General features: G+C 55.7%; 50 protein-coding genes, 1 tRNA gene and 1 pseudogene (2 of these 52 only partly in view). 31 read left to right on the plus strand and 21 right to left on the minus strand.

The window, feature by feature from the left end; genetic code table 11:
• Positions 1–444: the 3' portion of an HXXEE domain-containing protein gene (locus QN215_RS09030; RefSeq protein WP_369343973.1), read on the plus strand. 90 nt of this gene lie to the left of the window's left edge; only the last 444 of its 534 coding nucleotides appear in the window; its start codon lies off the left edge, out of view; it ends in the stop codon at positions 442–444.
• Positions 445–481: 37 nt separating this feature from the next.
• Here QN215_RS09030 and QN215_RS09035 read toward each other — a convergent pair whose 3' ends face one another.
• From QN215_RS09035 to QN215_RS09070, 8 genes and pseudogenes are all read right to left on the minus strand, one after another.
• Positions 482–991, minus strand: a complete 510-nt coding sequence (locus tag QN215_RS09035) for a DUF523 domain-containing protein (RefSeq protein WP_369343974.1) — start codon at positions 989–991, stop codon at positions 482–484.
• A 52-nt stretch (positions 992–1043) separates the two neighbouring features.
• Positions 1044–1883: a hypothetical protein gene (locus QN215_RS09040; protein ID WP_369343975.1), complete on the minus strand. Its 840-nt coding sequence runs from the start codon at positions 1881–1883 to the stop codon at positions 1044–1046.
• Between the two features lie 160 nt (positions 1884–2043).
• Entirely contained in the window at positions 2044–3048 is a 1005-nt protein-coding gene (locus QN215_RS09045; RefSeq protein ID WP_369343976.1) for a ribokinase, read from the minus strand.
• 142 nt (positions 3049–3190) lie between these two features.
• A pseudogene (locus QN215_RS09050) lies at positions 3191–4171 on the minus strand (substrate-binding domain-containing protein).
• Positions 4172–4280: 109 nt separating this feature from the next.
• Complete coding sequence (locus QN215_RS09055) at positions 4281–5240, minus strand: ABC transporter permease (RefSeq protein ID WP_369343977.1); 960 nt, start codon at positions 5238–5240, stop codon at positions 4281–4283.
• A 1-nt stretch (position 5241) separates the two neighbouring features.
• The gene (locus QN215_RS09060; protein WP_369343978.1) at positions 5242–6723 is read right to left on the minus strand and encodes a sugar ABC transporter ATP-binding protein; all 1482 of its coding nucleotides are present in this window, start codon (positions 6721–6723) and stop codon (positions 5242–5244) included.
• Positions 6724–6759: 36 nt separating this feature from the next.
• A complete protein-coding gene (gene rbsD / locus QN215_RS09065) occupies positions 6760–7158 on the minus strand; it encodes a D-ribose pyranase (protein WP_369343979.1) in 399 nt (132 codons plus the stop codon).
• Positions 7159–7257: 99 nt separating this feature from the next.
• Entirely contained in the window at positions 7258–8274 is a 1017-nt protein-coding gene (locus QN215_RS09070) for a LacI family DNA-binding transcriptional regulator (protein WP_369343980.1), read from the minus strand.
• A 446-nt stretch (positions 8275–8720) separates the two neighbouring features.
• Here QN215_RS09070 and QN215_RS09075 point away from each other — a divergent pair, with 446 nt between their 5' ends.
• From QN215_RS09075 to QN215_RS09095, 5 genes are all read left to right on the plus strand, one after another.
• Positions 8721–10031, plus strand: coding sequence for an MFS transporter (locus QN215_RS09075; RefSeq protein WP_369343981.1), 1311 nt, complete (start codon positions 8721–8723; stop codon positions 10029–10031).
• Between the two features lie 73 nt (positions 10032–10104).
• Positions 10105–10770, plus strand: a complete 666-nt coding sequence (locus QN215_RS09080; protein WP_369343982.1) for a DUF4232 domain-containing protein — start codon at positions 10105–10107, stop codon at positions 10768–10770.
• 218 nt (positions 10771–10988) lie between these two features.
• Positions 10989–12467, plus strand: coding sequence for an ABC transporter permease (locus tag QN215_RS09085; RefSeq protein ID WP_369343984.1), 1479 nt, complete (start codon positions 10989–10991; stop codon positions 12465–12467).
• Entirely contained in the window at positions 12464–13702 is a 1239-nt protein-coding gene (locus QN215_RS09090) for an ATP-binding cassette domain-containing protein (RefSeq protein WP_369343985.1), read from the plus strand. Before QN215_RS09085 ends, QN215_RS09090 begins: the two co-directional genes overlap by 4 nt.
• A 276-nt stretch (positions 13703–13978) precedes the next feature.
• On the plus strand, positions 13979–14872 hold the full coding sequence (locus tag QN215_RS09095; RefSeq protein WP_369343986.1) for a putative RNA methyltransferase: 894 nt from the start codon (positions 13979–13981) through the stop codon (positions 14870–14872).
• Between the two features lie 23 nt (positions 14873–14895).
• On the opposite strand, the gene QN215_RS09100 is transcribed toward QN215_RS09095, so the two are convergent.
• Positions 14896–15594: a metal-dependent transcriptional regulator gene (locus QN215_RS09100; protein ID WP_369343987.1), complete on the minus strand. Its 699-nt coding sequence runs from the start codon at positions 15592–15594 to the stop codon at positions 14896–14898.
• Between the two features lie 321 nt (positions 15595–15915).
• Between QN215_RS09100 and QN215_RS09105 the strand changes: the two genes are divergently transcribed.
• The gene (locus tag QN215_RS09105) at positions 15916–17340 is read left to right on the plus strand and encodes an Nramp family divalent metal transporter (RefSeq protein ID WP_369343988.1); all 1425 of its coding nucleotides are present in this window, start codon (positions 15916–15918) and stop codon (positions 17338–17340) included.
• A gap of 187 nt (positions 17341–17527) precedes the next feature.
• Here the strand turns inward: QN215_RS09105 and QN215_RS09110 are convergent, their stop codons facing one another.
• The 3 genes from QN215_RS09110 to QN215_RS09120 form a co-directional block, all read right to left on the minus strand.
• Positions 17528–18295 (minus strand): CE1759 family FMN reductase, encoded by a 768-nt coding sequence (locus QN215_RS09110; protein ID WP_369343989.1) that lies wholly within the window; start codon positions 18293–18295, stop codon positions 17528–17530.
• Between the two features lie 31 nt (positions 18296–18326).
• Complete coding sequence (locus QN215_RS09115) at positions 18327–19586, minus strand: CE1758 family FMN-dependent luciferase-like monooxygenase (protein ID WP_369343990.1); 1260 nt, start codon at positions 19584–19586, stop codon at positions 18327–18329.
• Positions 19587–19656: 70 nt separating this feature from the next.
• Positions 19657–20196 (minus strand): NADPH-dependent FMN reductase, encoded by a 540-nt coding sequence (locus tag QN215_RS09120; protein ID WP_369343991.1) that lies wholly within the window; start codon positions 20194–20196, stop codon positions 19657–19659.
• Positions 20197–20299: 103 nt separating this feature from the next.
• Here QN215_RS09120 and QN215_RS09125 point away from each other — a divergent pair, with 103 nt between their 5' ends.
• Together QN215_RS09125 and QN215_RS09130 are read left to right on the plus strand one after the other, a co-directional pair.
• Positions 20300–21511: a hypothetical protein gene (locus QN215_RS09125; protein WP_369343992.1), complete on the plus strand. Its 1212-nt coding sequence runs from the start codon at positions 20300–20302 to the stop codon at positions 21509–21511.
• A 200-nt stretch (positions 21512–21711) separates the two neighbouring features.
• The gene (locus QN215_RS09130) at positions 21712–22344 is read left to right on the plus strand and encodes a TetR/AcrR family transcriptional regulator (RefSeq protein WP_369343993.1); all 633 of its coding nucleotides are present in this window, start codon (positions 21712–21714) and stop codon (positions 22342–22344) included.
• A gap of 213 nt (positions 22345–22557) precedes the next feature.
• Here QN215_RS09130 and QN215_RS09135 read toward each other — a convergent pair whose 3' ends face one another.
• The gene (locus QN215_RS09135) at positions 22558–23196 is read right to left on the minus strand and encodes an HD domain-containing protein (protein ID WP_369343994.1); all 639 of its coding nucleotides are present in this window, start codon (positions 23194–23196) and stop codon (positions 22558–22560) included.
• A 303-nt stretch (positions 23197–23499) separates the two neighbouring features.
• Between QN215_RS09135 and zwf the strand changes: the two genes are divergently transcribed.
• Genes zwf through pgl form a run of 3 tightly spaced genes read left to right on the plus strand, consistent with a single transcriptional unit; the run spans position 23500 to position 26799 of the window.
• On the plus strand, positions 23500–25071 hold the full coding sequence (gene zwf / locus QN215_RS09140; RefSeq protein ID WP_369345130.1) for a glucose-6-phosphate dehydrogenase: 1572 nt from the start codon (positions 23500–23502) through the stop codon (positions 25069–25071).
• Positions 25068–26000, plus strand: a complete 933-nt coding sequence (locus QN215_RS09145; protein ID WP_369343995.1) for a glucose-6-phosphate dehydrogenase assembly protein OpcA — start codon at positions 25068–25070, stop codon at positions 25998–26000. The genes zwf and QN215_RS09145 overlap by 4 nt, the downstream gene beginning before the upstream one ends.
• Positions 25993–26799: a 6-phosphogluconolactonase gene (pgl, locus tag QN215_RS09150; protein ID WP_369343996.1), complete on the plus strand. Its 807-nt coding sequence runs from the start codon at positions 25993–25995 to the stop codon at positions 26797–26799. Before QN215_RS09145 ends, pgl begins: the two co-directional genes overlap by 8 nt.
• Positions 26800–27093: 294 nt before the next feature.
• Here pgl and gndA read toward each other — a convergent pair whose 3' ends face one another.
• The 5 genes from gndA to metG all read right to left on the minus strand — a co-directional run bounded on the left by gndA (position 27094) and on the right by metG (position 35794).
• The gene (gndA, locus tag QN215_RS09155) at positions 27094–28560 is read right to left on the minus strand and encodes an NADP-dependent phosphogluconate dehydrogenase (RefSeq protein ID WP_369343997.1); all 1467 of its coding nucleotides are present in this window, start codon (positions 28558–28560) and stop codon (positions 27094–27096) included.
• Between the two features lie 164 nt (positions 28561–28724).
• Complete coding sequence (locus QN215_RS09160; RefSeq protein WP_369343998.1) at positions 28725–29594, minus strand: class II glutamine amidotransferase; 870 nt, start codon at positions 29592–29594, stop codon at positions 28725–28727.
• 199 nt (positions 29595–29793) lie between these two features.
• Positions 29794–32043, minus strand: coding sequence for a KUP/HAK/KT family potassium transporter (locus QN215_RS09165; protein ID WP_369345131.1), 2250 nt, complete (start codon positions 32041–32043; stop codon positions 29794–29796).
• Between the two features lie 404 nt (positions 32044–32447).
• Positions 32448–33404, minus strand: coding sequence for a TatD family hydrolase (locus QN215_RS09170; RefSeq protein ID WP_369343999.1), 957 nt, complete (start codon positions 33402–33404; stop codon positions 32448–32450).
• Positions 33405–33907: 503 nt separating this feature from the next.
• A complete protein-coding gene (gene metG / locus QN215_RS09175) occupies positions 33908–35794 on the minus strand; it encodes a methionine--tRNA ligase (RefSeq protein ID WP_369344000.1) in 1887 nt (628 codons plus the stop codon).
• A 151-nt stretch (positions 35795–35945) separates the two neighbouring features.
• Between metG and QN215_RS09180 the strand changes: the two genes are divergently transcribed.
• On the plus strand, positions 35946–36653 hold the full coding sequence (locus QN215_RS09180) for a hypothetical protein (protein ID WP_369344001.1): 708 nt from the start codon (positions 35946–35948) through the stop codon (positions 36651–36653).
• A gap of 13 nt (positions 36654–36666) precedes the next feature.
• Positions 36667–37050 (plus strand): hypothetical protein, encoded by a 384-nt coding sequence (locus QN215_RS09185; RefSeq protein WP_369344002.1) that lies wholly within the window; start codon positions 36667–36669, stop codon positions 37048–37050.
• Here the strand turns inward: QN215_RS09185 and rsmI are convergent.
• Positions 37020–37991 carry a 16S rRNA (cytidine(1402)-2'-O)-methyltransferase gene (rsmI, locus tag QN215_RS09190; protein WP_404978533.1) on the minus strand — a complete coding sequence of 324 codons (972 nt, stop codon included), beginning with the start codon at positions 37989–37991 and terminating at the stop codon, positions 37020–37022. The two genes, QN215_RS09185 and rsmI, sit on opposite strands and share 31 nt — an antisense overlap.
• A 263-nt stretch (positions 37992–38254) precedes the next feature.
• On the opposite strand from rsmI, the gene QN215_RS09195 reads away from it, so the two are divergent.
• From QN215_RS09195 to QN215_RS09210, 4 genes are all read left to right on the plus strand, one after another.
• On the plus strand, positions 38255–39802 hold the full coding sequence (locus QN215_RS09195; RefSeq protein WP_369345132.1) for a dolichyl-phosphate-mannose--protein mannosyltransferase: 1548 nt from the start codon (positions 38255–38257) through the stop codon (positions 39800–39802).
• A 344-nt stretch (positions 39803–40146) separates the two neighbouring features.
• Positions 40147–40818: a VTT domain-containing protein gene (locus QN215_RS09200; RefSeq protein ID WP_369344004.1), complete on the plus strand. Its 672-nt coding sequence runs from the start codon at positions 40147–40149 to the stop codon at positions 40816–40818.
• A 157-nt stretch (positions 40819–40975) separates the two neighbouring features.
• Positions 40976–41048 (plus strand) — tRNA-Ala (locus QN215_RS09205).
• Between the two features lie 191 nt (positions 41049–41239).
• A complete protein-coding gene (locus QN215_RS09210) occupies positions 41240–42559 on the plus strand; it encodes a tyrosine-type recombinase/integrase (RefSeq protein WP_369344005.1) in 1320 nt (439 codons plus the stop codon).
• Positions 42560–42595: 36 nt separating this feature from the next.
• Here the strand turns inward: QN215_RS09210 and QN215_RS09215 are convergent, their stop codons facing one another.
• Positions 42596–43060, minus strand: coding sequence for an ImmA/IrrE family metallo-endopeptidase (locus QN215_RS09215; protein ID WP_369344006.1), 465 nt, complete (start codon positions 43058–43060; stop codon positions 42596–42598).
• Complete coding sequence (locus QN215_RS09220; RefSeq protein WP_369344007.1) at positions 43050–43433, minus strand: helix-turn-helix transcriptional regulator; 384 nt, start codon at positions 43431–43433, stop codon at positions 43050–43052. Before QN215_RS09220 ends, QN215_RS09215 begins: the two co-directional genes overlap by 11 nt.
• Before the next feature lie 92 nt (positions 43434–43525).
• On the opposite strand from QN215_RS09220, the gene QN215_RS09225 reads away from it, so the two are divergent.
• The 13 genes from QN215_RS09225 to QN215_RS09285 all read left to right on the plus strand — a co-directional run.
• On the plus strand, positions 43526–43825 hold the full coding sequence (locus QN215_RS09225) for a hypothetical protein (protein WP_369344008.1): 300 nt from the start codon (positions 43526–43528) through the stop codon (positions 43823–43825).
• A complete protein-coding gene (locus QN215_RS09230; protein WP_369344009.1) occupies positions 43818–44045 on the plus strand; it encodes a hypothetical protein in 228 nt (75 codons plus the stop codon). The genes QN215_RS09225 and QN215_RS09230 overlap by 8 nt, the downstream gene beginning before the upstream one ends.
• The gene (locus tag QN215_RS09235; protein WP_369344010.1) at positions 44042–44914 is read left to right on the plus strand and encodes a helix-turn-helix domain-containing protein; all 873 of its coding nucleotides are present in this window, start codon (positions 44042–44044) and stop codon (positions 44912–44914) included. The genes QN215_RS09230 and QN215_RS09235 overlap by 4 nt, the downstream gene beginning before the upstream one ends.
• Before the next feature lie 130 nt (positions 44915–45044).
• Positions 45045–49241, plus strand: coding sequence for an LPXTG cell wall anchor domain-containing protein (locus QN215_RS09240; protein WP_369344011.1), 4197 nt, complete (start codon positions 45045–45047; stop codon positions 49239–49241).
• Positions 49242–49326: 85 nt separating this feature from the next.
• Positions 49327–49473, plus strand: coding sequence for a hypothetical protein (locus QN215_RS09245; RefSeq protein WP_156958303.1), 147 nt, complete (start codon positions 49327–49329; stop codon positions 49471–49473).
• A gap of 133 nt (positions 49474–49606) precedes the next feature.
• Complete coding sequence (locus QN215_RS09250; RefSeq protein WP_369344012.1) at positions 49607–50677, plus strand: CHAP domain-containing protein; 1071 nt, start codon at positions 49607–49609, stop codon at positions 50675–50677.
• A gap of 10 nt (positions 50678–50687) precedes the next feature.
• Positions 50688–51317 (plus strand): hypothetical protein, encoded by a 630-nt coding sequence (locus tag QN215_RS09255; protein ID WP_369344013.1) that lies wholly within the window; start codon positions 50688–50690, stop codon positions 51315–51317.
• Positions 51314–52651, plus strand: coding sequence for a hypothetical protein (locus QN215_RS09260; protein WP_051867427.1), 1338 nt, complete (start codon positions 51314–51316; stop codon positions 52649–52651). Before QN215_RS09255 ends, QN215_RS09260 begins: the two co-directional genes overlap by 4 nt.
• Positions 52652–52778: 127 nt before the next feature.
• Positions 52779–53105 carry a hypothetical protein gene (locus QN215_RS09265; protein ID WP_051867428.1) on the plus strand — a complete coding sequence of 109 codons (327 nt, stop codon included), beginning with the start codon at positions 52779–52781 and terminating at the stop codon, positions 53103–53105.
• Positions 53106–53831, plus strand: coding sequence for a hypothetical protein (locus tag QN215_RS09270; RefSeq protein ID WP_369344014.1), 726 nt, complete (start codon positions 53106–53108; stop codon positions 53829–53831).
• Positions 53831–55450 carry a hypothetical protein gene (locus QN215_RS09275; protein ID WP_369344015.1) on the plus strand — a complete coding sequence of 540 codons (1620 nt, stop codon included), beginning with the start codon at positions 53831–53833 and terminating at the stop codon, positions 55448–55450. The genes QN215_RS09270 and QN215_RS09275 overlap by 1 nt, the downstream gene beginning before the upstream one ends.
• Positions 55447–56964: an SCO6880 family protein gene (locus QN215_RS09280; RefSeq protein WP_369344016.1), complete on the plus strand. Its 1518-nt coding sequence runs from the start codon at positions 55447–55449 to the stop codon at positions 56962–56964. Before QN215_RS09275 ends, QN215_RS09280 begins: the two co-directional genes overlap by 4 nt.
• A gap of 10 nt (positions 56965–56974) precedes the next feature.
• Positions 56975–57671, plus strand: partial view of an ATPase gene (locus QN215_RS09285; RefSeq protein WP_369344017.1) — the beginning only. It continues 788 nt past the right edge of the window; 697 of the gene's 1485 nt are visible here — the first part of the coding sequence; its start codon is at positions 56975–56977; its stop codon lies beyond the right edge, outside the window.

Here is a 57671-nt window from a genome sequence, read left to right on the forward strand (position 1 = left end):
CACAAGCACAAACCCGAGTCACGGTACGCGAATGACATGTGGATACGCAATCAACGTGCCTACCCTTCGACTGAAACCATCGCGGTGATGATTCTTGAAGAAATTGTATTGGCTGCTTCTATCCTGCTGATTTCAGCGAGCTTGAACTGCCCGGCACCCGTATTCGCCGTCACTCTTGGAAACTCCATACATCTTGCGGGACACATCGTTTCTGCCATCATTTCACGAGCATGGAACCCGGGAAGCGTGACTGCCGCTGTAACGCTCCCCCTCAATGTCGTAATTCTGATGCTCCTGATAACTGGGACAACCTCCAAAGGGACGAACACAGCCATAAGTTTCACCATCACATCGCTCGTCGTCTTCGTCGCTCTCGCCGCCAACCTTGCACTCCTGCATCGCATAGCGCCAAGAATCCATGCGCATATCCATGGAAGAGCATAGAGGTCACCAACCGCTGCAATGACTCAGGATTCGTCACCTAGATGAAGCGTGCCAGATCGGGTATAAGATCCTCGTCTATGTAGGGACGAACTATTTCAGGATTCAATTGGCTGTCGGGGAATACCTTGACACCGCTGGATGCAAGAAGCCTTGCCGTAACTCCCATACCCTTGATTCTTACTCCGGTAAAGGAACCGTCATAGATCGTATCGACACCGCAGGAGGGACTTCTATCCTTCAAGAACGCAACGGTGATGTTATTGCGCTTCACCATATTGAGAACGCGTCTGGCACCAATTCCGTAAGGTGCCGTAACATCCTTACCCGTCGATTCCAACACTCTTCGGAATGCGCGCGAATCCTCGCCTCGAACGATTTCAGCCGAGGGGCGTGGAATGCTGAAACCCCCGAGAATTTCTGGACATGCAGAGATTGCCTGCCCACGTTCGACCAACCATTGAGCAAGTTTGTTACGCGCATCCGAACCGTCATATCGGACAGCGAAACCCGCCAGGCAAGCGCTCACCAGAATCATTGCCCACCCCATTCATCGTTCGCTGCACACGATGAGCTCACAGCATGCCAAACACGTTGAGATTTCAAGCAACAACCGTCCAATCGTGAATCGTTTTCCCGTTATCATCCCGCAACACCAGCCAACTGTTCGTACCGCCAAAATACAGGAACAGACCAACCTCGTTCACGCTTTTCACGACGATATCTTCCGTGGTTACGAAATTCTTGAACTGCCCAGCATGCTCAAGTCGAAGTTGCTCAGAGAATCGCGCAGAGAATCCCAGCGAACCGTCCTTGTCTAAAGGTGGAACCGCTACCATGCTCGCACCTTTTCGAATAACCATGCGGTTTCTCGCCACCCACTGAACCGTGGCATGCACTCCCTCGTGGTTGATATGAAAATCAAGTGCACTCACCTCTTTCGACCAGCGATGACGTGCCTTCGCGTGCGATTTTGGCTTGCTGGCCGCAGCGGAATCAGCTTCAGGATGCTCTGCAGACGCACCAGCCTGTGCAGATGTTCCAGAAGCGGACACATCTGACTTCTCATGCAGCAACGCAGCCAAAAGCCTGAAACGAATCAGCACGGCAACGATGGTCTGTGCCAAACTCGATATGGTTACAGTTTCTGGAGTGCTCTCGAAGCGCGTGTCGTACAATCCAACATCTTCTGCATCGCGGCATCTGCCTGCATTTTCAAGAATCTGCGCGCGCAATAACGACGAGTCGAACTCCTTCGCCGCTTCAACCACAATCACCTGCTGAATGCCATGATCGAGAAAAGGCAGCTTGATCGTTGTCGAATCGGCATTGATCAGCAATTCGGAAAGCTGCGTTTGGCGAGTAATGCTTATGGTAAATTTCGGCTGTGCGCTCGTAATCACCGTAGCTGATGTGCTCATTTCAACGGATACATTCAGCATAATCACTTCCTTCCCAAACGTTTGGGACATCCCCTCATCACAAGGTAACACAAGAATGCTCGATTCCCGGCACTGAGCGGCACTGAGCGGCACTGGGCAGCACTGGGCAGCACTGCATCATGTTCGTAGATATTGCATTCTTGCATCTCCGCCGCACAATTCAAGAGGACAACAGATCAACTATCTGTCTGCTCGTTCCATATGAGGATTGGGCTCCTAATCCTGTTGCAGCATAGCCGGCAACATACACAGCTAATCGAGCGGAATCATACAAACTCAGGCCAGCAGTCAATCCAGCGAGGATTGCGCCCATGAAAGCATCTCCACAACCCGTAGTGTCGACAGCCTTGACCTCGACTGCTTTGAGAAACTTCCAGAAATGTCCACAGTTCTCGTCAAAGCCATTGATGTCGAGCACATATGCGCCCTGTGAACCAAGGGTGACCACAGCCTGATTGCACCCCAACGAGTGCAATCGCTGCGTAACAACATCCCAGTCAAGTTCAGCCCAATCATCACCAGGTGGTGGAGAGAGGTGCAACATATGCGATATTTCATGTTCGTTGACCAGCAGAATATCAATATTGGCAATGATTTCAGCTGGAAGTTCCTGACGAAATGGCGAATTGTTCAGCAGAACCTTTACTCCTGATTGGTGAGCGATGCTTGCCGCCTCGATAACGGAATCCATTGGTGATTCAAAACATACTCCAAGAACTGCCGCCCCCTGTATGGTTCCCCGTACACTTCTCACATAATCTGGAGTGACCTTGGCATTGGATCCAGCGGAATATACGATTGTATTCTCAGCATGAGCGTCGACCGTAATGACAGTCGTTCCGCTTTTTCCTTCCATTCGTGCAATGGAACCCATCGAGACACCTGCTTTTGCAAGCGTGGAGAAGAGAAAGTCTGCATTCTCATCTGTTCCCAAGGCTCCGAGCAGCTTCACCTGCGCTCCGATACGTGCAGCTGCACTCGCTTGGTTTGCTGATTTTCCACCAGCAAGAATCTGCAATGGTCCACCGAAGACCGTTTCACCTGGCCGTGGCAGGGTCTCTGTTTCAACGGTATAATCGGCATTCATCGAGCCTAATACCGCAATGGTGCGAGAGCTTGATGAGATCTTTTCAAAAGCCTTGCGAATGTCAAAAGTTTCATTCATGACGTTCTCTTTCTTAGGAACTTCGTCGTGCAGCACTCAAAGATTGAGGAACGGTTGGCACGCTCGCAGATGTCGTTCCTGACCGTTCCTCAATATCGCTGACTTTTTACTGACTTTTCAATGGGTACTGGTTACGCGCCAATCACCACATGTATTGCTTGACATTATCTTTTTTTACCAGGTATATAGGCGAATCAATGGTTTTCTTGACTGTCTTCTTATTGAAGTGATCATACATGGCTTGCAAAGCCATTTCGCCAATTTTTCCTGGTTGCTGTGCAATCGTTGCAGTGATCGTTCCCTGCTCAATGGCAGTATGCGTCTCCGATTCACCATCGATACCGAAGATGCCGATCTTGCCGCCAGCTGCCTGAACCGCCTTCACAGCGCCCAGTGCCATCTCGTCATTCTGCGCAAAGATTGCCTGAACTCCGCTATTGGACTGCAACATATTCTGAGTGGTATTCAACGCTGTCGTACGATCGAAATTCGCTGATTGGCTCGAAAGAATATCAAGGCCCAGCTTCTTCGCCTCGGCGTTGAAGCCATTGCCTCGATCAATGGTTGAAGATGATCCCGGCGTTCCGGACAACTCGATGATCTTCGCACCCTTGCCATATGCACCAAGAATTGCTTCTGCTGCCATCTGCCCTGCCTAGATATTATTGGATGCAACGGTGCTCAGCACAGTTCCTCCATTTGAACCGCGATCCATGGCAATAACTGGGATCCCGGCAGTGTTTGCACTCTTTATCGCTGGAACAATCGAGTCTGAATCAACTGGATTGACGAGGATGCCGTCGACTTTCTGACTCACAAAGTTCTGAATGTCATTCAACTGAGTTGAACTGTCATTCTGTGCGTCAGCAATGATAACCTTCGTTCCATCCTTCTTGGCCATTGCTTTGATCGCTTGATCCATGGCAACAAAATAAGGGTTATTGGTCGTTGAAATTGCAACGCCGATTGTCAACTCCGAAGGGCTCTTCTTCTCAACGTTCCCCTGAGCTCCGTTCGAGCTGCCGAGTCCAGTCCCAGCGCATGCACTCAGACCGACCGCCATGCTGATACCAACACCTACGGCTACAATTTTCGAAGCCAGGTGAGCCACGTGATTCTTCATAATGTTCTCCACTTCTTGTTCGCTAGTAATATGAAAATCTTCTGTGTCTTCATATTGAGAGTTGCGTTACATGTATTGCTTCTTGCTTTATTTCCGTTCTTAGGAAGCTTTACGACTGCAGAGATCGCTTGTTCCTGATTACATCTACGAGTACTGCGACGATGATTACGGCACCTTCGACGACTTGCTGCCAGAAGGTGGAAACTCCGATGATGTTCAGGCCATTGTTCAAAACACCGATGATCAGCGCGCCAATGATGGTTCCTGACATTCTTCCCTTCCCACCCATCAGGCTTGTGCCGCCAAGCACTACAGCGGCAATAGCAAACATTTCATAGCCACTGCCTGCCTGCGGCGTCGCTGAAGAAAGCCGAGACGTGATGACAAGACCCGCTATTGCAGACATCAGACCTGAGATGGTATAGATTGTCACCTTTACCCTATTCGACTGAACACCAGCGATGTATGCAGCTTTCTCGTTGCCTCCCAGTGCATAGACCGACTTTCCGAATGCGGTCTTGTGCAAAAGAATGTAGAGAATCACGAAGGCGATGATCATTAGAATAACGGGGAACGGGATCCCAAACAGATATCCCTGTCCAATGTATGCCAGGAAGAAGCCGTCCATGCCTTTGGTGACGGGATTGCCATTGGTAAAGACAAGCGTCAACCCTCGATAGATCATCTGTGTTGCTAGGGTGACGATGAACGGTGCCATCTTTCCATAAGCAATGAAGAAGCCATTGATTGCGCCGAGTCCGGCACCAATCACCACACACACCAATACTGCCAATGGCAGGGGCATTCCCGCACCAATCATTCCTGCAGATAATGCGCTCGAAAGTGCAAGAATGGCACCCACCGAAAGATCAATGCCACCGGTGAGAATCACGAATGTCATGCCAAAGGCGATGAAGCCGTTGGCCGTTACCTGAAGCAGTAGGTTAAGCAGATTGTTCGTGGTTAAGAAATTTGGATTCATGACCGTTATCAACACCATCAAGACCGCTAATGCCGCGAGTGTGGTAAGGCTGGTGAATCTATTCAAAAAGTTGGAAACTGTTTTCATCTTATTCTCCCAAAGTCGCGAGTTGCATTATCTTTTCCTGATTGGCATCGTTGCCTAAAACTTCACCGGCGATTCTGCCTTCATGCATTACGATTATTCGATCGCTGACTCCCAAGACCTCCGGAAGATCGGAAGAAACCATAATGATGGGAACGCCTTTGCCAGCCAGCTCATTCATCAGTTCATAGATTTCGCGTTTCGAACCAACGTCAACTCCTCGAGTCGGCTCATCCAGAATGAGCACTTTTGGCGAAATGCCGACCCATTTGGCCAAAACCACTTTTTGCTGGTTACCTCCTGAGAGATTTCCCACTATCTGCTCGGTGCCGGTCGAACGAATCGTCAAACGCTGTATCAAATCGCGTACGAAAGTCATCGCTACCTTCGTGTTGAAGAACAGATTCTTTACGAAATTACGAGTGCTTGGCAGAGTCACATTCTCTCGGATGCTGAAGTCAAGAATCAGACCCTCATCCTTGCGATTTTCAGTCAGAAAGCCGATGCCAAGCCTGATGGCATCAAGAGGCTTACGTATTCTGACTGGTTTACCGTGAAGTGTAATGACTCCTGATTTGGGCTTGTCGATCCCGAATACCGCTCTCATGACCTCGGTACGTCCAGAACCCATAAGACCCGAGAAGGCTAGGATTTCACCACTTTTAACGGAGAAAGAAATGTCGTGGAACTTATTCGTAGCGCTTTCAAGATGTGATACCTCGAAGACAACATCGCCTACAGGCGTATCTTTGTGTGGATAATAGTCCGTTATTTCCCTACCAACCATCTTCTTGACGAGTTCATTGACGTTGGTATCCTTAGTCGGTTTGGTATCAACGACTTTCCCGTCGCGCATCACAGTCACGGCATCAGAAATTTTGAAGATCTCCTCCATACGATGCGAAATGTAGATGATGCCAACACCACGTTTTTTCAGATGCTGGATTACTTCGAAAAGCTTGCTGGTCTCACGCTCCGTCAGCGCCGAGGTGGGTTCGTCCATGATTAATATCTGCAAGTTGGAAAGGAAGCTTTTGGCGATTTCAATCATCTGCTGCTGGCCAACTGACAATGTTCCGATCTCGACGTCCAGTGGAATGTTGACACCAAGTTCGTTGAAAGCAGCCCGAGATTGCTTGCGCATCTCCTTGTTGTTCAACAGACCGTTCTTGTTGATCTCTCTACCAAGGAAGAGATTCTCCATCACTGTTAGCTCTGGCCAAGAATTCATCTCTTGATGTATGAAACTGATGCCAAACAGCTCTGCCTCGCGTGGATTTTGGAAGGTTCTTTTCTCTCCATCTATGAGAATCGTTCCCCCACTTGCAGGGAAAAGCCCTGTGAGTATGTTCATCAATGTGGATTTTCCGGCACCATTTTCACCCATGAGTGCATGGACTTCGCCGGAGTTCACCGTAAGACTGACATCTTTGAGGACCTGATTAATTCCAAAGGCTTTTGAAATATTCTTGAGTTCGATTTTCATGACTAGCCTTTCTCAAACTTGAGTTCATTGCTGAAGTCAGATGGTGACACCGGATTGCAGAATAATATTCGAAAACGGCGTATCTTCACCCGTCCGTAGCACAGCCTTGCAATCCTTGGTCATCTGTTTCAACTCCTTGTGCGAGATAAAACCGATGCCCACTCCCTGTGGGAGCATCTCTTCGATTGCCTGCAACTGAACTGGATTCTGAGTCTTGATCTCTGCTGCAAGAAAAACCTGCTGAACCACTACATTCTCAAGATAGACCTGAAGAACATCAGTAAAGCTTGGCTCTCCACGTTTGAGAGAGATGTCTATCTTGCAAATCCCGTTCGGAACGGGCAATCCAAGATCGCCGATGCATACCAGATCTGTGTGACCTAGGTCATCAACCACTTTTGCCAATGCACTATTTAAAATACCTGTTTTCTTCACGACGACTCCATTGTCCGCTTAGAGTGTGATATATCGTTATATCACACATAGAAATGTATCGCCTTTTGGGTTGAATGTCAAATTCCAGGACCGCGGATTCTACCGGATACCCACTGATTCCCTATCAATGAATACCGTTGGGATCCTTAAATTGTCGAAGCTCTCCCCTTGCTGCTCGCCACGAAGTCGCTGTTCCATGAGCGAGAGCAATGTGGCAACACCATAGTTGCCCATCAGTTTTTGCTGTTGAGAAATCACAGAAATGCTAGGTGAAGCCAATTCAAAGATAGGGATATCGTCAAAGCTGACGATTGACACATCCTCACCGATGTTTAGACCGATGTGGTGAAAATAACGAATTGCTTCAAGTGCATCCGGAGAATAGCCGAATATGAAAGTGGTTACATGGCGCGATAGCAGATCTTTGATCGCCGACAATGCACTTACATGGCTTGCAACGATTGCATTGGGACTGCCCACCTGTGAACCTGCAACTTCGATGAATACTTGCTGACGTTCCAACAGATTTGGAGACTTGGACGTGGGGCCATGAACGAATCCTATCCGAGAATGCCCCTGGGATTTCACCTTTTCGATTGCAGCGGTGATTCCTGGTCTAGGATCTGCATCGATGATTGGAATTCGGCCACCGTCGGCCAATTCCTTGACCTTACGGTCCAAAATAACCAGTGGAAGACCGGAAGCGACGAATTTCTGCAGGCCATGAGAAGCAGTGCCCTGAGGTACAAGAATCGCACCATCTATTCTTTGGGTAAGAAGCGAATGCAGGAATTTATCCTGGCCTTCAAGGCTTTCAGATGAGGATCCAATCAAGCAGACATAACCACTAGCCAAAAACTCCCGTGTTATCAGAGAAATCAGATAGGCAAAATACGAATTGTTGATGTCAGGAACCAACACGCCCACAGTTTTGGTCGAACTTGATCGCATGGAGATAGCAGCTGAATTGGGAATGTAATCAAGTTTCTTTGCAGAGTCAAGCACACGCTGACGAGTGGCTGCCGAAATTCTACCTCGATTATTCAACACTTGCGAAACGGTAGGAACAGATACTCCAGCTTCCTGAGCCACATCCTTGATCGTGACGTAATTCATCACTTTCCTCAATCCGTATGTTCGCGGGCTTCAAGAGTCCGATGCCCACCAAAGACCAGTCGTGCGTCAAGCCTTTCCGTTCATAAACGGAATGCACGTAAGCTAGATTGTCTCACAGGTACAAATACCGTACCAGCCCCATGCACACGCCATTGTGCATCTGTCATGTGAAGACACCCCTTATGGGGAACAAGAAGCTGATAGTGGGGCACAAGTATCGTTATGACGAATATACAGAAGCAAAGGCATAGACGTTGGGAGCTTCACACTGTCCTTGGCATGCAACAATGCACGACATGTCAGAGTTAATCTGCATCCAACGCTCAGGTATTATGGTTGTCGTTGGGGTTTCAAGAGAATCCTGCTGCAGTGCACGACACAATCATGCGATGCATTGCATTTCCACACAGCACATACCATGCACAAGAAACAAGCAAAGGCCGGTCATGACTTCACCATCCACAGACTTCAGTGGAATTTGGCGTAAAAACAGTTACCTCTTTCTCTTCAGCCAGTTCATCACTGGCATCACCTCAATGATCGTGCAATATGCGATCATCTGGTATCTGACACAGAAGTCTGGCTCGGCAACGATTCTCAGCATCGCCACCATCCTCGCCATGCTGCCTATGGTTCTGGTGAGTCCGTTCATCGGGACCTTCGTAGACCGCTGGAACAAGAAGGCGCTACTGATCGTTCCCGATATGGTGGCTGCAGCGGTCGCAATCATGCTCTGCATTGTCGGAACCATCAACGAAACCTTCCCACTATGGCTGATTTTCGGATCATTGCTTATCCGCTCCATAGCCCAGGCCTTCCAGATGCCCACCGTGCAATCCATTCTGCCGACCATGGTGCCCCCTGAAGAGATAACCAAAGTGAACGGTCAGCTTGGCATGGTCCAATCGGGAACGCTGATCATTTCGCCAGCTCTCGGTGCCTTGCTCTATGCGGCAGTTCCCATCAACTATCTGCTGCTCGTGGATGTGCTCGGCGCAATGTTCAGCTTCGGTTCTCTGATGTTCGTGCATATCGTCTCAAATTCGGTCGAACCTGAGAGCAAGGCACATCCCTGGGCAGATATGGTATATGGACTCAAGCGTATCGGCACTGCTCCAGGCATGTGGTCGATTCTCGCCATGGCTGCCATATCGACGCTTACCTTCATGCCCGCGGCAAGCCTCTATCCGCTCATGACATTGGGATATTTCAAGGGAACCGTTTTCCAGGCAGGTGTCGTTGAGGTGCTGTGGTCCGCAGGTTCGCTTGCAGGAGGAGCACTCATCGGCATCTTTGGAAAGTGGAAGAACCGACTCCCCCTCATCATCGCTGGGCAGCTTGTGCTCGGCGTTGCCTTCATGGCATGTTCGATACTTCCCGTTTCCATGCCAGGATTCGTTCTCTTCGTTGGGTTTAACTTTATTGCAGGCCTGGCAACGGCCTTCCCGTCTACTCTTTCGATGACACTGATTCAACAGTCTTATCCTGCTGGCGAACTGGGAAGAATTTTTGGCGTATGTCTCTCCATCACCGGCGTTGCAGGTCCCATAGGCTTACTCTTCGTAGGGCCATTGGGTGATGCCATTGGGGTCCAATGGGTGTTCGCAATCTCTGGACTGGGTGCTGTGCTCTGTGGACTCTTCATCATTGCCGTGCCCTCTGCACGGCTCTATGACAAGCGTCTGCGAGATCGCATCGACCGTGGAGAAATTCCTGGGGTTTCTCTCACATCTGAACTCACCCCGAAAGAACTCTGAAAAGCTCTCCACAAACTCCTAGACTATACGCATGGGGACAATACAGAACATACAGCATATACAGCAGCACACAATGAAGAGTGCGGCAGGCAGATTCGTCAAGCTTGCGGCAGGAGCCTTGGCAGCGTTAGCCATGAGTTGGGGGCTGGCTGCCTGCGGATCAAGTAGCTCAGCCAGCACAAGCGCCAATAGCAGTAACACGAAGTCTTCCACGACATCAACATCTCCGTCAAGCAGCAACACATCGTCGTCATCTGCGACGAGCTCACCAAGCAGCTCCGACTCATCAAGCTCCTCGTCGGCTGCAACAACGCAAGGCAGCTGTGCGACAACGCAGTTAACCGCCAAGATTGGGCAAGGCGGTGGCGGTGGTGCGGGCAGCATGTATCCAACCATCGTGCTGACCAACACCGGCAGCACATGCAAGATGGGCGGTTACCCGGGCATATCCTTTGCAGCAGCAGGGAAGCAGATCGGCGCGGCTGCCGTACGAGAATCGGGAACTTCCAAGCTCCTTACCTTGCAGCAAGGGCAATCGGCATATGCACAGCTACAAATCACGCAAGCTGGCAATTTCTCCTCGTCATCGTGCAGTCCGACACATGCCGACCATGTCGTGGTGTATCCGCCCAATCAGAAGAATCCCATCACGGTTGCAACGAATGATTACACCGGCTGCGCAAACAGCGCCACGCCAATTATCCATGTCAAGCCCTTGCAGCTTGGAACTGGCCAATAAAGGTCAGCGAGCGCCTGCGCGACCAGACGCGCATACGCCGAAACTGCGTTTTCAGGATTCATTCAGCATGCAGACAGCATTATTGTAGGTAGAGACCAGAGAAATCCCACACCATGCGGGCATTGTGAGGTGTGGGGTTTCGTGCCCGAGCATGGGCATGATGGTTGTATACAGGAGTATGTTGGAATTTTCGGCATCGTGATATTGGAGTAGACGGTATGTTCATTCTCAAAGAGGCATGGGGTTCAGTTGCACGCCACAAAGTCTTGAGCATCGTTTCCGTGACGACAACCGTTGTCGTGACGGCGGCGACGCTCATGGGATTAGCGATTGTTCAGGCTGACACAACAGCTCGGACAACGGCTTATGACGCTCAACGGGTGAATGCGATCATCAGCCTCGACAAGGCGAAGATAGAGAAGAAGAACAAGACAGCAAGCATTGACTGGAGCAACTATGAACTCAGTTGGGAACAGTACAGCACCTATGCCGAGGCCGCAGGTGTCACCATCAACGCGTACTACTACGAGACTTCGGATGCCAAGCTTGCCGATGGCGTGAAGGCCGTGACCGGCAGCAGCGACTCGACGGGTAGCAAGGCTCGTGGCGAGATATCCATCGTCGGAACGTCCTCCAAAGCTGCCACTCAATCCTTGCCCGATTCAGGTTTCACGCTGGTCTCTGGAAAAACAGTCGATTATTCCGCGACTGCGGTGAGTGACAAGGCTGTCATCTCACAGGCTTTCGCACAGGCCAACGACTACAAGGTCGGCAGCACATTCAATATTCTCAATCCCAGCGATGCCAAGAAGACCATCAAGCTGACCGTCAGTGGCATATACAAGAATCACGCAGGCGGCTCGGGAGTCTCCACAACATATTCCGATGCCAGGAATGCCAATAATGCTGTGTACGTCAGCTCGTACACTTTCATGGGCAATGGCTTCTATTCCGCAACGAAGCCCGGCAGCGTTGGCCATGACCTGCGCATTGTCTTTGAGCTTTCAAACCCGAAGGATTACAACACCTTTGTGAAGAAGGCACGAGCCGCTGGCCTGAGCAGCAACTACATCATCAGCTCGCCCACCCTGGCCGCTTACGAGGCAAAGACCTCTTCGCTGGCGACCTTGGCCAAGGCCGTGAAGATTGCCCTGATCGTGGTCTGCTCCCTGGGCGTGATCATTCTGTTGACATGTCTGGTTCTTGCCTGGATGCGTCGCAATGAGGATATCGGGATGCTCATAGGCATAGGGGTTGGGCGCGCAAGGATTGCCTGGCGCTATACCGTTGAACTGCTGATGATAACGGTTCCAGGGGTTCTCATTGGTTTCGCCATCGGGACTGGTCTGAGCTTTGCCATCGCAGGGACGCTTCCAGCTTCTGACGTCGTTCGCTCCACACCTGACCTGGCTTTGATCGAGCGTGTGGCGTTGGGTGCCGCTGCATTCTGGGTCATCTGTCTGATTGCGGCAATCATTCGCGTGGCATTGTTCAGGATGAATACCTTGCTTGATCCAGTCACCTACGGCACTGATTCAGGCAGCACTGATTCAGACAACGCTGGCTCAGACGGCACTGGCTCAAGCAGCGAAGCCACAATCGGGGACGAGCACGCATCGGCATCTGCAGATTCCACAACCACCAAAGGCGATACCGCATCAAGCACGGAGACTGACAAGGAAGAGGTGTCCGCATGAAACCAGAAACACATGATAGCAACGACGATTCATTAGAAACGACAGACAACACAGGCGCGACAAGCACAGGCACAACAGACACAGGCAGCCCGGCACAGGAGAAGGATAGTGCCTCGGAAGGGCTGCATCCTGAAGAACCGGAATCGGCAGATGCCATTGCTGAAGAACCGGAATCGGCAGATGCCATTGCTGAAGATTCCGATGACGCGACAGAAGCCCCTGAGGAGGTGAACTTTTCCATCGTCTTTGAAGATGACGATACGGAAGAGGACACCGCACTGGGAGGCGGCTCTGGCCTTTCCAACGATTCAGCGTCACCCGACAGCGCCCCTTCCGACAGCGCGTCGTCTGAACAGGACGGTGAACAGGATCATGAGCGGGACGATCCCGCTGCTCCTGCAGCACTCGATGCCGCCGCCCCGAAAGAGTCAGCATCGTCACAGGCCAAACAGCCTATAGATGCCGCACAGGGCAAGGCATCGCTCGCACGCGCAGAGTCCGACGATCTTTCTCAAGACTCGTTGCATGTCGTTTCGCAGAAAATCAACACGCGCATTCGTCATCTTCGCAAGGCACGATTCGAGCAGTACCCGATTCTTGCATTCAACAAGGTCACCTACACGCTCAGGCACGAGCGTTACAACGTGTTGAACAAGGTGGATTGGTCGTTCTATAATTCTCGCGTGCAGAGCGTGCTGATTCGCTCTGATGATGAGCGTCGAGCCGTCATTGCTCTCGGCTCCGGCATGAGAACGCCGAATCACGGCACGATCACTTTTCATGGTAAAGACATTCAGGAAATGGAACCGAACGAGTTCCGTCGTCACAATATCGGCGTGCTGTTTGAGCATTTCAATCTACGCAGCGAACTGACCGCCAGCGAGAACATCGTGCTCACCATGGATGTTTCAGGCAGAAACTTTCTTAAGCCGATGCCGGTTCTGGCTGCGGAACTGCTCAATCAGGTACGTTTCCCCGATGATCAGTTCGACACTCCGGTTGAGCAGCTATCGCAGCTAAACCAGCGCAAGGCGCAGCTCGCACGCGCCCTGAGCTGCGATGCCAGCATCATTCTTGCCGACGAGCCCACCCAAGGGCTGAACGATGACGACACGGAAACCATACTTGGAATCATGCGGTATCTGGCCGACAAGAAATCGAAGTGTCTGATCATCGTGACCGCCGACGAGGATCTTGCAGCTCAGACCGATTCGATCATCACCACCGACGACTGAGCCTTCATAGACCTTGCGTTTTGAAACAACAATCGGCATTGATGCTGCAACAACCGCGCTATTATTGCCTCCAAGCAGGCAATTCGTCCTCTGGTTGCGAGTTTTGTTGCCTTTTTCAAGTATCAGCGGTGATTTTGGCTCAATTCGATGCTCGTTTCAAGGATTTCAGCCATTGATACTTGAAAAAGGCAACAAAACTCGCAATGCCGGCGTGAAAATGTAGCTCGGTTCGATCTCTGCATGGAAGGTTTGCCGCTTGAGGGAGAATGGGGCATCATGAAGGCTTCGATAGAGAAATTTCTCGACTCAGCGCAGACATTCCGCTGCCCCATATGCGGCAGCGGGCTGCATCCCGCAGGACGCAGCCTGCAATGTCCGCGCAATCACACCTTTGACATTGCCGCCAAAGGCAGTGTCGCATTGCTGCGTTCTCGGCATACCCAAGATGGTCTGTATAACCAACCCTTCTTTGAAAATCGCAGTGCATTGTTAAGCACTGGGCTCTATGACCACATCGTTCGTGAAGTCGCCCATGATGTGTCGCTTCTGCTCGACTCCCCTGCTTCGAGTCTCCTCGATGTCGGATGCGGAGACGGCACCCTGACGAAGCGCTTGCAGAATCTCATCGCATCTGCACCAGTGGATTCACCCCAGCAGCAGGATCAGGCACTCCACGAATTGACCGTATTCGCCTGCGATATCTCTCAACCTGCAATTTCAATCGCCGCACGCGGCAACAGCTCCATACGCTGGTTCATAGCGGATCTGGCGAAGCTTCCCATTGCAGACAGTTCGATGGATATAGTCACCGACATCTTCTCTCCTGCAAACTACGAAGAATTCAAACGAGTACTTCGACCACAAGGCAAGCTCATCAAAGTTGTCCCTGGGAAACATCATCTTATGGAGCTGCGGCGAGCAATAGCCGATTCTCACGCTGCCTTGCCAAAAGACTATTCCAATGATGACGTAATGCAAGGCATTGAACAGCATTGCACGATCCAGCACAGCACCCTCGCGAGCGCAACGCTTCATCTCGACAACGCGCAATGGCGACAGTTCCTTGCCATGACGCCACTCATGTTCCATGTCGACAAGTCTTCCATCGATCTTGATTCGCTGCGAAATCTCACCATAGAGGCGCAAATCGTTCAAGCAACCATGAAGTAACGCACGCAAGTCATTCCAGACTTCTACGACTGCCCTGGGCTGTTTTCCTCGTCCAGCAGAGTGACTCGGATGCGTTCGGCAGCCGAGGCGCCGAGAACCACGTTCGCCCCTGACGGCAATACCAAGGTGACGATATCGGAATATGGCGTGAACTTGCCGATCGTTGCAGTGCCATCGATGGAAAGACCTTGCTGTTGAAGGAACCGCAACAGCTTTGAATCTTCATCGCTGACGCGCTCGATTCGAATTGTTGCACCTTCGGGAGCTGCCGTCAGCAGGATGCTCTTATCTTCATCCATCTCACCGTTCGGTCCTGGAATCGCATCACCATGCGGATCTTTGGTCGGATGCCCCAAGCTTTCGTCAATGCGTTCAATCATCAGATCAGATGCCGCGTGTTCAAGCTGATCGGCTTCCTTATGCACCTCATCCCAGCGATAGCCGAGCTTTTCTACGAGAAAGGTCTCAAGCAACCTGTGCCTGCGAACCATCTTCAGAGCATACTGCTCGCCCAACGGTGTGAGGATGATATCGCCATAGGGAGCGTGCGTCACCAGACCCTGGGTGGTCAAACGAGCCATGGCACCGGAAACCGTAGATGGCTTCATTCCGGTCTTTCGAGCAAGATCGGTCGGCTGCACAGCCTTGTCAGACCATTCACGCAAATCCCATAGCACCTTGAGATAATCCTGCGAGTTCGTAGATAGCTCTTGAAAAGTCATGCTGTACAGTCTAACCAACATCACCGTCTTGGCTGAAAAAGATTCATATTCCACACCTTCTCCGACACGCGGATGCTTCGGTGCATGCATTGCCTCCCCATACCAAGAACTGGCCCATTCCGCAGGCACACTCGCAACGAAGAAGCCTCGCTCAGCCCTTGTAACAAGCGGCCTTTCGAAGAGAGTTACGCCAAGTTGAAAGCCACGTTAACAGTATGTGACAGCACTCGCTTTCGTATGAGATCCGTCTATACTTCGAGGGGTAGAACTAATTTGTTTTAGGTCTAAAGTTCAGGGATGGGGATAATGAGCGATACGTCAATGACAACAGAAAGCACCACCAAGGGGCGAAACGGCACATTGGGTGGTTCCGAGTCAAAGATTTTCAGCAGAGGCAAGCTGATCGAGACTGCGAACGGGCTTTCACTTGAAGAAATCAACGCGACGGTAAGCATTCCAAAGGCGAGAGGCAACTTCTGGAAGAGCCTTCTTGCGTTCTCAGGTCCGGGTGCACTTGTTGCAGTAGGCTACATGGATCCAGGTAACTGGATAACTTCCATCGGTGGCGGTGCTCAATACGGCTACCTGCTGATGTCTGTGATTCTGCTTTCCAGCCTTATCGCGATGCTGCTGCAATACATGTGCGCCAAGCTCGGCATCGTCACCGGCTTGGATCTTGCTCAGGCTACACGCCTCCACACCGGAAAGAAAACCGGTATCGCACTCTGGATCAGCACTGAGCTGGCAGTCATGGCAACCGATATCGCCGAGGTCATAGGAGGCTCGATTGCACTGAATCTCCTCTTCGGCATCCCACTGGCCGTTGGCGTCGTCCTCACAGTCTTCGATGTGCTGCTTCTGCTGCTGCTCATGCAGGTCGGATTCCGCCGCATTGAGGCAATCGTCGTCACGCTGATTCTGGTCATCATGGCCGTATTCGTCTATGAAGTCTGGCTCGCTCAACCAAACGTCGGCGACATGTTCGTCGGATTCATCCCGAACGCGCAGATCCTTGGCAATGGTCAGCTCACGATGGCCCTCGGCATCGTTGGCGCAACCGTGATGCCTCACAACCTCTATCTGCATTCATCCATCGTTCAGACGCGCAACTACGATCGCAAGGACGACAAGGATGTCAGCAACGCACTACGTTTCGCCACTTGGGATTCGAACATCCAACTCTCAGCAGCCTTCATCGTGAACTGCCTGCTGCTCGTACTTGGCGCAGCAATGTTCTTCGGTCACGGCAACGGGCTCGACACCTTCACCTCGCTGTACAACGCACTCGGTGACAACAAGCTTGCAGGCCCGGTTGCCAGCGGCGCGCTGAGCACCCTGTTCGCCGTCGCGCTGCTTGCTTCCGGCCAGAATTCGACGATCACCGGCACGCTCACCGGCCAGATCGTGATGGAAGGCTTCATTCGCATGCGCATCCCCATGTGGCTTCGCCGCGTGGTAACCCGAGTCATCTCCATCATCCCTGTGCTTGTCTGCACCTTTGCATTCGGCGGCACCGAATCCTCTCTCGATAACCTGCTGATTTATTCACAGGTCTTCCTGTGCATCGCCTTGCCTATATCGATGGTGCCCCTGGTCTGGTTCACATCATCGAAGAAGATCATGGGCGAGAAATACGCCAACCCAATATGGATGTCGACTTTGGCTTGGATTGTTGTTGCCGTTCTCTCTGGCCTCAACGTTTGGTTGGTCGTTCAAGATGTTACGCAACTGATCGCATTCCTGTGATCAGTCATTGCTGACCACATCGAAAAAGCGCAGAACAGTGTAAACTTCTCCCGAAGCTGTTCTGCGCTTTTTTCATATGTGCGACTTATCACCAAACAATCAGTACCGGCAACCAGTCATCGTAGATTAGATTCAATCATCGTAGATTAGATTATTATCAGCATCAGATCGTCAATCTACAGTCAATCTACAAGCTGCCGCCTGCGGCAAGATGCATCAGCGAACTGCCGAAATCAAGACCTGCAGCAGCTTCGGACTGCGTCGAATCAGCATCCTCATCAATCTTCGCTTTGAAGGTGCGCGTGTATTTTTCACCGACCGAGTCGAGAAGAGTCTGATGCACATGAGCCATAACGAGCGCCGACAATTCGGCAGCGACTCTATCCTGATGCGCTGCAAGATCGGCAGACCCCCAGTCCCCGGTGGCGGCCATCACACCAGTAGGAACGATGAGCGCACGCATGAATGCGAAGAGCGAGCGCATCGAGGTATCTGGAACCAGTGCATGACGTTCGCTGCCTCCTGTGGCAACGGCTGCCAACGGCAGTCCAAGCACGATGTCAGAGTCTGCAACATCCCAGAACGATTTGAACAGGCCAGAATATGTGGCCTTGTATACCGGGCTGGCAACGATAACCGCATCGCTGCTCTGCACCGTATTCAGGGCTTCCTGCAGGGCAGGTGATATCCGCAGCGTGACGGATGCCACGGCTATATCATCTGAGAGATTTTTCAGTTCAATCATGGTGATGTCACTGCGCGCACCACTCTTCTTGAGCAGTTCGCCAGTCTTGAGAGCTATACCTCGCGCCAGTTCGGTTGTGGTCGAAGGTTCGCCCACCCCGGCACTCACGACGGCAATGTGATGAAGCTGCCGGCCACCTGCAACTTCAGATGAATCTCTCTGCGATTGCGAGGAACTACCCAATGATGCTCCCGTAGAACTGTCACTCATGCATATACCCCCAATGATCCCCTTAAACCTATCAATACAAGTTCGGCATGTGAACCCTTTGATTCGGATCTGAATCAAGGTACGGACTCGTTCCAGTCACGTTATCGCCACGATTGTCGTGTGGTTTTGGCTGGCGAGTAGGCTTGTCCCCATACGTGGCATGAACCATATCATCGTGGGAAGGCACTGCGACAGCCTGAGGACTACGCTGTGCGGCGAATTCCTTCCGCAGCACGGGCAGAACCTCCTCTCCCAGAATATCGAGCTGTTGCAGAACCGTGTCGGACGGCAGACCACCATGATCGACAAGGAAGAGCTGACGGGCATAGTCGCCATAGTATTCACGCTGTTCAAGGACTCGATCAATCACCTGCTGCGGGGAACCCACCAGCAGCGGGGTCTCTTCAATCATGGTTTCGAGAGGCGGGCCACCTTTGTACACCGGTGAATTGTTGAAATACGGGCGATATTCGCGGATCGCATCCTGCGAGTTGCGGGCTACGTAGGTCTGGGCCGCAACGCCCACGATGGCCTGTTCCGCCGTGCCATGACCCCAATGCTCGAATCGTTGACGATAGAGGCTCACCAGTCTGCGGAAGTGATCCACCGGCCAGAAAATGCCGTTGGCGAAGAAGCCATTGCCATAGAATGCGGCTTGCTCGGCGATTTCCGGCGTGCGAATCGACCCATGCCAGACAAAGGGAGGAACGTCGTCAAGAGGCCGTGGAATCGACGTAAAGCCTTGCAACGGCATTCTGAACTGTCCTGACCAGTCGACCACATCGTTATGCCAGAGCTTGTGAAGCAGATTGTAGTTTTCAAGTGCGAGCGGCAAACCTTGACGTATGTCCTGCCCGAACCAGGGATAGACGGGAGCGGTATTGCCGCGTCCCAGCATCAGATCGATCCGTCCGTCTGCAAGATGCTGGAGCAGCGAATATTCTTCAGCCAGACGAACCGGGTCGTTCGTCGTGATAAGCGTGGTGGAAGTGGATAATGTGATGCGCTTGGTCTTTGCCGCCACCGCTGCGAGAAAAGTGGTTGGCGACGATGACCAGAATGGCGGATTGTGATGTTCTCCGATTGCAAACACGTCGAATCCAGCTTCTTCGACCTTCAATGCCTCGTTCAGCGAAGCTTGAATCCGCTCGGCCTCCGAAGGGACTGAATCGCGAACTGGATCGCGCGTCACATCGGATACCGACATGACACCGAACTGGATTGGCCCTGGCCGAGCCTGCGAAACCTTGAGCCTGTTAGCCTCGATAATTTCTTGAGCGTCCTGTGCCATGTCGTTTCCTTGTCTAGAAATAGCAGGATGTGCTTGAGCTCTTGCTTGAGTTCTTCTTAGTTCTCGTGCTCTAGTTCTTATGTTTTTCGACAAACGCCACGAAAGCGTTCGCGAAGTCAGTGAGGAATCCCTTGGCATCGTCTGCGACCGAACCATCCTGGTTCAGACCCGTCGTTGCGTTGAAATACACCTCCGGCTGACCCATGATTTCGGTATTGAGATAGACAAGAACGTTGCGCAGAGCGGCCTGAGCTTGCGTCGTGCCCAAGGCGCCGAGGGATGCGCCGACAATGGCTACCGGCTTGCCGTTGAATGAGTTCTGTCCCCACGGGCGAGAAGCCCAATCGATGCCGTTCTTCAACACGCCGGAGAAGCTGCGGTTATATTCAGGTGTCACGAAGAGGACACCATCGGAGCGTTCAATCAGATCCTTGAGTTCCTTTGCCTTTGCCGGGAAGTCTGCTTCCAGATCCTGGCTGAACAGTGGAAGATTCAGATCGGCGGTCTCGAACGTAGCGTCTCCCGGAGCGAGTGTTTCAATGGCTTTGGCTAGTTGTTTGTTGAAGGAATCCTCGCGAAGTGATCCCACTAGAACTGCGATGCGTGTCATGTTTCTCCCCTTATGGGTGTGTCAAGATGGAAACGGCTTTGTTGCCGTCACTGTGAGTAAAAATTAAATCAGGAAAATAATTCCTGCTTTATGCTTATAGATTATGGAGGGCATTGCTGGGAATACGCAGGGCGTGGATGTGGCCTCACCTCTTCGCACATTCCATATAGTGGCGGATTTGCAATGGTTATGGGACTCTTTTCAGAGCGGAGCAAGGCTGCTTTCCGGCCAATGGGATTTCAGGCATGACCTCGGATTGTGGCCAATACCACATCTAGGCATCGATGAGCCGCTCTGGATCGATCCCGCCGCACTGGTGGCCAACAATGCTTGGCGGCAGCAACGTGGGCTCGATCCCATCGCAATGCTTACTCCCCCAGATCAATGGCTTGGCGGCTTGAGTCCAGATCTTCTGGGCAGATCGGTTCGATATCTCAGCGTTGCGGAAATACTCGCAATGGATGACTTCGATGAGCGGCTTGGCGAAAGGCCGTGGTCGCAGCCGGTCGAAGGGCGCATTTCCGGTTTCAGGGCAGCGCGCCGGACTCTGGCGCAGCTGAAGCATGACCTTCGCGGCGAGTCATCGGATCGGACTTCGTTCGCAGAAGCTCACATGGGTTCCAAAGGCATGAGCTCCCAAAGCATGGTCTCTCAACGTGCGACCTCACCAGCTCCACCGGATGCGATGCTGATGGTTCAATCGCATCTGCCCAGCATCACGGAGGAATGGATGGTTGCCATAGCAGGAGGCAAGGCTTTCGCCGCCAGCCCGTATTGCATTCACTCTGAAAGCAGTGGCACAAGGGTTGAGGGCAGCGACACGGGGTTTGGAAACAAAGACTCGGGGTTTGGAAACAAAAGCGCAGCCGCCAGCAAGCCAGAATCGATCGTGACCATTGCTGACATGGCAACAGGCTTGGTTCCTCCAGCCATTCGCTTCGATAAGCGACATCGAGAAGCCGCGTTGGACATGGCAACCCGAGCGCTTCAAGAAACCCATGCTTCTACAAATTTCGCAGGCATGCTCAATATCGCCTTCCGGGAAGCATCGTCACCGGCAATTCTCGAATTGACGCCACTATGGTGTTCAGGACCGTATGGATTCTCTCCCGGAGAGCTCGCCACTATGCTCAGGGCTGTGGCATCCAGCAGAACGAGTCCGCGTGCGATTTCTGGGTTGAACCTGCGACCCCTTGTTCCCGGTTCACAAGACCAACAGCAGGGCCAACAACAAACTCCAGCGCTGAACGATATGACTGTCTTCACAGCGGGTCCGTGGATGGTTCAGCATTACGCTCAACGCTATATTCGATAATCGCTCAGCGTCACTCCCTTGGAATTTGCGAAAACGCAAACCCTTCTTTTCCAAGGATTGTGAAGTCCTCTTGTCGCTTTGTAAGGATTTTGTCAAAGGATTCAACATTTGTACTCGTCGTACAAACTCGGCCAAAATGGCTATTCTCATTAGAATGGTGGGCTAGGGGAATTAATCAACAACAATACGAGGCGGCATTCATGACCGAAGGTTATATCCAACATCAAAAGAAACAGGCCGAGAAAATCATTCAGGCAACCGAGGATCTGTACCTCGAGGGGGGTATCGATAGCTTCACGATGGGCGACATTGCAGATACCGCAGGCATCACGAGAGCTACCGTCTATAACTACTTCACCTGCAAGGAGGACATTCTTTGGGCGATCTTCTTCGGAAAGATGGCTGAACTCATTCCACGCGTCGACGAGAAGTTCAAGACGGCAACAACCACACTGGAACGTTTTCGCGCATATGCAGAGGCAAATTACGAGTTCTATCTGGAAGACAAGACCTTCGCTATCTTCTTTGACCTGTTCCTCACCATTTTCTCGACGGCAAGCGAAAAGCCAAAGAGTTTCTGGGACAATCCCTATAACGTTTCCCACTGGCAGCCAGGCAAGACGGTCGCCGCGTTCAATGAAAACTTCGATGACGGCAGCATCTGCAAGGGTCTCGATGCCAAGACCACGGTTCCTGCCTTCTATTATGCATTCCTTGGCACGATAAGCTTCGATTTCAAGAATCGTAAGGATCTCGAGAAAATCTACAAGCTCGACTTGAGAAAGATCCTGCAAATGCAAGTCGGCTGGATTCTTTCGGGAATCCAGGGCTAAAACACACTTGCGGTCGCAAATTTCGTGGCTATCAAAGCTGTAAGCGGGGTGAATGTCGAGTTTTGTTGCCTTTTCTGAGTATAAACCGGTAAAAAGCCCATGCCACCAACCGGAATTGCACCGAATTAAGCACCTGATACTGGGAAAAGGCAACAAAACTCGATACCACACCAAAAAGTGCTTGCGAACAGGCGACGGTCTGGACGCAGGTTCCTAATATCGGATGGGCTGACGATAGCGCTCTGCAAGCTGAGAGATGTCAGGAAGCCCATATTTTGCAACGAGTTTTCGCCAACGTTCGTAATTGGCATCGCCAAACTTGGCAGCTCTCTTGTTCTGCTTGCTTTCAGCGATGAATGATGGAGGCACGGACTTGCTATTGAACTTGTCGGCATACATGACTAATTCCTGTTCGTCGGTGCGCGGCACATAGTCAGCAGGCAGCAGAGGCAGCCCTTCATCAATCACATCCTGCCTGTATAGGCCAACGCCGGTGTGGTTGCGAGCAAACTGAGCGATTTCCTCTCCCCACCCCTCCTGCAGTAGCAGTCGATACCCAAGAATCCCGTGCAGAATGTATCGATCACGGTCGAATGCGAGTGGCTGTCCATCGCTGCCGTCATGCATGAACACCTGATAGGTGCCAATATCATGCAGCCATGCTCCCACGAGCGCCAGATCCAGATCGAAGTCGTCATTTTTCCAGAGTGACGGCGATTTTCTGGCCAATTCAAATGTGATATCCGACACAATGTGACAGTGGGTGTGCACTACCTGATACGCCGCCTGTGATGGCGCATAGCGATGATGCAGTTCATCGATTGCTTGCTGATTGGGTAATTCTCGGGTCATACCTGAATCGTACAAAGCCCCCTGACACACGCTCCACGAGGTCATCACGAAGGTCATTGAGAGCACTCGCTTTGAATGGCCTATACGTCATTCGTGAACTTCCAAGCATGTCTTCGAGTTCTGAACGTAGAATCGTCTCGTACGAATAGTGATTGAGGGGGCAATATGGGGAATTCGAGTAGTGGCCAAGCTTCCACACCCGAGAGTGAGACCAAGAAGCCTGTTGCGACGGCACATGAGGCACCAGTCGGCAAGGCAGCTGAATCGTCAGTTGCAGACACCGATGCACATGCAGAGGAAGACATGCAGTCCGAAGCACAGCCAGCAGCACAGTCGGCCACAGCATCGACCGAACAGTGGAGCAATCCCCTGAGAGATCCAAGCGACCTCAGACTTCCCAGGATTGCAGGGCCATGTTCTCTGGTTATCTTCGGCGTAACCGGCGATCTCTCCAAGAAGAAGCTGCTGCCGGCAATCTACGACCTCGCGAATCGAGGGTTATTGCCTGCAGGGTTCGGCCTCATCGGCTTTGGCCGTCGCGACTGGTCGGATGAGCAGTTTGGCAACTTCGTCAAGGAAAACATGCAGGCCCATTGCCGCACTCCATTCAAGGAAACGACATGGAGTCATCTCGTCAAGGGACTTAGATTCGTTCAGGGCAACTTCGACGACGAGCAGGCGTTCACCAACCTCTCCAAGACCGTGTCCGAACTTGACCGTGGCCGAGGCACGATGGGCAACCATGCATTCTATATGTCGGTTCCGCCGAAAGCCTTCCCCGAGGTTTCCCGTCAGCTCGCAAAGTCAGGGCTTTCACATTCCACCAAGGGTGCCTGGCGAAGGGTCATCATTGAAAAGCCCTTCGGTCACGATGCCAAGAGTGCCAAGGAACTCGACCGCGTCATCTCGAGCGTCTTCGACCCGGAATCCGTGTTCCGCATCGATCATTACCTCGGCAAGGAAACCGTGCAGAACATTCTGGCACTGCGCTTTGCCAACATGATGTTCGAACCGGTCTGGAATGCGAATTATGTGGATCACGTTCAGATCACCATGGCTGAAGATATCGGTATCGGCGGCAGAGCAGGATACTACGACGGCATTGGCGCTGCACGAGACGTGATCCAGAACCATCTGCTGCAGCTTATGGCCCTCACGGCAATGGAAGAGCCGGTGTCGTTCTCGGCAGCGGATTTGACTGCTGAGAAGACCAAGGTTCTCTCCGCAGTGCGAGTTCCCAAGGATCTTGCAAAGTACACCGCTCGCGGGCAGTATGCCGATGGTTGGCAAGGCTCGGAGAAGGTCGTCGGATATCTCAACGAGAAGGGCATCGATAAGGCTTCCAATACGGAAACCTATGCCGCTCTTCGTCTCGATGTTGACACTCGCCGCTGGGCAGGAGTGCCATTCTATCTACGGACCGGCAAGCGTCTGGGTAAGCGAGTCACCGAGATTGCGCTCGAATTCAAGCGCGCTCCGCATCTTCCTTTCGAAACGACGGCAACGCGCGAACTGGGCGCAAATGCCGTCGTCATCCGCATCCAGCCCGATGAAGGGGTGACGCTGCGTTTCGGCGCGAAGGTTCCTGGCACGGCAATGGAAGTGCGTGACGTAAGCATGGACTTCAGCTATGGCCGTTCATTCACGGAAGCGTCTCCCGAGGCGTACGAACGTCTGATTCTTGACGTGCTGCTTGGCGATCCGCCACTCTTCCCGACCACCGAGGAAGTCAATCTTTCCTGGAACATTCTCGATCCGATCGAAGAATATTGGAGCACGCTCGGCCAGCCTCAGCCATATGCGTCAGGAACCTGGGGACCTGCCCAGTCTGATGAGATGCTCGAACGAGACGGAAACCACTGGAGGTTGCCATGATTGTCACACTGTCACAGACCACAACGTCTGCAATCTCGTCAAAGATCGAGAATCTGCACAAGGAACGTGGCGAGGTAGCGCTTGGGCGCGTGCTCACCATGCTTATCTACACCACGTCAGACAACCTGGAATCAACGCTCGAAACAGCGAACGCTGCGAGCCGAGAGCACCCTTGCCGCGTGATCGCGATTGTCGACGCAGAGCACAACAAGCATGAGGATCCACGCCTCGATGCGCAGGTTCGCTTCGGATCGGATGCCGGCTCCGGTGAAATCATCGTGCTCAAGCCCTTTGGAAATCTCACCCGTCATCTGGATACGCTCGTGATTCCGTTGCTTGTGCCCGATGCGCCAATCGTCGCATGGTGGCCAACTCGCGTTCCAGAAGATCCGTCGAAGGACTCTCTTGGAGCGATGGCCCGCAACCGCATCACCGATGCGCTGCGCGCCCCGAATCCAGAGGCTGCATTCACCGCACTTCGCGCACACTGGTCGTCTCAGGATGTGGACATGTCGTGGACACGTCTGACCCGATGGAGGGCTTTGGCCGCCGCATTGCTTGACGAGCCGCCACACCTCAAGGTTGTTTCCGCTCGCGTAACTGGCCAGTCACACTATCTCCCGGTTGATCTGCTTGCGGCATGGCTCGCAGTCCGGCTCGACGTCCCGGTTACTCTCGATCAGAAACCCACCGAGCATGCCATCACTGGCATCTACCTCACTCGTGAAGACTCAAGCGTGGTAAGCATCGAACGTCATAACGACGAGGAACAGGCCATGATCACCCAGGCTGGCGCACAGGCTCAGGCCATCGCCATGCCTATGCGCACGCTTGAGGAATGTCTAAGCGAGGAGCTGCGCAGGCTCGATCCTGACGAAGTCTATGCCGAGGTCATCAACCGTGGATGGAGCATGATTGACCATGACTGACAACGCAAGCGTCTCCATGCGCAAGGTCGTTCAGTATGCAACTCCCGAGCTGATGCATAGAGCCACCGCTGCTCGCTTCCTGCTGGAAGTGAGCGACCGGCTGGCCGAGGGTCCACGCGTCGATGTCGCGCTGACTGGCGGCACCGATGGGACCGCCGTGCTCAAAGCCATTGCGGAAAGCCCATTGCATGATGCTGTGGACTGGTCACGGGTACATCTGTGGTGGGGCGACGAACGCTTCGTTGCCGCTGATTCATCAGAGCGCAATGCGCAGCAGGCTCGACAGGCCTGGTTTGGCAAGATCGTTGACGATGGTCTGATGTCAGCCTCTCATGTGCATGAAATGCCTGCCGATACACGTACGGCAGAGGAAATCGCGGCTGCATCGGACGAGGAAGATGTCGCACTGCTCAACCGCGCTGCCGCTGAGTATGACAAGGAACTGGTCTACGAGCTGGGCGCGCGTCCGAAGCTAGACATTGCTATGTTCGGTGTCGGACCAGATGGTCATTTTGCTTCGCTGTTTCCCGATTTCCCAGAGATCCGCATTGATGATCCGCTTAAGCGAGTCGTCGGCATCAGCCACTCTCCCAAGCTGCCACCACTTCGTCTGACATTGACCTCACCATTCATTCGCAGAAGCGACAGAGTGTGGATGCTTGCAGGCGCAGAGGGCAAGGCCGAAGCCGTTGCAGGCGCACTTTCGGGCGTGAACAATCCGCATGTGCCCAGTTCCTTCGCAGCAGGAGAGCAGGAGACTCTCTGGCTCATCACCAAAGCCTCCGCGAAGCTCCTCTGACCCCAATTTCGAGGTGCACAGCGATGCCATTGCGAGTTTTGCGGCAATTTCCATGTATCAACCCAAAAAACCATTGAAAAGTGCTCAGGATTTCACCATTTTGGGGGTTTGATACTTTGAAATTGCCGCAAAACTCGCAATCGGGGAAACATATGCCTCATTTTTCAGACAAAAAGCCCTTATGCTGACCTTCTCCACCGGTAGGAGGTCAGCATAAGGGCTTTATTGCGTAAATCTAGAGACTTTCAATCACAAGCTTATGAACTATTGAGCCCGCGCAGAAAGACCGAAGCTTCACGGCTGCTTGATTTCCTTCTGAGTTCCTGCCCAGAGGGTGTGGAATGCGCCTGGCTCGTCAACGCGGCCATAGGTGTGAGCGCCAAAGAGATCGCGCTGACCTTGAATCAAGGCTGCTGGAAGTCTCTTCGAACGCAGACCGTCATAATAGGCCAAGGAGCTGGAGAACACTGGCACCGGAACGCCTGCCTGCGCTGCAGCCGAGACCACGCGACGCCAGGAGTCCTGGGCATTCTCGACAGCTTGCTTGAAGAATGAGTCGAAGAGCAGAGAGCCGAAGCTTTCTCCCTTGCCATACGCGTCAGAAATGCGGTTGAGGAACTTGGCGCGGATGATGCAGCCGCCACGCCAAATGCGTGCGACAGCGCCCAAATCAATCGTCCAATCGTATTCCTTGGCACCTGCCTCGATCTCGGTAAAGCCCTGTGCATAGGCCACGATCTTCGAAGCGTACAGCGCCTGACGAATATCCTCGATGAAGGCCTTTTTGGCATCTGCATCGTTGGCGATCTTGGCAAGGGACTCGGTTGGATCAGGCCCTTGCAATACCTTCTCCTGCGCCTCCTTGCGAAGCTCAGCCTCGGAAGAGAGTCCACGGGCGAATACGGCCTCACCGATGCCGGTAACTGGGGTTGCAAGCGAGAGAGCCGTCTGTACCGTCCAGGTGCCCGTGCCTTTCATGCCGGCCTGATCGGTGACGATATCGATGAATGGCTTGCCGGTCTTTTCATCGACATGGCTCAGGACTTGAGATGTGATTTCTATGAGATAGGAGTTCAAGTCGCCCTTATTCCACTCAGCAAACACGTCAGAAATCTCTTGCGGAGCCATTCCCAGGCCTCGGCGCATCAGATCGTAGCTTTCGGCAATAACCTGCATGTCAGCGTATTCAATGCCGTTATGCACCATCTTGACGAAGTGACCAGCGCCATCAGTGCCAATATGAGTCACGCATGGCTCACCTTCGGCAACGGCAGCGATTGACTTGAGAATCGGTCCAAGGGTCTTCCAGGATTCATCGGTTCCACCGGGCATCATGGAAGGTCCGAGCAAGGCACCTTCTTCGCCGCCGGACACGCCACAGCCCACAAAGTGCAAGCCTCGAGCGCGAATCTCCTTTTCACGACGAATTGTGTCCTTGAAGTAGGCGTTGCCAGCATCAACGATGATGTCGCCCTTCTCCATCACGTCGGCCAGCTCGTTGATGACGGCATCAGTCGGGGCTCCGGCCTGGACCATGATGATTGCCGTGCGGGGCTTTGCCAGTGATTGAACGAATTCCTCAACGGTTTTGGAAGGAATGAACTTGCCTTCGGAACCGTGCTCGTTCATCAGAGTTTCCGTACGTGAATAGTGGCGGTTGAAGACTGCAACGGTGTTGCCGTGGTGCGCAAGATTCCTCGCAAGGCTTGCCCCCATAGCAGCGAGCCCAACAACGCCGATATTTGCCTGTTCCTCTGTCATCGCATCCCCTTTCTGTGTCGGCAGGCCAAGCAGCATGACACCATCTGAAGCCACCGCTGCAATCTACCGAATCACCAAGCGTTCGACAAGGCTTTCCCTTGAAGTAATACCGAATCGATTCTATTGCCTCAACTTGACTGGATACCCCATGTTTGCTGAAAACTTCACAGCGAGCGGATTGAATACTCGCCTGTCCTGTTCGAGATGGAGATGAGCTCATTGTTTTGCAATTCGATCCATCCGTCTTCTGGCCGCTGGGTAAAGCCCGACGATGAAACGACCACTCCAACCTGCTTGTCCTGCGTGTCCTTGATTTCGCGATAGCGAATGGCACGGTAATCAAGCGCGTGCCTCTCGACGCCGTATTCCTTATATATTTCGGAAATTCTGGGAGGTGTTTCCGTTCTTCCTGAAGCGCGCACGCACACCATTTGATCTCGGCTCTGCACCATGCAGTTGTATGAGGATTTTGGATACACCTTGCGCAGCTTGCCAATGGCCTGGCTTACTGCCTGCTCAAGTGAATACCCTTCGCTGAGTTCTTGCAGCACAATGGAAAAATACATGGCGGTATCGCTTTTGCCACCGGTACTGAGGAACAGCTCCTTATCGATGGGGAAATCAGGATTCTGGACGATGTTGTGACCTTCGTCATCGCTGATATCGCCGTTGTGGATGAATGCAATGCCTGAGCTGTAGAAAGGCTGCTGATTTTCCATGATCAGCGGGATATGCGATGAAGCGAGACGAAGATGGAAGATGGCACCGCGAGCGGGCTGCTTGGCGAAGGCCTCGAATGCAGGATCGAGCGCCGCCTCGACCGTTGATCGGTAGTAGCGATTTTCCGTCTCGGGACTTGGCGCGCCGCCATCCTTGCTGAATGGTTCCTCTTGCGTTGCTGCCAGGAGTGCAGTCCCCCATCCATCGTTGTGGATTTTTGAAATCTCCCGAAATTCCACAACTGCCTCATGGCCGAGCACTTCCTCCAGACTGAGATTGCGGCCGTCTGTTGCATACCCTAATAATCTGCACATAATACGCATTGCACCTAAATGTAAAAGCCGAGAGCCTTTCGCAATGGGACATGCCCACTGCGTCAGACACTCGGCATAAATGGTCACCGATGCTTATACATTATGCCAGTTGTTTGCGTGAGCCGTGTAAAGGGTCTCACAGCAGAACATGGCGGTCGGCATTGATGACAGCTTCGAATCGTGTGTTGCGACTATTCGACTATTCCTTGGGTGTCCGCCAAATCGTACTTGAATGGTGTCGCGAACGACGCAAGGCAATGCGCTTCAAGCGAGGAACCGGACGAGTCGAGACAAAAAGCGGCTGGAATTCAATCAGCGGATTGTACGGAGCCAGACCGAACCATTTCACAGGTGAACCTGCAACATGTCTGATGGCGTATTTGACTTGCAGCGATATCGCACCGCTCGTCGTGATCTTTGACTCTGGCATCAGCGCCTTATGCACCAGCACGTATTTGATGGTTCCAATCTGCGGATCCTCGTCAACCTTGGGATAGAGCGAAGTCTGCTTGGGCAGTTCCCCACTGTCGATCAGCTCGTGCATGATCTGGTGCAGATAGGTGGCAACGTTCGGATCCACCTTGAAGCCAAGGCGGATTTTGACGCGATACATATAGCTCGTATCGAAGTTTTCGACCGAGTATTCACGCGTAAAGGGATCGTCGGTGGTTTGCACGGACACTGACCACCATGCGCGGGCTCGCTTCGGATGGTCTGCAAAGATCGAGAAGAATATGTCGGTATCCAGACGCCCCATTTCGGTATCGGATGTCAGGTAGACCAGATTGTCTGCAAAATAAGGAATTCTGAAGTCCTTGTGCAGCATGTCCAGAGCGGGGATGAATTCCTTCGGATTCATGTGTCTACGTTGCGAACGCTCGACGCGCGTGCCCTCGTCCCAGGTGTACATGACGAAGAGAATGGCAATCGTGAGCAGCATGGTGAACCAGCCACCGTGCAGGAACTTGGACATCGAAGCGAGGAAGAACAGCGTCTGGATGGCAAGGAACACGGTCGTGAAGATAATTGCCAGCACATGCCTGTGCTTGAACCATATATAGACGGCGAGCAGCACCGTGGTCGTTATCATCGTGATGGTCAGCGCCAGACCATAGGCTGCGGCAATATGTTCGGAGTCTCTGAACAGTGCAAGCACTATCAGGGTGGCACTGCATAGCACCAGGTTGACGACGGGGATGTATAGCTGTCCACGAGTTCTGGCCGGGTAGCGAACCTGCAGATGTGGCATCCAATTCAAGCCTGTCGCTTCTGAAACCATCGTGAATGCGCCGGTTATCAATGCCTGTGATGCGATGACGCCTGCAGCGACGGACAACACGACGGCGGCATAGCGCACGCTCGGGTTGAGCATCTGGAAGAACGGGTTCAGATTCGCGACACCGTGCAGTTCCTTGTTGTTCTGGTTGCGCAGCATCCAGGCACCCTGACCGAAGTAGTTCAAGACCAGAGCGACCTTAATGAATGGCCATGTGGCATAGATGTTGCCACGACCAACATGACCCATGTCTGAATACAGTGCTTCGGCACCGGTCGTCGAGAGGAATACGGTGCCCATGATGGCAAGTCCTGCGACATTGTTATGGCTGAAGAGGAATTGAACGCCATACCAAGGATTGAGCGCCGCGAACACCGACCAGTCATTGTTGAGATTGACGATGCCAGCGATGGCAAGGAATCCGAACCAGATCATGACGGTTATGCCGAAAACCTTGCCGATGCGTTCAGTTCCACGCGATTGCACCGAGAACAGCACCAGAATCACGACCACCGTGATCATCAAGGTAAGGTTCTCGTTGTCGCTGAATACTGATTTGAGCATTGGCAGCGTTTTCAGACCCTCGACTGCGGAGGATATCGAAACTGCCGGAGTGAGAACGGAGTCGGCAAGGAATGCCGCTCCACCAAGCATTGCTGGAATGACCAGCCAGCGAGCGCGACGTCTCACCAGGCTGTAGAGCGCGAAAATGCCACCCTCGCCCTTGTTGTCGATGCGCATGGCGATCAACACGTATTTCACTGTGGTAATCAGGGTTATCGACCAGAATACGAGCGACAGCATGCCGAGCACGGCTGGCCTGTTCGTATTCTCGAGTCCGCCTTGACCGGTGAGGAATGTCTGGGACATATAGAGCGGCGAAGTACCGATGTCGCCGTAGACAACGCCCAGTGCGACGAGAGCCATGCCGAAGGTGATCTTGTCCGGTGACTGTCTCGCTCTGCGAAGCAGACGTCCAAACGGTCCGCGAGGCTTTTTCGCGAGCAGTGTCGCTTCACGCATTGCCTCCTTGCGGGCGCGTTTCATTGCCGCTTTCTCCTCGCGGGTTCTGCCTTGCTTGGAAACCTTGGGAGCCTTCGTGATGCTCTCTGAGGGCAGAATGGATTCAGGAACCACCTCATGCGAAACTTTCTCTTCCGCAGCCGGTTTCATGGTGGCCTGCGCTTCCAAGTCTTGTCTCTTGATGATTTGAGTAACCGCCGTGTCCTCGGCAAAATCGGCTTTCTCCGAATGAGCTGAATCAGGCTGTGCCGATTCGGATGTCACCTTGTGTGAATCACGAGTCTTCGAGCTTTGTGCGTTGGTACCAAGTGAGTTCGAACTATGGTCCTCCGAAGTGTTGTCATCCATGCCGTCAGCCTTGTCATGAGAATTGTTGCCCCCACCATTCAAGCCGATGTTTTCAGCAGATGAATCATGCTGCGTTCCAGCCATACACCCTCCAATGGCAGTCGATTGATAAGGCTGCCTCACGAGTTAATTACGCGTCCGATACACGTTAGCACCTTTCATGCACATACTGGACTTCAGGAGGCTTCGTAATACTTCAGGAGACTTCAGATGCCGTATACCTTTCGCGTGGTGGCTCGCGTGGCTCGAGCGACTGCCGCAATGGGCATATCCATGACGTCAGCCATGGCTGCCAGGGTATAGGGAATCATATATGGGGCGTTGGTTCGTCCTCGATAGGGCATCGGAGAAAGATACGGTGCGTCAGTTTCGACCATGGCATGATCCAGGCCTACGATTCTCAGCGATTCCCGGATGTCGTCGTTTCCCTTGTATGACACGGTTCCCGAGAAGCTCAAATACCAGCCGTGCTCCTTTGCGATCTCGGCCATATGCGCATCGCCCGAATATGAATGGAACACCGTTCTTTCAGGCGCACCATCGTTGAGTAGGGTTTCTATCACTTCCCTATGGGCGTCACGGTCGTGGATTTGCATGGGCAGATTCAATTCCTTGGCAAGTGCGATATGTGCGCGGAAGGCTTCGCGCTGAATTGCGGCAGCATCCTGGCCTGTTCTGAACAGATCCATGCCCGTCTCCCCTATGGCGACGACCTGCTCGGGATATGCCGCTGCAAGCTCAGCCACCTTGGCGCATGCATCCTCGAAGCTCGTATCATGCCAGGGTTTATATTGCACCGGCAATCCATCGGGTCCAGGGACTCCGCGATGACCGTGAAGCACTGCCTCGTTGGGGTGGATTGCAACCGCAGCATGAACCGATTGGGGGTATTGCAGAGCCATGTCGATGGCAGTCTGCAGATGCGGAAGTTCACAACCGACATCGATGATGCCTTCCACTCCTGATGCCTTGGCCTTGTCCAGCAGCTGATCGACGGAGAACACGGGGACATCGGCCTGTCCGCGCTCCTGCGCCTGACGATTCATCTCGCGGGCAAAGGGCACTACGGATGCGACATGCGTGTGGTCGTCGATGACGCATGCGTCTGCTGGCAATGGCTCTGGTGCCGGTGCCCAGCTGCGATTGCGATGGTGTTTACTCATATCTTCCATTGTGTCTGGAGCATCGACTGTATCTGTATGCACAAGGGATTGTATGAGTCCAGAAAGAAGAAACCCGACGGGGGAAAACCGTCGGGATTAGAGAAGAGAGAAGAAGGGATTCAATTATGGGATTCGGCTGGGAATCTCGCCAGCGTTACCATCTGCTGACATCTTTTATATAACCAGCGAATCCTTGAAGAGATGATGCGTTTGCCTCAAAGTTCTCTGAAAATAGTGTGTCCGCTTTGTGACGGACTGCTTTTCACCTCATAATGACGCATGTATGCGCTTACAAACGGCGTATTGCGGATGAAGTCTGAAGGGAATGCGAGTTTTGCGGCAATTCTTCAGTATCAAGGCGTGAAAACGCCATTTCTCCGTCAATATTTCAGCGATTCTGACGGTTGATACTCTGAAATTGCCGCAAAACTCAACATCTCGGCAACGAACAGGGTATTCAGCTCCCGCATGGACTGCCTTTTGTCTCATTGTGCGCGCACGAGCTACTTTTCCTGCTGTTCCTGCTGTTCCTGCGCCAATTCTGCCTTGGCTTTCGACAGTCGCTCGGCTTCCTTCTGACGACGAGCGTCCAAAGCGGTTTGGAAGCGGTCAAGTTCCTCTTGAACTGCCTCTTTTGGAATCTTCTGGAAGATTGGCGACGGCTTGGCGATAGGCGTGCCGTCAACAAGGGGTTCGCGCTTCCAAGGATGCACGTTCACACCAAGCTTGTATGTGCCGGTGATGATCTGGTACTCGAAATCTGGCTTGTCAAGATCGTGCACCTGTTCCACATGTGGCAGTGGTGAGAACGTTCCCTTGCCACCCATGGTCTCGTAGACTTGCTGCGCAGAGTGAGGAAGGAATGGCGCAAGCATCACGTTGGCATCGCAGACAACCTGAGCTGCGGTATGCAGAATCACCGCGACACGATCTTCATCATCCTTGATTTTCCAAGGTTCTTCAGCAGAAATGTATTTGTTGACTTCTCCAACGAGTCGCATGGTTTCACCCAATGCGGCTTTCTGCCGATGATGTTCGATCAAATCGCCGACCGTTTCGAAAGCCTTGATGCTTTCACCAAGCAAGGCCTTGTCTTCAACCGTCAGGCTTGATTCGTCAATATGCGGTATCGCACCAAAATGCTTGAACAGCAAGTTGGCCACGCGATTGACCAGATTCCCCCAGCTTGAGGCCAGTTCTTCGTTGTTATGGCGAACGAACTCAGCCCAGGTGAAATCTGCATCCGAGGTTTCGGGTCCAGCGATGGAAATGTAGTAGCGGACAGCGTCAACCTGATAGCGCGCAAGGATATCCTTCACATAGATGACGATGCCCCTCGATGAACTGAACTTCTTTCCTTCCATGGAAAGGAATTCGCTCGCCACCACCTCTTGCGGCAGATTCAGCTTGCCAAAGTCGCCAGCTTCGCCACCCTTCGATCCCTCACCGTTATAGGCCAACAGCTCCGAAGGCCAGATCTGGGAGTGGAAGGTGATGTTGTCCTTGCCCATGAAGTAATAGCCAAGGGCCTCAGGATCGTTCCACCATGCACGCCAGGCATCAGGTTCTCCCTGACGTCGTGCCCATTCGATGGACGCCGAAAGGTAGCCGATCACCGCATCGAACCACACATACAGGCGCTTGTTCGGATTGTCGATCCATCCATCAACGGGGATGGGAATGCCCCAGTCAATATCTCGTGTGATGGCACGCGGCTTGACCTCGTTGAACAGACCGATCGAGAAGTTGATGACGTTGGTTCTCCAGCCCTTGCGGGTTTTCAACCAGCTGAGATTAGCTTCAGCCAGCGCAGGAAGGTCAAGGAAGAAGTGCTCCGTTTCCTTGAAGATCGGTGTCTCTCCGTTGATCTTTGAAACCGGGTTTATCAGCTCATCTGGATCAAGTTCGTTGCCACAGTTATCGCACTGGTCGCCACGGGCACCGGAAGCGCCACAAATCGGGCATGTTCCCTCGATGTATCGATCTGGAAGCGTGCGACCCGTTGAAGGGGAGATGGCAACCTTCTGCGTACCTTTATATATGTATCCGTTTTTCAGACATTGTTTAAACATTTCCTGCACGACATGTTCGTGATTGCCAGTCGTGGTCCTGGTAAACAGGTCGTAGCTCAAACCCAAGTCGCACAGGTCTTTTGAGATAACACGGCTATAGCGATCTGCGAGCTCCTGGGCGCTGACACCTTCGGCTTCAGCCTGCACCAGAATTGGAGTTCCATGCTCATCGGTGCCGGAAACCATCAACACGTCGTTGCCCTTCATGCGCTCGTAGCGCGCATACACGTCGGATGGCACTCCAAAACCTGCAACGTGACCAATATGACGCGGACCATTAGCATACGGCCAAGCGACCGAAACAAGGATATGACTCATAATCCATGATTATTGGTGTCGGCGCGGACAGAAAGCCGACATTTTTTCACCGGCTTATCCACATTCGTCACCAGATGACGCAAATATCCACAACTACACCTATCCCAGCCTCTTAATCAAACGCACCAATCATTTCACGTAGTTTCTTGGCATGAAAGTCATACAACAGCAATCACAACGGCAACATTCACCACGACAGACCGCACAGTCTCGGCAGACAGACCCGTTCATCAACATCGCGAGACTCCCTGGACCACTCAGCATGCGATATCTTGAGTCGCTCGATCTCGTCGTGACCCTCGATTCAAGCAATTGCTTCTCGACTGCTGACACGCACACCCTCTTCGGTCGAGCCGCCGTCGCTGCACGCCTGGTTCCGATAGGAGCGGCGGCATGCACCTATCTCGCACGATGGATTTGGGCAGGCGGTGCATTCCCTGGCACCATCGACATCATTTCACAATCGCATTATCGTGCTGCAGTTCATGGTCATCTCATCCGCGTCCACAACAGGCACATCGAAGCTGACCAGATGATTCAGATAGGCTCACTGTTTCTCACCTCGCCAGCACGCACAGCTTGCGATCTGGCATGCAATGAGGATGGCAAGGAATCATTCAACGAATCCGTTGCGCGCATCACCAGCATGCTCGAACTCTATGACGTCAGACCAGAGGAATGCATGGATCTGCTGTTGCAGAACCAGCGCTGGCCCGGACATGCCAAAGGCTTGGAAATAATGAGAATGATCGTGCTCGCAACAAGCGAGCTCGCAACCTCAGATGGCACATCCCAGCAACGCACGCACGGCAATCACAAGATGAAGGGACACCAGCCGTCCCTGTTCGATTCCGAATGACATGAAAGGAAACATGGGCAAACATCGAGGCAGACACGCCGCTCGTCTCACCACGACTCATCTTCAAGCAAGCAATACACGGTTATTGGCAGTTCGGGAAGATGCGGACAATATGACTGCTCCGGGCTCAGCATCGAGTTTGCAGCCTCCCAAACCGCCACTGCCGCGCACTCCATTGACCGCGTGCGACCCCGATACGCCACTCAGTGCACTGTGGGCGATTGCCCGCGAGCAACCAGAGCTGCGACGCTATATCATTGCGAATCCCTCTGCCACGCCCGACCTGCTCGAATACATAGCCCAATCTGGAGGGCCAGGGGTGACGCATTGCATGAGGATTCTCTTGGATTCACTGGAATCCAAGGCTCACGACTTGAGTTCTAGAACTGCCGCGTAGATTTGCTTACGATTTGGCAGGGAACCATCTGGCAGAGGATGCTCCTGCGCAATGACTGCGATGGCATCCTTGATCCGTATGCCATCCTCAAGCGCACGGTCGATGGCTAACACAGCCAAATCCTCGACGGACAGACTCGATGGGGCGGCTGCAATCGCCTCATCTTCACTGGCTCCCTCGATGACAAGCACCATTTCGCCTCTTGGCGGATCATCGATGATTGATTGACGTATCTCCTGCACGGTTCCCCGTCGAATCTGTTCGTAATGCTTCGTCAGTTCCCGGCATAAGGCCATGCGTCGCTGAGGGCCGAATGCATCCATGACATCGTCAATCGAATCGGCAATGCGGTGCAAGGTCTCGTAAAACACCATCGTCCGCTGTTCAGACTGCAGCATTCGCAAGTGCTGCACGCGCTCAGCGTGGCGCCTCGGCAGAAAGCCTTCATAGCAGAATCGATCAGTGGGAAGCCCCGAAATTGCCAAGGCATCAAGCACGGCACTCGGGCCGGGCGCACACGTTACCGCAAGCCCACGCTCGATGGCACGCCTGACCACGGCAAGGCCAGGATCGTTGATCGTTGGCATCCCTGCGTCGGAAACCACGAGGACGCAGGCACCGGATTCGACCTGATCGAGAATGTCATCGGCCTTGTCGCGCTCATTGTGGTCATGGTAGGAGATAACGGATCCACCGACGTGCAGATGCAGACGGTTGGCTAGGTCGTAGAGTCTGCGGGTGTCCTCGGCTGCGACGATGTCTGCGTGTTCGATAAGCGATTTCAACCGTTGTGAAGCGTCGAACATGTTGCCAATGGGAGTCGCGGCCAGCACCAAGGTTCCACGGGGAACGGTTGCCGCAATCTCCTCGACCTCCTCGTCTTGCGAAGGGTCCGCCGTCGATGGGCTGGTATCTGGGCCTGACTGCAGTTCCTCCTGGATGCCCCTGCCTTTCGGTCTTAGCTCAGCATGTTCTTGCTCGTGAAGGGCAGAGTCTTGAAGGGCAGGTTCGTGAAGGGCTGGGTCTTGTGACAATTGGACATTGGGCGTTTGCATGGTTCCAGTATCCTCTACTCTTAGGATTGATGCGTTTACGAAATAAAATCTCTTGGGGACATGCTTCTGGCGAGCAGCGGCGCCACTCCTTCCTACCCGCAGCAGGAACGCGTGCCTATGCAGCCTATGGATGGCTATTCAGCCTACTGATGGCTGTTTTTGGCGGAATTCTGCGCTTCGCACGCCTTGGATCACCTCATGCCATCGTCTTTGACGAAACGTATTACGTCAAGGATGCCTGGACGATGCTCCAGACCGGCGAACCCAGAGACTGGCCCAAAACCATAGGAATCAACAACACGCCCATAGATACCCTGTTCGCTCAGGGTGATACGCATGGGTGGCTGCAATCAGCCGAATACGTGGTGCATCCACCCATCGGCAAATGGATGATTGCCATAGGACTGAAACTGTTCGGAGGCGCGGACAGCTCATTTGCATGGAGATTCGCCACGGCCTTCGTCGGAACGCTTGCAATTCTCGTACTGTGCAGAGTCGCACTGCGCATGTTCCACAATCTTCCCATTGCCCTGCTTGCAGGATTCCTGCTGTCGATTGATGGTCTGGGCATTGTAATGAGCCGCACCGCACTCCTTGACAACTTCATCATGATCTTCGTGCTGATGGCCTTCGCCTGTCTGCTGATCCATAAAGACAAGGCATACGAAAAACTCGCAGCAGCCTACGAGCAGGATAGCCAACGCCGAAGCGCCAGATTCATGCCCGTCGTTGTTCGCTATGGCAAGCGTCGAGGAACCACACGGCTTGTGCTTGATGCACCAGGTCCCTGGATTGCATGGTCGTGGTGGAGGACACTCGCAGCGATTCTGCTCGGTCTTGCAACAGGCACCAAATGGTCAGGCATCTATTTCTTCGCCGTGTTTGCACTCATCTCTGTGCTCTGGGACGCTTGGAATCGGAGAGAAGTCGGATATCGCAACTGGTTCTCGCACGCAGTATGGAAAGATGCACTGCCAACTGCAGGCTTCATGCTGCCACTGTGGATCGGCACGTACCTTGCATCGTGGACGGGCTGGTTCATACATTCCGACTCATATCTGCATCACTGGGCAGCAGATAATCCTGGCCAAGGCCTGACATGGCTCCCTCAAGGCTTGCGATCATTCGTCGAATATCACCGTGAGATGTGGGACTTCCACACCACGCTCGACACTCCTCACAGCTACATGGCAAACCCCTTGACCTGGCCTTTGCAGATACGTCCCACAAGCTTCTATTGGGAGAAAATCAACGGAAGTCCGGGCCTGTGCTCGCTCTCACCCTCGTCTCAATGCGTCGTTGCCGTCACCTCGCTGGGAAATCCGCTCCTCTGGTGGCTGGGATCATTGAGTGTGCTCGTCGGCATCTTCATCGCATGCTTCATCAAGAAAGGCGACTGGAGAATACTTGCCATCCTTGCCGGATTCATCGGAGGATGGCTGCCATGGGCGCAATACATGCACAGGACCACATTTACCTTCTACTCCATTGTTATTTTGCCGTGGATTGTGCTTGCAATCTGCTATGTGTGTAATTGGCTCAGACAGAACGTTGCCGCAGTGAACTATAGAGTCACCGTCAGCGCAGTGCTGATAGTGCTCGCCATCGTCTCAGCATTCTTCTACCCAATCTGGACTGCGATGCCAGTGCCATACGAGTTCTGGTTGGCTCATATGTGGCTACCTAGTTGGATATAAAATAATGGACCACATATGAGCCGTCGCAGCCGATAACGGCCGCTCCCCGAGGCTAAGCAAAGCGCACCGCGCTTCGCTCCACACGCCTCAGCATATGTGGCTACCTAGTTGGATATAAAATAATGGACCACATAGGAGCCGTCGCAGCCGACACCGGCCGCTCCCCGAGGCTAAGCAAAGCGCACCGCGAGCTTCGCGATCTGCTGGTACTGTGTAACACGACTTCGATATTTCTGCGAGAGGCCTGCCGAGCACCTGCTGGCAGCTTTTCTGCTGAATATTGAATATTGAATGAGTCGGCAAACTACTGTGCGCAGGGCGCAACAAGCAAGGGGATTTGGCAAATGGGTGTTGTCCGCTGGTTAATCGAATTGTTGAAGGACCCTCGAAGTGCCATCGCCTCATGGATTGCCATTGGTCTGGCGCCAACGTACGCATTCATCTTCCTTATCGTTTTCATAGAGACTGGCATCGTCTTCATGCCATTCCTACCTGGTGATTCGCTGCTGTTCGCAGCAGGAGTGTTCACCCACGATCCAACAAGCGGCATGACGCTTGCAATACTGCTTCCGGTGGTGTGGATCGCACCAATCCTTGGCGACCAAAGCAACTTCTTCATCGGCCATTTCTTTGGACGTAAAATCATCGAATCCGGCAAGGTCAGGGCACTCACCCCGGAAAGAATCGCAAAGACTGAGGCGATGATTCAAAAATGGGGGCCACTGGCCGTTTTCCTCGGCCGTTTCTTCCCTATCATTCGCACATTCATGCCTTTCATTTCAGGAATTTCAGGAATGACATGGGCTCGTTTCACGCCATACAGCGTTCTGGGTGGACTCGTGTGGTCCAGCCTCTTTACTTTCCTCGGATACTTTTTCGGCGGCATTCCCGCCGTTCAGAAGCATTTTGAGCTTGTAATCGTTCTGATTCTTGTCGTTTCCATCCTTCCGACGATCATCGGACTGCTCAAAGCCAAGTTTGGGAAGAAAAAGAAATCTGCGAATCACGCGGAATAGTTTCTGAAACCTTGCGATTCGAATGATGGCTTAGGGAGCACCTTTTCTGCGTAATTCCAAGCCAACATGTGCATGGGACACATCCTCACATTGCGAAAGAACATACCCTGCGCTAAAGTGTCATTCGTTGTCATGCAATGCAAGGCAACACCCAATCGGGGCTATAGCTCAGTTGGTAGAGCGCTTCGTTCGCATCGAAGAGGTCGGGAGTTCGACTCTCCCTAGCTCCACGGTTATCAAAGGGCCGGTCCGTCGTGACCGGCCTTTTTTGTTGCCATTTCAGTGTTTTCCCCTTGTGCTTCCATGGTTTCCCGGTTGGTCTGTCTTGACGTGCAATGCCGTGTTTTCGCTTGCTGTTTCCTGTTTGGCGTGGTAATTCATGTGGTAAATGCAGCATGGTTCACGGGTGCAGGAGGATGTTATGGCTCGGAGATTCGGTACGCTTCGGCATAAGAGCAATCGGACGAGCGCGTGGATAGAGGCGAGTTATCTGACGCCCTTCTGGGCGTTCGACATGTGGCCTGGATTGAGGGAGCGCCAGTATGCGAGCTTCGACATTGATGACGAGGCCGGTGCGCTGGTGTGGCTCAGGGATGCCAAGCTTCGTATCGACGCCCATTCGTGGCAGCCTGAAAGGGAGGTCCTTCGGGAGCAGCAGCGCCGCTCGTTGACCTTCGCCCAATACTTTGAACAATGGCTGAGTCTGCGACGCACCCGGTCGGGTGATCGACTCCAGGCAGGCACGGTCTACAGGATACGCAAGGATGCGACGAACCATATCCTCCCTTTTTTCGGCAAACGACGCTTGTCCGAGATTACGAGCCGTGATGTGGATCGGTGGTGGGATGGGTTGGATCACTCGCAGCGCAGCATGTGCATCAATGCACTCAAAGTGCTCAAGAGCGTGTTGGCATCCGCCAGCAGTCCCGGGCCCGATGGGGAAAGCCCAATGATTCCCAGGAATCCCTGCACCATCATGACACCATCACAGCGACGCAACACCGAGACGGTGCCTGCCACGATTTCGGAAGTACGCATGATTTATGAGGCCATGCCCGAAAGGTATCGTGCGGCGGTGTACATCGCCGTGTTCTGCAACGGCCCTCGCATCGGTGAGATCTGCGCGCTCACAAGAAATAGCATCGATCTGAATCACATGGTTCTTCACATCCGCTCGAGCCGTAAAACCATTGGGCCCGAACTGATCGGCAGCACCAAAACCGAGCACAGTGAACGTGACGAAAACATACCTCCACAATTGAAACCAATGATGGAGACGCTACTCGACCTTACCGGCCCCGAAACCGGCGCTTTTATTTTCCCCGGCGTCAATGACCATTCGGCCCCGTTGCACCCCAACACGCTCAGGGGCTGGTATGACAAGGCCCGGATCCAGGCGGGACGCAAGGATCTTCGTTTTCATGATCTGCGGCATACGGCGTTGACGTTGCTGGCCCAGCAGGGTGCGACGGTGCGTGAGATCATGGATGCGGCCGGTCATTCGGATCCTCAGACCGCCATGCGTTATCAGCACAGTGTCCAGTCACGGTCAAGGGACCTCGCCCGCCAGATAGGCTCGCTGATTCCCCACGAGGATACCGTCGAGTCGCTGCAATCACGTATACGGGACAATGATCAGCGCATACTGGAACTCAGCCAGCAGAACGAACAGCTGTCAGCACGGCTCGCCACCGCCATGATGCAGCGTGAAACGAGCGAACGAGCGAAAAAGCAAGGCTGACTCCTCCCGCGGCTGTCACATGCCGCGCGTCGGCCTTCAGCTTTGGCAAAATGCTTGTTGCCGACGGTCTGCTACGGCGGGGATCGTTGCTATGTAGTTGCGGAAGTCCTCGATGACTTGCACGGTGACGTCCAGTTCGCAGGCGATGGCGTAGGCGTCACCGTCGTATTCGTTCTCGGCGATGGCGTATTCGCGAGGCCGTATGAGTCTTAACGCGGTTTCCACACGGGCATGGCGCTCGATCTTCGAGCCCAGGGTTCCTGAACATGTTTCATCGGCGTGCTCCCAGTGCACGAGCTCGTGCGCCAAAGTGCAGCGTTGCTGCGCGCTGATGAGCCGCTGGTCGATGAGGATGAGCTTCGTTGCTTCATCGTATATTCCGGTGAGATCCCCCGGAAGCAGAGTGTTGACGACACTCACACCGAGGTGCTCGGTGTCGTTGACGATCTGCGTGTATGTCCGGTGCAGGAACTCAGGCAGGATGCGCCTGTTATCGTCCATCGCCGCCTGCCGCCTCGGCCCATTTGTTGGGGTCGTGCGATGCCGCGAGTCTGACATCGTGGCTGGCTATCTTGTTGAGCACGTACGCTGTCTTGTCCATTTCAGACAGTTCGCCGGGCTGCGTCTCCCCCAGGGTGACGGGTCCTCGCTGGTCGCGTTCGATGAATGCTTCTGCGGATTGGATGAGTTCGTGTGGGTAGACACCGAACACCTCGGCGAGTTGGGCGAGCTGGGTGACCTTGATGTCACGCTCGTTCTTGAGGATACGGATCAGGGTGCGTTCGGGAACGCCAGAGCGTTCCGCGAGCCGTTTGATCGTCAGCCCCGCCGCCGATCGTTCGGATGCTATGGTCTTCGCTGTAGCTTCGTTCATGTCCATATGGACACCCTATAACACTAAACAGTCATTATCAAGCCCTTTATGGTCACTATCGATATTGACATACTGCCTGTTTGGGCATTACCATGTCTTTCATGGACAGTTCAAGTTTTGCGATGCTGGTCGCCCGCAACGTCTCGTCGGTCATCAACCGGTCGGGCGTTTCCATGCTGCGCGCCTCGCAATTGACGGGAATCCCTCGGGTGACCTTGATACGCCGCCTGCGGTTCCCCTCCACGTCACCGTTCGATGTGCATGAGCTGGAGATGCTGGCGCGAGCCTTCCATGTCGACATCGAGACCCTGGTAAGCCCCGACGAAGAGGCGGCCCTACCAGTGCCGGACACGCATCAAGGGGTTGCGAGCGGAGAGGACGATCATGATTAGCAGTGACGGATTCGTGCCGAAGTGGGTGAATCTGAGTGAGGCGTCGGTCATGCTGGGCATGGATCGTCGCCAGATCCTCAAGCTCGGCAGGGAGGGCGTGCTGCGCGTGTGCCAACCCTCACGCCAGTATCGGGTGTCGACGGACAGCATCGAGCATCTGGACGATCGGCTCACCGAGGTGCGCAGCACCACGCGGATCCATCGCCGGCGACGCTCATGAGTCTGCGCAGCATGCTGTGGGCGTTGAACGATGCGCCCACGGGCAAGGATGCGACCGCGAAGGTGATCCTGATCGCCTTGGGTGATTACGCCAATCCCGACGGCACCGGCGCCTACCCCAGTCTGGCGACACTGTCCCGGATCGCCGAGGTGTCACGCCGCACGGTGCAGTACAAGCTGCGTCTGTTGGAACGGTTGGGAGCGATACACCATGGCAACCAGCAGCTCGCCTCATACCTGCCCGGCAACCATCGCCCCACGGTATGGGACCTGAACCTGCAAACCATGAGACACCGGGTGGAGGACACGACCGTTACGGGTGCAGATCCTGCACCCGTGGATGTTCACAGGGATGCAGCAACCCCCGTCCAGGGATGCAACCACCGCCCTGTAGACATGCAACACGGTGCGCACGAACCATATAACCCGACCAATAACCCGGGTGAGAGACTCCCCCACCGCCGTCGCCGACCCACGATGAGCGGGATCGGCGACTGGCAGCCCGATGATACGCACCACGCTCTCGCCACCACCCTAGGTCTGGACTGTGATGGCGAATATGCGAAATTCCGTGACCGGTGCCTCTCCTCGGCACAGGTCAGCGCCGACTGGGATGCCAGTTTCCGCAACTGGCTCAGACGCGGCCATGAACTCAACCTCACACTCAAAGCCCGCCACCCATCCGACCACCCCCACACGCACACCTGGAGATGCACGCACGTGCTCGCCTTGCTGCGCAGGGACGAGGAGAACGCCACTCCCGACGGTCTCGCGGTCACCCTGGCCAAACTGTTGAACACGGGCATCACCGGCATCCAGGCACTGCAACGGTTGGGCCTGCCGGCCGACGATGACCTATCCACGCCATGACATGACCGCACGCACGGCAAACACCAATTGTGCCCCCGTCACCGCGGTTCTATCTTGCCGGATGAACGCGATAGCAGAGGCCTGTTAGGGCAGCCCATAAGGGGCTGCCCCTTAATGATAAGGGACGAATATGAGGAATTGGAAGAAGGGAGCGACCATAGCGGCTGCCTTGGTTGCTGCGCTTTCCACGCTCGTTTCACCACTGGCTTACGCTGATGGTGGTGGCGGATCCGGTGGTGGCGGTACCGGCGCGGGTGGTAACGGTCAGATCAGTTTCACTTACCAAGACAGTTATGGTGCTCCCACACTAGGGAATGTGGATGTGGCGTTGGCCGCGATGGGATTGACCTCCTATAACGACGCTTCGCATCCTGCGGATGCGTCAGCGAATACGGCGTTGAATAGTGCGGTCAGTGAATGCCAGTCTCGTTATGCTACCAAGCATAACGATGACACGAATGCCGGTTGCCGCCTGGTGAGCGTTGGCGCGGTGTCCACTGACGGAAAGTACACCGGCAGCACAGGCGGCTTCACTACATCGCAATGGGCTTCTGCCTGGAATGCCGAGACTCAGGGCAGAAGCTACTCACATGAAGGCGTGGCCTATCAGACCACCACACCATTCTCCGATGGTGTGACCACCATCAATGCTCTGGTGGCACGCGAGGCCGCGAAGACACCAGGCATTATTGTCATCGTGCTGTCCAGCGACGAGCCACCGGTCGCCTATAAGCTTTCCGTGTCCACCAAGCAGGCGTCTGCCGCCTCGATGAAGGTGGGTTCCACCGCCGCCGTGCATGACGTGATCACCACGTCGAACAATGGTTCCTCACTGAGTGAGAACCTAACGGCGAAGGTGATCATGCATTACGACGGGCAGAAGAACGGGTACGTGGCCGCGAAGAGCGTCACCAAGAGCATGACCATCAGTAATGACGGTTCGAAGAACTCTCCCGATTTCACGCCTGCCGACTTTGGCATGTCGCATTGGCAGGAAGGCACGTACTGGTTTGACGTCCAGGTGGCCAAGCAGGGCAAGATGGCTGCGGCCGTGGATACCACGGATCGCGAGGCTGCCGAATCGTTCCCCGTGGCTGCGGTGCCTCCCGTGAAGCCTTCGAAGAGCATCGAGGAAGGAACTTCTGCCGACCGGATGGTGAATCGCACGACGATCACGACCGGTACCGGTCGTGGTGGCTATGAGATGACCATCAAGGATACGATCACCCCGAATGGTGTGAACTACGGCATCAGCAACTACAAGCTCGTGGACACCACGAGTGGTACCGATGTTTCTGGCGATTTCTCGATCAACTGGGATAAGAGCGCGAACACGGTGACCGCCGTGCGTACGAAGGCCAAGGGCGAGATGCCGTTGGACCGCACCTATGCGTTCAGCTTCGATGTGACGGTTGCCAAGCCTGACTTCTCCAAGGTCGATGATGTCGCGTCGGTCAAGTGGAATCAGGAGCCGAGCGTGAACACGGATGGCAAGTCGTTCCCGACCTGGAGACCCAACCCCGACAAGTCCTGGATCAAGTATGTGGATGGCAAGTGGCAGGCCGTGATCGACCCGTCCAGAAGCAACCAGACCGGTGCCGACACCGAGACCTTCCTTGACGGCGATACGGTCGGTTCGGTAGTCAACGGGACGGTTGCAGCGAACCTGATCCAGGCCCCTTCCAAGCTCACCCTGACGGATGATTGGGCGAAGGCGGACTACATCTTCGATGCGGCCAACGCTGCCAAGATCCGCGTGTTCGAGGCTGATGCGAGCAGTGATCGGCAGTCCAGCGTCGCGGACATCGCCAATACCGGCAAGGATGTGACCGACCAGTTCACCATCACCGTGAACGGCACGACCGCGACCGCGACCGCGAAGGCCGACTATCTCGCCTCGTTGCAGGGTTTGGCGAAGGCCAAGCAGCTCACGTTGCTGATTCCCGGTTCCATCAATTTCGCCAATGGTGGCGGCGCGAAGCAGGTGCGCTCCGATTTCGGCAAGCAGGCCGGTGACGAGCTGACCTTCTGCACGAATCCTCCCAGCGATGATCCCGTGGTGTATTCCACACTTACGGATGGAAACGCTGGTGCCGGTTTGACCAATGCGGGATCCGAGACGGTGAATACGCAGACCGAGGATACCAACGAGCCAGAGATCTGCGGGTATGTGCCCCCGGTGGTGAAGGATGTGTTGGCTGAGTCCTCGCAGGGTGGCGATCAGTCCAGTGTGGACGGCAAGGTCGTGTTCCCCGGTCAGAAGGTCGAGTACAAGTTGCAGACGACACCGAAGCTGCCGGCGAACCTGGCGTACCAGGTCACCGAAGTGGCGGTCACTGATAGTTACGATCAGTACCTGAACGTGGATAAGCAGACGTTGGAAGTCACCGATCTGAACACGGGCAACATTATTCCCAAGAGCCAGTACACGAGCACCTGGAACGACGGGGGGCATAATGTGCGTCTCGTGTTCGATGCCGCTTGGGTGAAGGCCAATTGGAAGGCCGGCTCGAACCCTCGTATCATCGTGCGCTTCGAGGGTACCGTTTCCAAGGATGCGCCGGCGAACACTAAGGTCGATAACCAGTGGAAGTTGACCTTGAATAATTCCATCACCCCGTCGAACATCGTGGAGAACACACCTCCCGACGACAACCCCTCCAAACAGGACACGCAACAGGATGCGAAGATCAACATTGACGGCAAGACCGCAGTGTTGGGCGACAAGATCTTCTACCGTGTCAACCTTGATGCTTCCAAGCTGGACAACACCGCGTATGTGGTGCAACGCCTGGGCATGGTCGATGATTACGACCAGGAGTACTTGAAACTGGACACGACAGGAATCCAGGTGCTTGATGCCAAGGGTGATGACGTCACCGCGAAGTTCAACATCCAGGACAAGGATGGTGTGCTGTACGCCTTCTTCAAGACGGTGGACACGACCATTCCCGCCACGGGCGAGACCGTGAAGGGCGATCCTCAGCCGTCCGACCTGAAGGCGTATTCGACCGAGAAGCTGGATCCGCTCACCTCGCCCGCCATCGATCAGAAGGTGCTTGGCCAGACCTACCAGATCGTGCTGCCGATGACGGTGAAGGCCGTCAAGGACGGTTACACGGTGAAGAACACTGCGATCCAGGTCACCAACAACGAGCAGAAGCTCACCAACACCGTGAGCAACCCGTTGAAGGAGATCAACCCCTCCAAGGATGTGACGGTCAACGTGGGAGGCGCTTCGGCCGACGACCAGAGCATCTACCTGAACCACCTGTTCCTCTACCAGTTGGATAGCTCCACGTTGCACACGAATCGTGCGTACAAGGAGATCACCGATTGGAAGATAACGGATGACTACGACCAGTCGCACGACCGGTACACCGGCCAGTGGGCGGTGTACGCGACGAAGGATGTGGTCGAATACCAGGATGGCAAGGCCGTGACTTTGGCTGCGAAGGGCGGTCGCATCGCCGGCAGTGGCGTGGACTCCACGAAGTTCGGTGGAGACCTGTTCACGGCGGTCGACAAGGATGGTGTGCTCACAGTGACCGCCACGGCACGCTACCTGGCCATCGCCTCCTCGAATGACACGACCGAGCAGGGTTGGCGCGCCTACGTGCAGATGGAACGCATCAAGACCGGCGACGTGAAGAACCAGTTTGTCGAAACGCTCAACGGTCAGGATCGCCCGTCGAACGTGGTGGTCACCCATACTCCTGATCAGACACCATCCATCAGCATCGAGAAATACGATGCGAAGAGCGGCATGAAGGCCGGGGATCGCAACGATCCCAAGGACGCCCTGGACGTGACGGGTGACACCGAGATCGTGTTCCACATCACCAACACCGGCAAGACCAGTCTCTCGAAGATTGATCTGAAGGATCAGACCATTACAGGTTCCGGCACGGTCGTGGACTTCAAGTATCCGGCCAACTGGAACACGCTCGTGTTGAAGCCCGGAGCGTCCGTGGACGTCACCGGCACGTTGAAGGGCATCAAGAGCAACGACCACCACACGGATCGTGCGAAGGTCACCGCGCAGCCGATCATCGACTGCCCGGCCGTCGACACCGACCCATTCGACGGCAAGACCCCAACGGCCGACCCGGACAAGGTGTGCTATGACACTGCGATCAGCGCGAAGGACGATTGGAACGGCTACGTCAAGGCCGCCGCGTCCAAGTCCCTGGCGAAGACCGGTGCCGACATGCTCTGGGTGGTTGTGGCCGTGATCCTGTTCGCCGGCGCAGGCGCGGGAATCATCGTCTCCCGTCGCCGTCTGGCTGATACCGGCAAGCATGAGGATCCTCGTAACGCCCGGTGATCAGGCGCTTGCCTCGCCTGATGCTCTGTCGGGCGAGGCATCCCATCCTCAATCCTCAACAATTTCCTGTGAAAGGAGACGAAACATGGTGTGGATCGTTATCGCCGTGGGAATCTCATTCATGCTGCTCATGGTCCTCTCGCTATGCAGGGCTGCTGCCCTGGGAGACCGGCAGCTTGACGCCATAGCCGCAAGGCAACATCATCGCACTTCCTCCCACGCGGAGGACTGACGGATTCCCCATCCGTCATTACGAAGGCTGGCGCATCGTTACAGCCGGCCATATTTTGCCCTGTCTGCTTTCCCCAGTGGGCGGGGCATCCTTCATCTTCAAGAATTAGGACAAGCAGAGAATCGAGGATCTCATGGATACCAGTGATGGGCACGGCGCACATGCGGCCGTCGTCGCCATCGTGTCGGTTCTGGCCGTCCCGGTGCTGATCCTGATGCCTCTGCTGATGGTCTCGCTGCTTATGGGCGGTGGTATGACGCAGACCGGCGATTCGGTATCCAACGTGCCGGACCAGTATTTGGCCGATGTGCGCAAGGCGGGGAGTGTCTGCCAGACGGTCACCGCCCCTGTGATCGCCGCGCAGATCGAGACCGAAAGCAACTGGAATCCCGGTGCGGGCAGTCCCGCCGGGGCCAGGGGCATCGCCCAGTTCATGCCCGCGACCTGGGCGTCCGTCGGCAAGGACGGCGACGGTGACGGCAAGGCGGACATCCTCAACGCGCATGACGCGATATGGACCCAGGGCAACTACATGTGCGGCCTGGCCGCGCAGATCGACGGCATGAAGGCCAAGGGCCTGTTCTCCGGCGACACCCTGCAACTCGCCCTGGCGGCCTATAACGCGGGGATCGGTGCCGTGCAGCGGGCCAAGGGCATACCCGCCTTCCAGGAGACGCAGGCGTATGTGCAGAAGATCCTCGCGCTGATGGCGAAGTACACCGATACGTCTGGCGCGACCGGCGATGCGGGTGGCGCGACCGCAGGCCAGTTGAAGCCGGCGCTGAGCATGAAAGCCGACGGACGGCACGTCAACATCGCCTCTATGGGCATCACCGACACGTATTACGGCGGGCCGAGCGGCTACCCGCCCAGGCAGTGCACCTGGTGGGTGGCGAACCGTCGCGCCAGCATCGGCCGGCCCGTGGATGCGCATATGGGCAACGGCGGCTTCTGGATCAGCAGGGCGCGCGCCCTGGGGTATTCGACCGGCCGTTCGCCGAAGCTCGGTGCGGCGATGTCGATAGCGCCCGGGGTGTTCGGCTCGTCGGGCATCTACGGGCATGTGGCGCTGGTCGAGCAGATCAACGCTGACGGCGGCATCGTGGTGTCCGAATCGGGGTCGTCCATGAGCGCCCCCCAATTGCGGACCTTCACCGCGCAGCAACTCCAGGCCGCCTCGTCCAGCGTCTGGTTCATCTACTAAAGGAACTTCGATGAAACACGCCACCACTCGCAGCGCCACGGCACTGACCCTGCTGCTCGCCCTGTCGGGATGCGGGTTCACGCAACCCTCGGCCAGTCCCTCAACGGCCACGGCCTCTCCCAAGGGGGTGGCGGCGCCGACGGTGGTGCCCGCACCGGCAGGCCTGACCATCCCCGGCGGCAAGGCGAAATGGCTGAGCATCCTTCCGGATCCGAACGCCACGGCATGGGATGATTCGACGGCCGTGGCCAGGGACTACACGATAGCCGTCCACACCTGGGACGCCACGCGGGACCTGACCGACGCGTATGCCGGACAGCGGGCCGCGCTGTGGGGTACGCGCCAACTGCAAGAGGAGCAGGCCGCATACGACGCCGACCAGGCCAAGGGGCAGGCGTACTTCAACCAGGAGGCGATCCACCGCTCCTGGACCAGCACCGCGATCACCTCGACGGGCCGTGACGGGGTTTCTGACGCATCCGACCGGGATGCCATCACCGTCAACTGGACGATGACCCCGCACCGGCGGGACAACACTAGGGCGCAGGCCCTGAGCGGCACCGATGACGTGCTGCTGTACAGGACCGCCGAGGGCCGCTGGCAGGTGCAAGGCTCCTCGACCAGACAGGACGTGCAATGAGCACGCCAACCCAACAGGCCACCCCGGTGACGGTGAGCATCGACGAGCGGGAAGGCGATCTGTGCATCAACGGCACGCACTCCCCGCTCGACGCCCCCGGCATGGACGCGCAGCGCGAGCAGGCGGTGTCGAGACTGCGCCTGCTCGCCAGGCTGCAACGCACCGCGTTCACGGTGACCATCAGCGGCAGCGGTGACACCACCATGCTGGACATCGACCGGCAGGGCGTCGTCACCGACACCACCCCGGTCGAAGAGACGCCAGCGGACACTGCCATCCAGGAAACGGCACCAGACGACGATACCGATGATCTTCTCGACGCCATAGCCGACACGGCGGCCCCCACCGGCGCGGATGCACCGGCGGTGAGGCCCGAGGCCGCGACACGACGGTTCGGCCGACGCCGGGTCATCGTGGCCTTCATCGCCGCCGGCACGCTGCTGCTCACGGCTGCGGGCGTCTTGGCCTCCCGCTGGTATGTCTCCGGCAGGCACGATGCGGCATTCACCTCGTGCCAGAGAGCGTCCAAGGATCTCGCCGCCTCCCGGAATGCGTTGCGACGGAGCCTCACGGACAGTGCAGCAGCCTCACGCATCGACACGGGCCAGGTCAGGGACCCGGCCACCGTAACCGCACTGCGCCAGGCGCGCAGCCAGGCGGATCTCGGCGGCGCCCCCGAGTGTGCCACGCGGATGGACACCGCACAACTCACCGCTCTGGCAGGCAAGCTCACCGCACTGGCCGCCACGGCCGACGGCCGGACATCGGCGATCGGTGTGGCTGTCGATGCGGTGGTGGCGTCGCGTGATGCGAAGGCGTTGGCGGATGCGAAGACGTCGCTTGCAAATGCGGTGAAGGCGGCCCAGGGCACGCTTGATTCGTCGCATGGCAAGGTCGCGGACAACGCGACGCGTGTGAAGTTGCAGCAGGCCATCGACGCGGCGAACAAGGTACTTGACGACAAGGGCGTGAAGACTGCGAAGCGGTACCAGGATGCGCAATCGTCGCTTGCCGGTCCGGTCAAGGGCGTGAACGACAGCGTGGCCGCTAAGGCTGCGGCCGACAAGACTGCGGCTGATAAAGCGGCCGCCGACGCGGCTGCCGCACAGGCGCAGGCCCCTTCTTCGTCCGGATCCTCAAGTTCGTCCCCGTCGAAGCGTCGTTCCCAGACATCGGGATCCGGGTCCTCGTCCTCGGGTTCCTCGACGCGTCGCGGAACCTCCGGCTCCACGGGATCGGGTTCCTCCGGTTCGTCGGGCGGGGCACCTTCATGGAGCGTGCCCGGAGCGGGCAGTGATGAAGGCAACATCGGCGGCTCGGATCCGGGACTGTGAACGGCGCGACGGATCCACCCAGTGAAAGGAGGTGAAGCGGTGTAGAGGCATACGGCCGACAGCCGGCCGCCACGGCGGCACACGACACCATACGGACAGCAGCAATCAATCAGCAAGGAGCATCATCATGCAGGTAACACAGACCATCACGGATCATGTGATCCATTGGACGGCGCAGACCGAGGCACAGACCGGGGTGCGTATTCTCGCCCTCCAGAATCCCGCGCCGCAGGCCCCTCCGGGAAGCGAGAAGTTCATGACGCTGATCGGCCTGGGCAAGTGGATCGCCCTGATCATCTGCGTGTTCGCCATCATCCTGGGCGCGGCCCTGTGGGCCATCCACGCCAGGCGTGGCGAGGACAGCGACGGCATCAACAAGGTGGGCATCGCCCTGATCGCGGTCATCATCATCTCGTTCGCCGCGAGTGTTGTCGGCTGGCTGGGGGGCTTCTAAATGAGGCGACGTACCATCACGGCGCTGCTGCTGCTCGCCCCGCTCGCCCTGACCTCCGGGTGCGGCTGGGGAGGGCAGACGGCGGCATCTTCCACCGGATCGTCATCCACCGTGTCACCGTCCTCGACGTCGACGGGTGCCACGAGCGTGCAGCCCAGCGTCTGCGGTCTGCCGGGTTCCGGGGACTCCACCACCCTCACTACGACACCGCATGTGGATGAATGGCGTTACGAGAACCAGACCCTGTGGCCGTACCCGTATGCGAAGAGCTACGGTCCCGGCGTCGTCAAGGACGATGGCATGCGCAGCTGCTTCTCCCATGACCCGCAGGGCGCGTTGTTCGCGGCGGCCAACATCGCGGCCATGACCACGGACCAGAACCTCATGAGCGACCCGGAGCATGCGATCAGCCTGTTCGGGAAAGGCTCGCAGTATGACCGTATGGCCGCGAAGATCCGCCAGCTCGGATCCTTCCCGGTCGGCAGCGCCTCAGATTCGCGTGGCACGCCGGCAGGCTTCCGGATTCTGGACTTCACGGACAGCGAGGCGACCGTGGACCTGGGATTCGTGGGCACGTCGGCCGGCCAGTCCGTGGATCTGAGCATCGTCTACCATCTCGTCTGGTCCGACGGGGACTGGAAGCTGCGCTGTGAGAAGGACATCCCCATCACGTCGGCCGTGATCCCCTCGTTCACCGGCTACACGGAGTGGAAGGTGAGCGGCTGATGGATTGGCTCGACCGGATCGGCGAGGTCGCCTCCACCATCAACCCGTTGAACATCGCCGGCACGGCGATCGGGAAACTCGTCAGCGGCATCTTCAGCATCATCGCCGGCCTGGTCAGCGACGCGGTCGGCGGCGCGGTCAGCTCGTTCGCCACGCTGTGGATGAAGGTGCCCACGCCGACCATATCCGGCGGCGATACGAAGGCCGTGAACCCCAGCGACACCGCCGGCATCATGCAGGCGTTGGGATACGTGAAGTGGATCAGCCTGGTCATGGCGGTGTTCGCCATCATCCTGCTCGCCGCCCGCTGGGCCATGAAGGCGAGGAGGGGCGATGGTGAGAACGCGTTCGGACGGCTCGGCGTGATCCTCGCCGCCGTCATCGGCATCTGCACGGCGACCGCCCTGGTCACTATGGTGTTGCAGACCGGGCCGAGCAGGGTCGGCGGCGTGGTCGGCAAGTTGCAGGCGCACCTGTGGTTCTACATGCTGGTGGCGGCCGCCATCAGCGTCATGGTCGGCATGGTCCGGCTCATGATGGCCAGGGACACGCAGCCGGCCGATGACACGTTGAAATCGCTGGTGCGGCTCATCGTGGTGGCCGGTGCCGGCACCACCCTGGTGCAACTGGCCCTGAACGCCGGCGACGCGTTCTCCACATGGCTGCTCAACGAGGCAACCGACCACGACTTCAACGCGGCGATCACCAAGGATCTGCAGATCAGCGGCCTGATGCCCGGAGGGGCGCTGCTCATCATCATCCTGGGCCTGCTGTCCCTGATCGCCTGCCTGGTGCAGATCGCGCTGATGATCCTGCGCTCGGGGTTGCTGGTCGTGCTGGTCGGGATCCTGCCGCTCGCTTCGGCCAACACCAACACGGAATGGGGCATGAACTGGTATCACAAGAGCCTGGGATGGCTCGTGGCGTTCGTCCTGTACAAGCCGGTAGCGTCGATCATCTACGCGACCTGCTTCTGGATGATCAGCGGCGGCGCATTCGGCGACCAGTCGGGCACCATCGCCGGGCCGATGGTGGGGTTCGTGTTCATGGTCTGCTCGATAGTGGCCCTTCCCGCATTGATGAAGTTCGCCGTGCCCGCCGTCAGTGCGATGGGTTCCGGTTCGGGGGGCGGCGGTGCAGCCGCGGCAGCCCCGACCGGGGCGATGATGCTCGCCCGCGGCTCCGCGTCCTCCGGATCCTCCTCCTCGTCGCCAGCCCCGGCATCCGGCGCGACGTCCGCGCCTTCGGGTGCGTCGACGGCCGGCGGATCCTCCTCCGGTGCGGCCACTGGCGGTGCCGCTTCCACTGGTGCAGGCGCCGCTTCCGGTGCGGCCGCTGGCGCCGGCGCTGCGGCGGGCCCCGTCGGCGCGGGCGTCTCCGCTGCTGCGGGTGCCGTCAAGAAGGCCAAGGGTGCCATCGAATCTGAGGCCGGCAACGACACGGGATCGTCCTCCCCGTCCGGTGCCGCTCCCGCACCTTCCGGCGGGACTTCCCAGGCCCCGGCGGGCGCGGCCACACCATCGGGCAGCGCGGCCCAGCCGGCCGCCCCGGCGGCCGCACCCCAGGCGTCCGGTGCCGCCAGCGTGCCCGACAGGACCACGGGAGGCAGCCAGGCATGAGCGCACACGACAATCCCATCCACAAGCCACGCACCTACGGCAACTGGATCGAACCCAGGACGCCGGGCATCATCCCCGGACTCGGCCTGCTCGGCAGCGCCCTGGTGTTCGCCGGCATCTTCCTCGCCCTGCCGTTCATGATGCTCAACCTGTATGTGCCGGCGATCACGATATTCCTGCTGACCTGCGCGTTCGCGTATCTGATCAGCAGGAAGGACGTGCACGGCAAGAGCATCGCCACGAAGATCATCGTCAAATGCGGCTGGTGGATGGCCACATGGAAAAGAGAGCACATGTTCAGAGGTGGAATACTCGGATACGGACCCGAGGGGTCCATGATCCTTCCCGGCCTGCTGGCCAGGACCCAACTGCTGCACGCCACGTCGGCCAACGGCGATTTCGGCGTGATCTACTGCCCCAGGCAGCACACCTACACGCTGGTGATCCGCACCTCGCCCAACGGCGAGGATCTCGTCGATCCCGGGCAGATGGACCGGTGGGTGGCCGAATGGGCGCAGAGCAAGGCCGACATGGCCGACGAACAGGGCCTGTTGCAGTACACGGTCACCGTCGAGACCTCCCCGGCGAACCCCCTGCAACTACGCCAGGAGGTCACAGGCCATGCTGACGTGAACGAACCCGATTTCGCGGCGTCGGTCATGACCAGCATCGTGGACACCTACCCGCAGGGATCCAGCCAGGCGAACGCCTACGTGGCGTACACCTACTCAGACCGCAGGGCCGGCGGACGCCGGCGCGGCAAGGACGTCATGCTCACGGAGCTCTCCTCGCGACTGCCCTACCTGATCCACAAGCTCCAGGCGACCGGAGCGGGGGCGTGCACGCCGATGAGCCCGGCGGAACTGTGCCGCTACGTGCGTATCGCCTACGATCCCGAGCAGGCCCAGCAGTTCGATTTGGCCGACATGCAGGGCATCGACGTGGATCTCGCCTGGAGGAACTGTGGGCCGATGGCCACCCAGGCGTCCTGGGACTCCTACCGGCACGACAGCGGCATCTCCGAGACCTGGGAAATGACCATGACCCCCAAGGGCGTGGTCCAGGCCACCATCCTCAAACGCCTCTTGGCAGCACAGCAGGACCTCATGCGCAAACGCGTCACCTGGATATTCCGACCCATCCCGGCGGAGAGGAAGCCGGACATCGTGGACCGTGACGTCAACCAGGCCGACTACGCGATCAACAGCGCCAAGAAGGCGAAGGCGCGCGACCGGCGTCGCGCCAGGGCCGTCAACCAGACCGCCGAGGAGGAATCCAGCGGAGCCGGCCTGGAGAACTTCTCATGCCTGGTCACCGTCACCCTGAACGGTCACGCCCAGGGCGAGGACCGCGCCGACGTGGCCTCGGCGATAGAGAACCTGGGGGCCACGGCCAGGCTGCGACTGCGACCGGTGTACGGCTCACAGGACTCCGCGTTCGCCGCCGCCCTGCCCCTGGGCCTGTCGCTCAGGCAGTACCAGGCGGTACCGGCCAAATATTCGGACATGCTCTAAGGAGGGCATCATGGCAGACATGCACGCACCCGCACGGTTCAAGGGATTCAAAGGACCGGCCGGCGGATGGAGCACGGTGGTGCAGGCCCCCAACGAGTGGAGGGCCAGCACCGCGCAGTCATGCGGCCTGTGGCCCTTCTCCGTCGGGGCGGGCACGCCCATGATCGGCGTGCCCATGGGACAGCAGCTGTTCACCGGCTCGACGCTGTGCTGCGACCCGATCAACTGGTTCATGCGCGCCCATCTGATCTCCAACCCCTCGGCGTTCGTCCTGGGCAAGCCGGGCCTGGGCAAATCTACCGTGATCCGCCGCTGGGCCGTGGGCTACGCCCACCAGGGCGTCATCACCATGTTCCTGGGCGACGTCAAGGGCGAGCACGTGCCCATCATCAAGGCGCTCGGCGGCCAGGTCATCACCCTGGGACCCGGCATCGGCTCCATCAACGTGCTCGACCCCGGCGGGGCGCTGCACGCGCTGGACAGTCTGACCGGCACGCTGCGCGAGGAGCTGCACAACGCGATCCACACGCGACGGCGCAACATGCTGCGTGCCCTGATCACCATCAGCCGTGGCACCAACCCCACCCAGCGCGAGGGCACCATCATGGACCGTGCGCTGCGCGTGCTGGACGACCGGTTCGCCACCCGGTCGCCGCTCATGAGCGACCTGCTCGACATCATCCGCGAGGCACCGCAGGAGGTGCGAG

Origin of the sequence: Bifidobacterium sp. WK041_4_12 (assembly GCF_041080795.1) — a bacterium.
GTDB lineage: Bacteria > Actinomycetota > Actinomycetes > Actinomycetales > Bifidobacteriaceae > Bombiscardovia > Bombiscardovia aquikefiricola.

What these genes read in the sequence shown, in the direction of transcription:
- QN215_RS09035 (WP_369343974.1), bottom strand. Translation starts at nt 991, where the DNA reads ATGGGGTGGGCAATGATTCTGGTGAGCGCTTGCCTGGCGGGTTTCGCT.
- QN215_RS09040 (WP_369343975.1), bottom strand. Translation starts at nt 1,883, where the DNA reads ATGCTGAATGTATCCGTTGAAATGAGCACATCAGCTACGGTGATTACG.
- QN215_RS09045 (WP_369343976.1), bottom strand. Translation starts at nt 3,048, where the DNA reads ATGAATGAAACTTTTGACATTCGCAAGGCTTTTGAAAAGATCTCATCA.
- QN215_RS09055 (WP_369343977.1), bottom strand. Translation starts at nt 5,240, where the DNA reads ATGAAAACAGTTTCCAACTTTTTGAATAGATTCACCAGCCTTACCACA.
- QN215_RS09060 (WP_369343978.1), bottom strand. Translation starts at nt 6,723, where the DNA reads ATGAAAATCGAACTCAAGAATATTTCAAAAGCCTTTGGAATTAATCAG.
- QN215_RS09070 (WP_369343980.1), bottom strand. Translation starts at nt 8,274, where the DNA reads ATGAATTACGTCACGATCAAGGATGTGGCTCAGGAAGCTGGAGTATCT.
- QN215_RS09075 (WP_369343981.1), top strand. Translation starts at nt 8,721, where the DNA reads ATGACTTCACCATCCACAGACTTCAGTGGAATTTGGCGTAAAAACAGT.
- QN215_RS09080 (WP_369343982.1), top strand. Translation starts at nt 10,105, where the DNA reads ATGAAGAGTGCGGCAGGCAGATTCGTCAAGCTTGCGGCAGGAGCCTTG.
- QN215_RS09085 (WP_369343984.1), top strand. Translation starts at nt 10,989, where the DNA reads ATGTTCATTCTCAAAGAGGCATGGGGTTCAGTTGCACGCCACAAAGTC.
- QN215_RS09090 (WP_369343985.1), top strand. Translation starts at nt 12,464, where the DNA reads ATGAAACCAGAAACACATGATAGCAACGACGATTCATTAGAAACGACA.
- QN215_RS09095 (WP_369343986.1), top strand. Translation starts at nt 13,979, where the DNA reads ATGAAGGCTTCGATAGAGAAATTTCTCGACTCAGCGCAGACATTCCGC.
- QN215_RS09100 (WP_369343987.1), bottom strand. Translation starts at nt 15,594, where the DNA reads ATGACTTTTCAAGAGCTATCTACGAACTCGCAGGATTATCTCAAGGTG.
- QN215_RS09105 (WP_369343988.1), top strand. Translation starts at nt 15,916, where the DNA reads ATGACAACAGAAAGCACCACCAAGGGGCGAAACGGCACATTGGGTGGT.
- QN215_RS09110 (WP_369343989.1), bottom strand. Translation starts at nt 18,295, where the DNA reads ATGAGTGACAGTTCTACGGGAGCATCATTGGGTAGTTCCTCGCAATCG.
- QN215_RS09115 (WP_369343990.1), bottom strand. Translation starts at nt 19,586, where the DNA reads ATGGCACAGGACGCTCAAGAAATTATCGAGGCTAACAGGCTCAAGGTT.
- QN215_RS09120 (WP_369343991.1), bottom strand. Translation starts at nt 20,196, where the DNA reads ATGACACGCATCGCAGTTCTAGTGGGATCACTTCGCGAGGATTCCTTC.
- QN215_RS09125 (WP_369343992.1), top strand. Translation starts at nt 20,300, where the DNA reads ATGGAGGGCATTGCTGGGAATACGCAGGGCGTGGATGTGGCCTCACCT.
- QN215_RS09130 (WP_369343993.1), top strand. Translation starts at nt 21,712, where the DNA reads ATGACCGAAGGTTATATCCAACATCAAAAGAAACAGGCCGAGAAAATC.
- QN215_RS09135 (WP_369343994.1), bottom strand. Translation starts at nt 23,196, where the DNA reads ATGACCCGAGAATTACCCAATCAGCAAGCAATCGATGAACTGCATCAT.
- zwf (WP_369345130.1), top strand. Translation starts at nt 23,500, where the DNA reads ATGCAGTCCGAAGCACAGCCAGCAGCACAGTCGGCCACAGCATCGACC.
- QN215_RS09145 (WP_369343995.1), top strand. Translation starts at nt 25,068, where the DNA reads ATGATTGTCACACTGTCACAGACCACAACGTCTGCAATCTCGTCAAAG.
- pgl (WP_369343996.1), top strand. Translation starts at nt 25,993, where the DNA reads ATGACTGACAACGCAAGCGTCTCCATGCGCAAGGTCGTTCAGTATGCA.
- gndA (WP_369343997.1), bottom strand. Translation starts at nt 28,560, where the DNA reads ATGACAGAGGAACAGGCAAATATCGGCGTTGTTGGGCTCGCTGCTATG.
- QN215_RS09160 (WP_369343998.1), bottom strand. Translation starts at nt 29,594, where the DNA reads ATGTGCAGATTATTAGGGTATGCAACAGACGGCCGCAATCTCAGTCTG.
- QN215_RS09165 (WP_369345131.1), bottom strand. Translation starts at nt 32,043, where the DNA reads ATGAAACCGGCTGCGGAAGAGAAAGTTTCGCATGAGGTGGTTCCTGAA.
- QN215_RS09170 (WP_369343999.1), bottom strand. Translation starts at nt 33,404, where the DNA reads ATGAGTAAACACCATCGCAATCGCAGCTGGGCACCGGCACCAGAGCCA.
- metG (WP_369344000.1), bottom strand. Translation starts at nt 35,794, where the DNA reads ATGAGTCATATCCTTGTTTCGGTCGCTTGGCCGTATGCTAATGGTCCG.
- QN215_RS09180 (WP_369344001.1), top strand. Translation starts at nt 35,946, where the DNA reads ATGAAAGTCATACAACAGCAATCACAACGGCAACATTCACCACGACAG.
- QN215_RS09185 (WP_369344002.1), top strand. Translation starts at nt 36,667, where the DNA reads ATGGGCAAACATCGAGGCAGACACGCCGCTCGTCTCACCACGACTCAT.
- QN215_RS09195 (WP_369345132.1), top strand. Translation starts at nt 38,255, where the DNA reads ATGGCTGTTTTTGGCGGAATTCTGCGCTTCGCACGCCTTGGATCACCT.
- QN215_RS09200 (WP_369344004.1), top strand. Translation starts at nt 40,147, where the DNA reads ATGGGTGTTGTCCGCTGGTTAATCGAATTGTTGAAGGACCCTCGAAGT.
- QN215_RS09210 (WP_369344005.1), top strand. Translation starts at nt 41,240, where the DNA reads ATGGCTCGGAGATTCGGTACGCTTCGGCATAAGAGCAATCGGACGAGC.
- QN215_RS09215 (WP_369344006.1), bottom strand. Translation starts at nt 43,060, where the DNA reads ATGGACGATAACAGGCGCATCCTGCCTGAGTTCCTGCACCGGACATAC.
- QN215_RS09220 (WP_369344007.1), bottom strand. Translation starts at nt 43,433, where the DNA reads ATGAACGAAGCTACAGCGAAGACCATAGCATCCGAACGATCGGCGGCG.
- QN215_RS09225 (WP_369344008.1), top strand. Translation starts at nt 43,526, where the DNA reads ATGTCTTTCATGGACAGTTCAAGTTTTGCGATGCTGGTCGCCCGCAAC.
- QN215_RS09230 (WP_369344009.1), top strand. Translation starts at nt 43,818, where the DNA reads ATGATTAGCAGTGACGGATTCGTGCCGAAGTGGGTGAATCTGAGTGAG.
- QN215_RS09235 (WP_369344010.1), top strand. Translation starts at nt 44,042, where the DNA reads ATGAGTCTGCGCAGCATGCTGTGGGCGTTGAACGATGCGCCCACGGGC.
- QN215_RS09240 (WP_369344011.1), top strand. Translation starts at nt 45,045, where the DNA reads ATGAGGAATTGGAAGAAGGGAGCGACCATAGCGGCTGCCTTGGTTGCT.
- QN215_RS09245 (WP_156958303.1), top strand. Translation starts at nt 49,327, where the DNA reads ATGGTGTGGATCGTTATCGCCGTGGGAATCTCATTCATGCTGCTCATG.
- QN215_RS09250 (WP_369344012.1), top strand. Translation starts at nt 49,607, where the DNA reads ATGGATACCAGTGATGGGCACGGCGCACATGCGGCCGTCGTCGCCATC.
- QN215_RS09255 (WP_369344013.1), top strand. Translation starts at nt 50,688, where the DNA reads ATGAAACACGCCACCACTCGCAGCGCCACGGCACTGACCCTGCTGCTC.
- QN215_RS09260 (WP_051867427.1), top strand. Translation starts at nt 51,314, where the DNA reads ATGAGCACGCCAACCCAACAGGCCACCCCGGTGACGGTGAGCATCGAC.
- QN215_RS09265 (WP_051867428.1), top strand. Translation starts at nt 52,779, where the DNA reads ATGCAGGTAACACAGACCATCACGGATCATGTGATCCATTGGACGGCG.
- QN215_RS09270 (WP_369344014.1), top strand. Translation starts at nt 53,106, where the DNA reads ATGAGGCGACGTACCATCACGGCGCTGCTGCTGCTCGCCCCGCTCGCC.
- QN215_RS09275 (WP_369344015.1), top strand. Translation starts at nt 53,831, where the DNA reads ATGGATTGGCTCGACCGGATCGGCGAGGTCGCCTCCACCATCAACCCG.
- QN215_RS09280 (WP_369344016.1), top strand. Translation starts at nt 55,447, where the DNA reads ATGAGCGCACACGACAATCCCATCCACAAGCCACGCACCTACGGCAAC.